This is a genomic window from Collinsella aerofaciens, from assembly GCF_028209885.1.
GTDB lineage: Bacteria > Actinomycetota > Coriobacteriia > Coriobacteriales > Coriobacteriaceae > Collinsella > Collinsella aerofaciens_BA.
In genome coordinates, this window is record NZ_JAQLEM010000017.1 from 1 (window position 1) to 53493 (window position 53493).

Here is a 53493-nt window from a genome sequence, read left to right on the forward strand (position 1 = left end):
TAAAGCCGTTTGTCTCCACCCGCGTAGCGGGTGGTTTAAAGCTGGCCGCTGCGCGGCCAGCAGACTAAAGTCTTGAAACAAAAGGCCCCGGCTCGCGATGGAGCCGGGGCCAAAGGCGCAGCGTATGTAGTTGATGTTGAGCGCGAACGGCCCGTCAACAATGGCCGTCCACGCTCTACCCTACCCGCGGCGACGGACGCGGCTGTAGGGCGTATCCACCATGGGCAGATCGGGACGCAGCATGCCGTCAAACGCGCGGTAGGCGTTCTGTACGGCGGGCGCCGTGGGGATCGTTGCGATCTCGCCGATGCCCTTGCCGCCGTATGCCACGGGCAGCAGCTCGTCCTTCTCCACGTAGATGGCATGGATATCCGGAATCTCGGGCGCACGGAACAGTCCGAGCGTGCCGTAGCTTGCCTGGGGCACGCAGTCCTTGAGCGGCCAGTCCTCGGTAAGCGCATAGCCCATACCCATGAGCACGCCGCCTTCGATCTGACCCTGGATGGAGATGGGGTTGACCACCTTGCCGGAATCGTGCGCGGCATAGACCTCGCTCACGCGACCGTCATCATCCAGAATAACCACATGCGTGGCAAAACCGTAGCAGATGTGGCTCTTGGGGTTGGGCACGTCGGCGCCCAGCTTGTCGGTCGGCTCCAGGTACACGTAGCCAAACTCGCATCCCTCGAGCGCCTTGATGGCGGTCGCGGGATCCTGAGGATGCATGCCCTGGCCGGCGACGAGTTCCTGTGTGCGCAGCTGATAGGCGCGACCGTCGTCGTACTCAATCTTGACGCCGTCGCCATGCGCGCTCACGGGAGCATCGGGTGCGGGCTTGCCGGCCTCGATGCCAACCATGGCATCGCGCAACAGGAAGGCGGCACCGCGCACGGCCTCGCCGGTCACGACCGTCTGACGCGAGCCGGACGTGGTGCCGGAGTCGGGAGCGTTCTCGGTGGAGCACTCGCCGTTGGCAATGCAGCGAAGCGGCAGGCCGCAGGCCTCGGCAACGTCCTGCAAAAAGACGGTGTTGCAGCCCTGACCGATGTCGGACGTGGCGGCATAGACCACGGCCACGCCGTTCTCGATGCGGATCTTGCAGCGGCCGGCATCGGGCAGGCCCACGCCCACGCCGGCGTTCTTCATGGCGCAGGCGATGCCGGCGTGTCCGGGATGCGCGTAGTAGGCATCCTTGACCTCGAGCAGCGTCTCCTTCAGCGCCGTGGAGCAGTCGGCAATCTGGCCGTTGGGCAGAACCTCGCCCGGCTCGATGGCGTTACGGTAGCGGATCTCCCACGGATCCAAGCCGACCTTCTCGGCCAGCAGGTCGATCAGGCTCTCGAGCGCAAACTCGGACTGGCAAACGCCAAAGCCGCGGTACGCACCGGCGGGCGGGTTGTTGGTGTAGTAGCCAAAACCGCGAATGTCGGTGTTCTGGTACTTGTAGGGGCCGACGGCGTGCGTACAGGCGCGCTCGAGCACCGGGCCGCACAGCGACGCGTAGGCGCCGGTATCAAAGTTAATCTCGCAATCCAGACCGGTAAAGTTGCCCTCGGCGTCGCAACCCAGCGTAAAGGTGCCGTCCATGGCATGACGCTTGGGATGAAAAGCAAGCGACTCGGCACGCGTGAGCTTGCACTTCACAGGACGCTGGAACTTATATGCGGCGAGCGCGGCCAGATGCTGAATGGACACGTCCTCCTTGCCGCCAAAGCCGCCACCTACGAGCATGGTCTCTACAACCACGCGCTCGGGTTCGCTATCCCAGCCAAACATGTGGGCGCACTCTTTGCGCGTATCGTAGGCACCCTGGTCGGTCGACTGCACCTTGACGCCGTTCTTGTACGGGAAGGCCACGGCGCACTCGGGCTCCAAGAAGGCATGCTCGGTAAAGGGCGTGGTAAAGCGCTGCGTCACGGTAAACGCGCTCTCTGCCAGCGCCTTGGCGGCGTCGCCACGCGTCACGTGACGGCTCTGGCACACGTTGTCCTTGAGCTCCACCGTGTTGCCAAAGGCAAAGAAGCTGTCGTGCAGGCGCGGGGCGTCGGCGGCCCTGGCCTCGGCGATGTTGCGCACGGGCTCCAGCGGCTCGTAATCAATCTTTACGAGCTTCTTGGCCTTCTCGAGCGTCGCCTCGTCCTCGGCGACCACCAGCACAATGGCATCACCCACGCAGCGGGTGATATCGCCCGCTGCGATCATGACGTCCCAGTCCTGGATAAGGTGGCCGACCTGGTTGACCGGCACGTCCTCGGCGCGCAGGATGCCCACCACACCGGGCAGGGCCTCGGCCTTGGAGGTGTCGATGGAGAGCACGCGGGCGCGCGGATACTTGGAGCGCACGGCGCTGGCATAGGTCAGACCCGGCTGATCGAGCTCGTCGATGTCGTCGGGATACTTGCCCTCGCCGAGCACCTTCTTGCACACGTCGATACGGAAGGCGCGCTTGCCCACGCCGTAGTCATCGCCGCGCTCCAGGTCCTCGTCGATCTGCTTTTCGCCGCGGAGCACCGCAGCTGCCAGCGAAATGCCCTCGATAATCTTTTTGTAGCCGGTGCAGCGGCAGACGTTACCACGAATGGCGTACTTGATCTGCTCCTCGGTGGGCTCGGGGTCCTCGGCGATGAGCGCCGCACCCGCCATGACCATGCCGGGGATGCAAAAGCCGCACTGCACGGCGCCCACGGCGCCAAAGGCGTACACAAAGGCCTCGCGCACGTCCTCGGGCAGGCCCTCGACGGTCACGATGTTGCGGCCGGCGGCAAGAGCGGTGGTCAGCACGCACGCCTTGACAGCCGCACCGTCCACATGGATGGTGCAGGTACCGCAGGCACCCTCGGAGCAGCCGTCCTTGGCGGAATGGATATGCAAGTCGTCGCGCAGGTAGCGCAGCAGCGGTTTGTTTTGGGTCGTCGTGCGCTCGACGCCGTTAACGGTAAAAGTGAATTCCTGTGCCATGGTGATTCCCTTCTACACGCCGGCGGCGATGCCGGTGCGGTCGTGGATGGCGCCATGAGGGCAGACGACGGCGCACATGCCGCACGACAGGCAGTCCACGCCGTCGATATGGGCGCAGTTGTCCTCGATGCGGATAGCGCCGGCAGGGCACTTTTTGGCGCACATACCGCAACCGATGCAGCTCGTGTCGCAGATCTTGCGCGCAATGGCGCCCTTATCGGTGTTGTTGCAGCGCACCAGAATGTTCTGGTAGCCGGGAACGAAGGCAATCACGCGCTGCGGGCACGCCATGCCGCACAGGCCACAGCCCGTGCACTTGGAGCGATCCACGCGGGCGATGCCATCGACCAGCGCAATGGCGCCGTGGGGGCAGGCCGCGACGCAAGCGCCACAGCCAATGCAGCCTTCGCTGCAGCGGGCGTCGCCGCCTGCGGAGGCGCAACCGCTTCCGCAGGCAACGTAGGCCACGTTATGTTGAATGGATTTGGCCATAAGAGACTCGCCTATTTCTTAAGAAGGTACGAATAGTTGTCGCGCACAGCCCTGATGGTCAGGCGGACGGCCTCGGGAAGACCGGTGTTGACGGCATCGACCGAGACGGTGCGGACCGTGCCGGCCACGCGGACCTTAAAGTGGTCCTCGTCCACCGCCAGGAAGCCCTCGTTCTCGGAGTTCTCCATGTCCTGCTCGCTCCAGAACAGGGTGAGCTTGTCCTTGTAGGGACGACCCTCCTGGTAGGGACAGAACACGGCGCAGTTGCCGCACTCGTTGCACATGCCGTCGACATGGACGACCTGATGCTTGGCCAGGCCCGGCACCTTAATGGCAACGTTGGCGCGGTTGGGGCACACGTCGCAGCAGACCTCGCACACCGAGCCGCAGCCCAGGCAGCGGGTCTTGGTGCAGTTGCGCTTGTCGCGGCACAGCGACCCCTTGCGCTCGTAGCAGGTGTCCTCGCGGCCGGCCTGCTCGTTACAGTCGGCGTACTTGTTAAAGTCCACGCCGGCGATGGCACGAGCGACCTCGGCGGCATCGGCGATGGCCTCGACCACGGTGGCAGGACCGCGGCGGCAGTCGCCCGCAGCCCAGACGCCCTCGACGCCGGTGGAGGTGGCGGCAAGGCGGCCGCGACGGTCGTGCTCGACGCCCGCGGCATCGTACAGGCTGGCATCGATGCCCTCGCCCACGGCGCAGATCACCGTGGTGGCGGGAAGCTCGATGGTCTCGCCCGTGGCGACGGGGCTGCGACGGCCGCTTGCATCCGGCTCGCCAAGCTCCATAACGTCGCAGGTCAGCACGGCGCCGTTGAGCGCCTTAGGTGCCAGCAGCTCGCAGAACTCAACGCCGTCGGCAAGAGCAAGATCGAGCTCTTCCTCGTCGGCGGGCATCTGCTTCTTGGTGCGGCGATACACCAGGCGCACGTTCTTCACGCCGGCCAGGCGCTTGGCCACGCGGGCCGCGTCCATGGCGGTGTTGCCGGCGCCAATGACCACGACGTCCTCGCCCAGCTCGAGCTTCTCGCCCTTCTTGGCGGCCTCGAGGAACTCCAGCACATCGAGCTCGGCGCCCTCGCCCAAGCCCGCAGAGCCGGGCATCCAGGCACCGGTGGCCACGACCACGTCGGTAAAGCCTTGAGCCTTGAGTTCGTCGATGGAATCCACGCGAGCGTTGAGCTGCACCTTGGCGCCAAAGGCTAGGCAGAGCTCGGCATCGTGGGAGATATCGTCGCTCGCGATGCGGAACTCGGGAATCACGTGACGGACCACGCCACCGAGCGAATCGCGGGCCTCAAAGATGGTGACGGGCACGCCGGCACGCGTCAGGAAGAACGCCGTCGCCAGGCCGGCCGGGCCGCCGCCGATAACGGCAACGTTGCGCTCGCCGTCGTTTGCGATGGCCTGGGCACGCAGCTTGGGCAGCACGGCGGTCATGGCCTCGCGGGCGGCCTTGAGCTTACTGGCGCGAATCTGGGCGCCCTCGGGCTCGTAGAACGCACGCTCGCAGGCACAGCCGCAGGGATGCGGGCAGATGGTGCCGGTAATGAACGGCAGAGCGTTGCGCTCGATGATGATGTTGAGCGCGTCCTCGTAGCGGCCCTCGTCAACAGCCGCCAGATAGGCGGGAATATCCTGCTGGATGGGGCAGCTCGTGCGGCACGGCGTGGTAAAGCAATCGGAAAGCGGGCTCTTGCCGGCGACCTTGCGGTCGGGCAGCGGGCGCAGCGGCTTCTTGTAGAGCGGATTGGCGAGCGAGTCGGTCTGGATCGCAGTCACGGCCTCGAGAGAGACGCCCGCGAACGGCTTGCCGTCCAGGTCGGTAAACTCGCCGGCCATCTGGCTAAAGCGCTCGTAGCCACCAGGCTTGAGCACGTCGGTCGCCAGGGTGACGGGCCAAATGCCGGCATCGTACAGGGCGCGGATGTTGTAGACCGTGGCACCGCCGGAGTAGCTGATGCGCAGTTTGCCATCAAACTGCTCGGTAATGCGGCGGGCAGCCTCGATGGTCAGCGAGAACAGCGAACGGCCGGACATGTACATCTCGGTGGAGGGTAGCTCGTTCCTCGTCACGTCGACGGGGAACGTGTTGGTCAGCTTGACGCCAAACTCCAGGCCGCGCTCGGCGCACAGGGCAATCAGGCGCTCGAACATAGGCACGGCATCGGCCCACTGCAGGTCCTCGCGGAAGTGCGTGTCATCGAAGACGATGTAGTCAAAGCCCAGCTCGTTGAGGCGCTGGCGAGCAAACTCATAGCCCAGCAGCGTGGGGTTGCACTTGATGTAGGTGTTGAGACCCTTCTCGGTAATCAGATAGGTCGCGATGCGCTCGATCTCCGCCGGCGGGCAGCCATGCAGGGTAGACTCGGTAATGGAGTTGGAGACGCGCGCCGGGATGGACTCGACAAACGCGGCATCGACATGCTCAAACTTGTCCAGGTTAGCGAGCGCCCACGTGCGGCACTCGTTCCAAACCTCGGAGCCGCTGGCGTCCTTCATGCCCTCAATGTACGCATCGACCTTGGGGCTCTTGATGCCCTCGAGGTCATAACCCACGGACATGTTGAAGACAAAGCCGTCCGGGCTGCCCAGGCCGTACTCGCGAGCGATCAGGTGGCAGGCAAACCATGCCTTCACGTACTCGGCAAAGGCCTGCGGAACCTCGAGCTCGGTCGACCACTCGCAGTTGTAGCACTCGTCCTGCGCCACGATGCAGGGCTTGTTCACACACTTGGAGAGCTCCTCGCCGTCCATAACCTGAACGGTCTTAAGCTCAAAGAAGCGGGAACCGGCCACATAAGAGGCCACGATGTTCTGGGCAAGCTGCGTGTTGGGACCGGCGGCCGGGCCAAACGGAGTCTCGATGCGCTCGTCAAAAATGGGAAGCGCGCCCTCCTGGTTGGTCGTGACCATCTTGCGCACGCCAAAGACGGCGCCCTGAGTCTTGTGCTCCTCGATGATCCAGTTCATCAGCTGCGAAAACGGGATCGGCCTCATGATGTCGCTCATAGTGAGCTCCTCTCTGTAACGCCCGGCGAGACCGCGCGGCGGGCGCAAATTCGGTGTAGCGCTAGCACAGCGCCGGCGACCCCGCGGAGGCCGCCTATGCGCGCGCCGGATGTGGCGAAACATCCGACGCGCGCGAATCTACTTGTGAATTAGTAGGTGCGATCGTTGAGCGTGCTCCAGAGCTTCTTGGACTCGGCCGTGGTCCACGCGTTGATCTTGTCCTCATCAATGCCAACGAACTCGCGATCCTTGTACAGGACGCGGCCGTTGATGATGGTGGTGCGGCAGTTTTTGCCCATCATGCCAAAGAGCATGTGGCCGTCGATATTCTCCTCGCTCAGCGGCGTAAAGGGCTTGTAGTCCATAACGATAACGTCGGCGGCAGCGCCGGCCTCTAGCACACCGAGCTTGCGATCGAAGTACTTGCTCGCCATCTTGGCGTTGTTCTCGAACAGCATCGTCATGGCCTCGCACCAGCCCACGTTGGGCATGGCGGCGTTGTGGCGCTGAATAATCAGGAAGACCTTAAGGCTCTCGAGCATATCGTGGGTGTAGGCGTCGGTGCCCATGCACACGGGGATGCCGCGGCGGAAGAACTCGAGCACGGGGGCGCAGCCCACGGCGTTGCCCATATTGGATTCGGGGTTGTTGACGAGCCAGGTGCCGGACTCCTTGACGATATCCATCTCGGCAGGCGTCACGTGGATGCAGTGGCCCAGCATGGTGTCGGGACCCAGCAGGTTGTGCTGCAGCAGGCGCTCGACCGGGCTGATGCCACCGCGGTTGAGGCGGGAATCCCACACGTCGTTCATGCCCTCGCACACATGGATGTGGAAGCCGGTCAAGCCGTTGTTGGCCTCGGCCATCTTGTCCATGGTCTCGTCCGACAGCGTAAAGGTGGCGTGACCGCCAAACATGGCGGCGATCATGTGGTTATCGTTATCGCGACGCTCCTTGGCGGCCCACTGGGCAAACTCGGCGTTCTCGGCAATGGCCTGGTCGCATTTTTCCTGGCCGCGGCGATCAGAGACCTCGTAGCACAGGCACGAACGCATGCCCAGCTCCTGAGTTGCGTCCTTAATGGTAAAGAGGCTTCCCGGGATTTCGCAGAAGCTCGCATGGTGATCGAAGATCGTGGTGACGCCGTCACGGATGGAGTCCAAAATCGTGGCATAGGTGCTGGCCTTGGTGCCGTCGAGCGTCAGGTTGTCGTCGATCTTCCACCACTGCTGCTCAAGATTCTCCAAGAAGTTGGTGGGGTTGCAGCCCTTAATGGCGAGGCCGCGGGCCAGACCCGAGTAGATGTGGGTGTGGCAGTTGATGAGTCCGGGCATGATGAGGTTGCCCTGGGCATCGACGTACTCGGCATCCGGGTACTTGGCCTTGAGCTCGCGCTCGGGGCCCACTTCGACGATCGTATCTCCGTCAATGGCGACCGCACCGTTTGGAATGAACGGGGTCTGAGCGTTGCGGGTAAAGACGGAACCGTTAGCGACCAGAAGCATAAATGCTCCCTTCAACATCAGAGGCGGGGTTTGACACCTCTGACATGGCGGAAGTGCGAAGCGCCGGCCTACACCGGAAACGGGCCCTCTCCCGTCAACGCTTCACCAAAGGGACAAGCCCTTTGAAGTGCGGCTTGGCGCCGCATGGCGTCGGCGGACGAGGCGATGCGTCCGCCGACGAATAGCACCGAATTGGTTACTTCTTGCTCTCGGGCAAGACCAGATCCACGGCAGCGTCCTTGGCAGCATCGATGTGCTGAGCCACGACCGGCGTCTGCGGAAGGATCAGGTTAAGGACAATGGCCATGATGGCGGTGGGGGTTACGGCATTGGAGCCGATGACGGTGGACACCCAGGCGGGCATACCCTCGCCGGCAAGGCAACCGCTGGCCATCCAGATACCCAGGCCAAAGACGACGGAGGTGCCGACGATGGTGGTAGTGCGCTGCGTGAGGCCCTCGCGGGTGAACATGCGCACGCCGTTCATGGTGATGGTGCCAAAGACGCCGACGGTCGCGCCGCCGATGACGGGCTGCGGGATAGCGGAAAGGACGGCAGAGAGCTGCGGGAACAGACCGGCGATGGCAAAGACGGCCGCAATGATCACAAAGACCCACTTGTTGACGACCTTGTTGGAGCAGATGATGCCCACGTTCTGGCCAAGGGCGCTGGTGGGAAGACCGCCCAGCAGGCCGCCGACCATAGAGGTGAGGCCCTGGGACACGATAGCGCCGGAGAGCTCGCGCTCGGTGGGCATACGGTCGATGGAGCCCAGGCAGGCGGCGGAGACGTCACCGATAACCTGGATGGCAACCATGGGGAACACGACGGCGAGGGTAATGCAGACCTCGGGATCAAACTCGAGCGCGTAGGGCATGAGCTTGGGAAGAGCGAAGACCTGAGCGGTGGCGACGCTGGAGAAGTCGATCATGCCAAAGGGGATGGAGACGATCATACCAACGATCATGCCAAAGAACACGGATCCCAACTTGAGCGTGCCCTTGCCAAAGTTGGCGAGCGCAAAGACCACGGCGAAGGTGATGAGAGCGACGCACCAGGCCTGCGGGGTGCCCCACAACGGCGTACCCATACCGCCGGCCATATACTTGACGGCCGTGGGATAGAGAGAGACGCCAATGGAGAAGATGACCGTACCGGTCACGACGGGCGGGAACAGCCACTTGATCTTGCTGTAGGCCAGACCAAAGAGGACCGCAACGGCGCCGCCGACGATCTCGCCGCCCAGCAGCGCACCAAAGCTAAAGCCCGAGGCACCCATGGCCTGCAGGGCCGGCAGGAACGCGAACGAAACGCCCATGACGATGGGCAGGCCGCCGCCGATGCGACGGAAGGGAGCGAAGGCCTGAAGGGCCGTGTCGATTGCCGAAAGAATGAGCGCAACCTGAATGATGTCGGTGCTCTGCTGGCTATTAAAGCCGTAGACGCCGGCCATGATGACCGCCGGGGTAATGATGCCGGCAAACGATGCCAGTACATGCTGAAGGGCACACGGGATCATTTCCTTAACGGGCGGCATGCCTTCGCGAGTGAACAGGGCTTCAGTGCCGTTCGTAACCGTCTCCTGGGTCATTTGACCACCAATCCTCGAAGTAGTTGTTTTCGCATCTAACGCTCTATTGTGACGCAGTGCGGGGTTGAGGTTGTGCCTTCGTTGCATATCGTATTAAAGATGATTCTCATTCTCAATAATAATTTTTTGTTATCAGACTATTCTTCAGCTGAGACAATGCATTTCCGCAGGTCAGGAATGTGTCTGTTCAAAATAACATCTAACTTTTCTTTTGGTCGACCGTTTACCGCCAAATTCCTACCGTTCGTCTCTATTACGTCATGTACCTGCGGATATACGAGATGGTGGGCAGCGTGTTACCATGATAAAAAATTGTTATGAACATTTCCGATTTCGCCCAAAGGAGTTGCCCGTGAACGAGACCGTACGTCGCTTTTTGCCGATGGTCGATTTTCTGGAGCAGATACTCGGCAAAAACAGCGAAATCGTGCTGCACGATTTCTCGGATCCCGACCACGCCATCGTCGATATTCGCAACGGCATCGTGAGCGGCCGCAAGGTCGGCGGTCCCGCCACCGATCTGGCACTCAAGATCATGCACGACGCCAAGTATCGCGACCTGCCGTTTATTACGGGCTACGAGGGGCGCGGTGCCGGCGGCAAGACGTTGGAGTCAGCGACGTACTTTATCCGCGAAAATGACGAGATCGTCGGTATGCTCTGCGTCAACACCGACCTCTCGACCGTGCGCTCCATCAACGCCATGGCGCAGCAGCTTATGGCCTGCTTTGACGCGGCGCCGACGCGCACGGAGCCCGCCTCTATCGAGGTCGAAAGCCTTTCGGAGTCCACACAGGAGCTCATCGACCGCAGCATTGCCGAGCTGCTGAGCGCTCGCGGGCTGGATGTGGCGTCGCTTGGTCAAAGCGACCGCGTGGACGTCATTCGCCACCTCAACGGCAACGGAGTGTTCATGCTCAAGGGCGCCGTAGCCTGCGCCGCCACCGCGCTGGGCATCTCGGAGCCCAGCGTCTACCGCTACCTGCAAAAAGTCCGCAAGGAAGGCTAACCCGCTGACTCCTTGGGGACGGAGGAAAACGGACCATTTTTGTCGCATCGCTTGACAAAAGACCCTGCAGCTCGCACGCGCTGCAGGGTCTTTTTGCATGTCATGTTTAGTTGTTGCCAACACCTTAGAGGGCGGCGACGACCTCGATCTCGACCAGACCGCCAGCCGGAAGGGCGGCAACCTGGAAGGCGCTGCGCGCGGGGAACGGGGCCTCGAACTCGGAGGCGTAGATCTCGTTCACGGCGGCGAAGTCGGCGATGTCGGCCAGGTAGACCGTGGTCTTGACGACATCGGCAAAGGTGGCGCCGGCAGCGGTCAGCAGGGCCTCGACATTGGCGAGGGACTGCTTGGCCTGGGCCTCGACGCCCTCGGGCATCTTGCCGGTCGCGGGGTCGATGCCCAGCTGGCCGGACAGGAACACCATGTTGCCGGCCTGGATACCGGGGGAATACGGGCCGATGGCGGCCGGTGCGTTATCGGAAGACACGACGGTCTTGCTCATGTTTTTCTCCTTACGATCAGATAGAGAGCGTGAGCGCGGCGTTCGCACCGGGAGGCACAATTCGGTCTGAACACCGCGCTTGATTGGGATAGTACTCAAGGTTTCCGTGCGATGCAAGAATATTATCAGCTTGCGAGAATATTTTATCGCCCAACGGTTTCTCCGAACCGCTGAACGGTTCTCATGTGGAGCAGCCAGTCCAAGCTGCTGAAGACTTTGTCCTGCTTAGGCTGCGGGCGTCGCCCACCGCAGCGACGCCACTATACTTTTGAATATCTGAGCATTTTGAAAGGCAGGATATGACCGCAACCGCCAGCCGAACCACTAACCGCAGGCCCGAGCTTTTAGCGCCCGCCGGAGGGCCCGAGCCCTTTGCCGCCGCACTCGCCGCGGGGGCAGACGCCATCTATTGCGGCATGGGCAGCTTCAACGCCCGCCGCAAGGCCACCAACTTTACCGACGAGGCCTTTGAGCAGGCCTGCCGCGCCGCACATCTAGCCGGGTCGCGCGTCTACGTCACGGTCAACATCGTCATCAAGCAGTCCGAGATGGGCGATGCGCTGCAACTCATCCATCGCTGTTCCACGCTGGGCGCCGACGCCTTCATCATCCAGGACTGGGGCCTGTTCTTTGAGGTCAAGCGCACCATGCCCGGCATCGAGACGCACATCTCGACCCAAGCAAACATCCACGACGACCGCGGAACGCTTTGGTGCCGCGAGCAGGGCGCCGACCGCGTGACTCTCTCGCGCGAGCTCTCCATCGACGAGATCGCCGCCATCCACGACGCCGCGCCCGATGTGGACCTTGAGGTCTTTAGCCACGGTGCCATCTGCTTTTGCTACTCGGGTCTGTGCCTGCTGTCGAGCTTTGCCATGGCTGGCCGCTCGGCCAACCGCGGCATGTGCGCCCAGCCCTGCCGCCTACCCTACGAGCTAATTGACGAGAACGGCCGCTCGCTCTCCCCTGCCGGTCGCGAGCGCGCGCTGTGCCCGCGCGACACCAACACTTCGCAGCTTGTTCGCCGTCTGTATGACGCCGGCGCCGCATCGCTCAAGCTCGAGGGCCGCATGAAGGCCCCCGATTACGTGTATTCCATCGTCGACGTGTATCGTCATCAGATTGATGACATGCTGGCCGATGTTTCGACCTCTAAGGATGAGGATGCGGCCCGCCAGCGACAGCTCAAGCGCTGCTTTAACCGCGACTTTACGCACGCCTATCAGGACGGCACCTCGGGCGATGAGATGATGAGCTATGAGCGTTCCAACAACCGCGGCCAGATCGTGGGCACGGTGCTGGGCAGCCGCCCGGCCAACCGCGATGTGCGCGGCCTTAAGCCCGACGACCGCCGTCGCCGCGCCGCCATCGCCCGCATTGAGCTGTTTGAGCCCGTGGGCAAGGGCGACCTGCTGGAGCTTCGCCACGACGATGAGTTCGACCAATTCCTGACCACCATCGCCGCCGATGATGCCGCCGCGGGCGACATCATCGAATGTCGCGTTCCCCGCAGCATGCCTGAGGGCTGCCGCGTCCGCGTGATTCGCAGTCAGCGTGCCATTGACGCCGCCGGCGCCGCGCTCAAGCGCGATGTGCTGCGCCGTCGCGCCGTGGATGTAACCGTCGTGGCACGTTTGGGTGAACCGTTTGCCGTCACGCTTACTTGCTGCGACGACCCATCGCTTACGGCCACGGGCACGGGCTTCACCGTCGAGGCCGCCAAGACCCGTGCCGTCGAGGCGGCAGACCTGGTTGAGCATGTGGGCCGCATGGGCTCCTCGCCCTTCGAGGCAGCGAGCTTTGATGTGGCGCTCGATAAGGGCTGCGGCATGGGCTTCTCCGCTGTGCACAAGGTGCGCGCCGCCGCCTGCAAGGCGCTGGAGGAGGCCATTCTGGCACCGTATGACGAGCGTGCCCGCACGCTCGAGCTGCCGGTGCTCGACAAATGTACGCGGCCCATGCCCGAGCACTACCGCGACGAGCCGCAGATCTGCGCCACCGTCACCTCGCTCGAGGCCGCCGAGGCAGCCCGCGCGGAGGGTGCAACGCGCATCTATATGACCACCGACGCGCTCGAGGCTGTCGGACTCTCCCCTGCCGATGCATTTGAGCAGGGTATCGTGCCCGTACTCGACGAGGTCTGCCGCGCCGTCGACCACGAGCGCGTCGATCCTTGGATCAATGCCGGAGCCACCGTCGCCGTCGGCAATATCTCCGAGCTCGCCGTAGCCGCTCATGCCGGCGCCACGGCCGAGATTCGCTCTTGCCTGCCGGTGCATAACACGCCCTGCATGGAGGCACTTGCCGAGCGCGGAGCCGGTGCGTTTTGGCTCTCGCCCGAGATCACGCTCGACGAGATCGTCTCGCTTGGCACCGCCGCGCCCGCAGCCCTGGGCATCACTGTGTTCGGCCGCCCGCGCGTTATGACGAGTGAGCACTGCATCCTGCAGGTGGCCAACGGCTGCATCCACGATTGCGCTAACTGCCGCCTGCGCGCCCGCAAGCTGTCACTCAAGAATATCGACGGCAAGGTCATGCCCGTACGCACCGACATCCATGGCCGCTCTCGCCTGTACGACGCCTACCCCATCGACCTCACGCCGCAGGTTCCTCAGCTGCTCGATGCCGGCGTGCGTCGTCTCATGGTAGACGGAACGCTGCTCGAGACAGATGAGGTGGGCCGTGCCGTCGCCCGCGTCCGTCGTGCCGTCGAAGCAGCACAGGCCGGCCGCAAGCCCGCCGCCCGCCTGCGCGGCGCCACCTCGGGCTGCATGTTTGTGGGAATTAGCTAACCGAAAGGCTTACACGTGAACGAAGAACCTCAAGTCCTTTACTGCGACGCCTGGCTCATGGCCATCGACAAGCCCGCCGGCATGATCGTCCACGGCGACGGCACCGGCGAGCGCACGCTCACCGACTACGCCAGCGACCTGCTGCTGGCGATGGGTGACGGCTTTGCCGCGACCGACATGCAGCCGCTCAACCGCCTGGACCGCAACACCACCGGCGTGGTGTTGTTTTCGCTCGACAAACAGACGCAGCCCGCCTTTGACCAAATGGTCATCGACCACGCCTTCGAAAAGCACTATCTGGCGCTGGCCGAGGGCAAGATCGACTGGAACGAGAAGCTCATCGACAAGCCCATCGCCCGCGACCGTCACGACAGCCGAAAGATGCGCGTCGGCGCCAGCGGCAAGCCGTCTCAAACGCGCGTCAAGGTGCTCAAACGTCTTAAGAGCCGTCGTGGCCTGCCCACGCGCTCGTATATCGATGTCGAGTTGCTCACCGGCCGCAAGCACCAAATCCGTGTGCATCTGGCGAGCGAGCGTCATCCCCTGGTTGGCGACGACCTGTACGGAACGCCGCGCCCCTGCGGCCTGATGCTCCACGCCCACAGCGTGTCCTTCACGCATCCCGTAACCGGCGAGCATATCTATATCGAAGCCCCCTGCCCCTGGGAGCCCTAAACCACCACAATGGGGACAGGCACCTTTGTGGTAGTTTTGCCGCAATGGCTCAGCCGCGGTCCCAAAACGTCTCGATCTGTAACAGTTAGAACCCATTTTCCGGTCTATTTGTTATAGATCGAGACATTCGAATCCCTCTCAAGGAAAAATCTCAATCTGTAACAATAACTCGGCAAAATCGGTCCCAGATGTTACAGATTGAGACAAAGGGACGGTGCGGCTCGGAAGTATCTCGATCTGTAACACCTAGCCCACTTTTAGCGGTCCAGTTGTTACAGACTTAGACAAAACCGGTAGACAACGAAAGCGGCAACGCCCGTGATGGACGTTGCCGCTTTTCTATTGAGAAAACTACTCGGTTTCCGTTGCTAACCACCACAATGGGGACAGGCGCCTTCGCGGTGGTTTTGGCCTTAGCCCGTCCCCTGCTGTTAGACCGTGATGACGTTGTCCATTGCCCGGTACTTGGCGGGGACCTCGCCTGCGGTAATAATCGTTGCGTCGCGGAAGTCCGCGAACTTGACGGGCGCCACCATGCCAAATTTACTGGCGTCCGAGATTACGAAGCGCTTGGCTGTATGACGCATCGAGATGCGCTTTACTTGCGCTTCCTCGATATCGGGCGCCGTGAAGCCCTGCTCGGCGGCAATGCCGTTAGAGCCCCAAAAGCCACAGTTGAAGTTGTAGCGGTCTAAGGTTGCCAAGGCATCGGGGCCAACGAGCGCCTCGGTCTCGGGTTTGAGCTCGCCGCCCAGCACCACGGTACGCATGCCGCGCAAAGCAAGGTGCTGAGCATGGAGCACGGAATCGGTCACATAGGTGACATCTTCAAGGTGCGGAAGATGCTCGATGAGCCTGAGCGTCGTCGAGCCCGAGTCGATGTATACAAAGCTCTCGGGCTCCACAAGCGCCGCCGCACGGGCGCAGATACGCTCCTTGTCGTCGTTATGGAGGTCGCTGCGCTCATTAATCGTTAGGTCGCGCGTCACGTGCGCGCGCTCAAGACTCGTCGCTCCACCGTGGACCTTGGCGATGCGATGAACTCGGTCGAGCGTCTGCAGGTCTCGCCGAATGGTAGACGCCGTCACGCCCAGGGCTTCGGCAAGTTCCGGCACGGTAACCGAGCCGGCCTGCTGCACCATCGACACGATCGCGTTGAGCCTATCTTCCGCAAGCATCGCTTACTCCTCCTCGGGGTACACAACTCCCCATTCGGCGCGGAGCTTGGTCATAAGCTCCATAACATCAGAAGCATAATCCAGCAGCTCGCGCTTGGAGTCATCGCCGGCAACGGCCTTCTCAAGATCGGCCATCTCGTAGCACAGGGCGTAAGCCTCGGTGCCGGCGAGGACCTCCTCGCGGTGGCCGTCCGCAGTCCACACGATGGTCGCGTGATCGGCACGCGGATATTCGTTGACCTCGATGTAGCACTTATCGAAGCTGATGATCGAGCGCTTGGGCTGCTTGGAGTGGAGCGTAAGGCTCACGACGCCCAGCTGCTGTTCGGTATTACGGCATACGATGCCGCCCGCAACGTCCACGCCGGTCTCACAGGTGTTGCCCAGCGAAACGACCTCGGCGGGCTGGCTTGCCATAAAGAGGCGCATGACGGACAGGGCATACACGCCAATATCGAGCATGGCACCGCCAGCAAGGTTGCGATTGTAGAAACGATTGGTCAAATCGCCGTACTCCTTGTAGCTGCCAAAGTTGAGCTGAGCGAGGTTCATGCGGCCGAACTCGCCAGCATCCATGCGACGACGCAGCTCCTGATACAAGGGCATGTGAAGCACCGTGGTGGCGTCCATAAGGACGACGTTGTGCTCGTCGGCGATGGCACGCGCCTCGTCGAGCTCAGCGGAATTGAGGGTAATGGCCTTCTCGCAGAGCACGTGCTTACCAGCTGCCAGAGCGGCTCGCAGGTAGGTGATATGCGTGTTGTGCGGCGTGGTGATATAGACGGCGTCGATGTCCGGATCGGCGTAGAGGTCCTCGACCGTCTCGTACACCTTCTCGACGCCATACTGCTCGGCAAAAGCCTGGGCTTTGGAAAGCGTACGGTTGGCGACACCCGCGAGCTTGCGGCCGGCCAGCGCGAGGGACTGGGCCATTTGGTTGGCGATAACACCGCACCCGATCACTGCCCAGCGAAGCTCGGGAGCCGTAAAGATGTCGTTTGGGAACGGCTGATTCTGGACCGAGGCATACGCCGCCTTTGCGGCTGCCTCGGCGTCGAGCGGAGCCTGTTTGGAATCTGCCATGATGTGCCTCCTGAGTCATCGGAAGTTCTTCATTTCTAACAACCCTATAGTCGCACAATTGCGCGCGTATCTGCTCGTGTTTGCGTATTTATTTGCTTATCGGTCATTATTTAGCCATAGTTGGCAGATGTTTGCGCGGCTATGCGCATTATCGCGCAAGGCTATGCGCGTAAATGCGCATACGACGATCCTTGTGAAACATAAAGGGACGGAACACCAAAGCCCTAAAAGACAGACCCAGCTGTATTACTTCACCCCTCTGGGGGCATCAGACATCAAAGGATCGTCCCAAACTGCCGGCACATAGAGACTGCCCCCCCCCAACGACTGGTCATTTAAGTCTGTCCCCAATGAATGGTCGTCCCCAGCTGCCGACAGAAAATGAACGCCCCCAGGTGCCGGCATTTCAACGGCCACTCATTTAAGTCTGTCCCCAATGAGTATCCCCAATGAGTGGGGATAGAAAAAGGCCCGGGTGCCGTGGGGCATCCGGGCCTTTGCTAGCAACTTGATGTTGCGGGCAGCTTAGAACTTGTGGCCGCACTTCTTGCAGACGCGCAGCTTGTTCTTACCGTCCTTCTCGTGACCGACGCGGGTAACCTTACCGCACTCGGGGCAAACGAGATTGACGTTGGAGGCATCGATGGGAGCCTCCTGCGAAACGATGCCGCCCTGCTGGTTGGCAGCGTTGGGCTTGACGGCCTTCTTGACGACCGAAACGCCCTCGACAACGACCTTGTTCTCGGCGGGGAGAGCACGCAGGATAACGCCCTGCTTGCCGCGATCCTTGCCAGAGAGAACCTGGACCTTATCGCCCTTCTTGATATACATATATCTCCCCTAACTACAGGGTCTCGGGAGCGAGCGAGACGATCTTCATGTACTTCTTGTCACGAAGCTCGCGAGCGACGGGCCCGAAGATACGGGTGCCGACGGGCGAACCATCGTTGTTGATGACAACGCAAGCGTTCTCATCAAAGCGAATGTAGGAGCCATCCTTGCGGCGGATCTCCTTAACGGTGCGAACGACGACGCAACGGACAACGTCCTTCTTCTTGACGTTGGCGCCAGGGGTAGCCTCCTGGACAGCACCGATGAACACATCGCCGATGCCTGCATAACGACGCTTGGAACCGCCAAGCACCTTGATGCAGCGAATCTTGCGAGCGCCGGAGTTGTCGGCGACGTTCAGCATGGTTTGCATCTGAATCATGGTAGATGTTCCTCCGAACTAAGAACCGAAGAGAGGTGCGCAGCCTTTATACGGCCTGTGGTATGCAAGCCAGGCATACGCACATCTTCGGAAACGTACAAGTCGTAAGAGCGACTGCTTATTTAGCGCGCTCGACGACCTCGATGAGGCGCCAACGCTTCATCTTGGACATAGGACGGGTCTCCATAACGCGGACGGTATCGCCCACGCCAGCCGTGCACTCCTCGTCGTGAGCGTGCAGCTTCTTGGAGCTGGTCATCATCTTGCCGTACTTGGGGTGACGCTTGCGCTCGGTGATGGTGACAACAATGGTCTTGGCACCGGAGACAGAGGTAACGACACCCGTACGGACCTTACGCGAGTTACGCGAATCAGTCATGTTCTCTCCTTAGGTCCTACTCGGCGACAGCGGACTTCTCCGCTGCGATCTCGCGGGCGCGCTGCTCCGTGAGGACGCGAGCGATGTCCTTCTTCACGGTGTTGACGCGAGCGGTGTTGTCCAGCTGGCTGGTGGCCATCTGGAAACGAAGGTTAAAGAGCTCGGCGCGCATTTCCTTCAGCTTCTCAACGAGCTGAGCGTCCGAGAGCTCACGAATCTCTGCGGGCTTCATTAGTTCTCCTCCTTGGCGGCGGCGGCGTCCTCAGCAGCCCACTTGGCCTCGAGAGCGGCCTCCTCAGCCATCTCCTTCTCGATGCGCTGCTCAGCGTTCTTGGCAGCAACAATCTTGGTCTTGATGGGGAGCTTGTGCTGCGCAAGACGCAGAGCCTCGCGAGCGACCTCCTCGGGAACACCCTTGACCTCGAACATGATGCGGCCGGGCTTGACGACGGCCACCCACTCCTCGGGGTTACCCTTACCAGAACCCATGCGAGTCTCGGCAGGCTTCTTGGTGATGGGCTTATCGGGGAAGATCGTGATGTAGACACGACCGCCACGCTTCATGTAGCGGGTCATGGCAATACGAGCGGCCTCGATCTGACGGTTGGTGATCCAATGGGCCTCGAGAGCCTGGATACCAAACTCGCCGAAATGCAGCTCGGTATTACCCTTGGCCTGGCCCTTCATGGAGCCACGCTGCACCTTGCGGTGAAGAATACGCTTAGGGGCAAGCACTACTGACCCCTCCTCTCGGAGTTACGACGACGAGGACGGGAAGAGCCCTCGAGTGCAGGGTTGGGAACAGGCTGGCCCGGGAGCTTCTCGCCCAGGTAGATCCAGACCTTCACGCCGCAAGCGCCCATGGTGGTGCTGGCGACAGCCGTGCCGTAGTCGATCTTGGCACGGAGGGTGTGCAGAGGCACGCGACCCTCGCGGTACCACTCACGACGGCCCATCTCGGCACCGCCGAGACGACCGGAGCACTGGATACGGATGCCCTTAGCGCCAGCCTTGCGGGCGGACTGGACAGCCTTGCGCATAGCGCGACGGAAGGCAACGCGGCCCTCGAGCTGCTCAGCAATGGACTGAGCAACGAGGTTGGCGTCGAGCTCGGGGCGCTTGATCTCGACAACGTCGACGGAGAGCTGGCCCTTGGAGACGCCAGCAACCTTCTCGAGCTCGGTGCGGAGGGTATCGATCTCGGCACCCTTCTTACCGATGACAACGCCAGGGCGAGCGGTGAGGATGATGACCTTCACCTTGTCGCCAGCGCGCTCGATCTCGACGCGGGAGACAGCTGCGCGGGAAAGACGCTTCTCGAGGTACTTGCGGATCTCGAGATCGTTACCGAGGGTCTTAGCGTAATCCTTCTCTGCGAACCAGCGGGAGCGCCAGTTCTCGGTGATGCCAAGACGGAAGCCGGTGGGGTAGACTTTCTGACCCATACAGCTTTACGCCTCCTTTCGAGGAGCAACGACGACGGTGATGTGGGAAGTACGCTTCAGAATGCGAGAAGCGGAACCCTTGGCGCGGGGACGGATGCGCTTAAGCGTCGGACCCTCGTCAACATAGGCAGCGGCGACAACCAGGTTGTCGGCACGCAGACCGTTGTTGTTCTCGGCGTTCGCAACGGCGGAACGGAGAACCTTCTCGACATCCACGGCGACGGCGCGGTCGCAGAAGTGGAGGATGTCGAAGGCCTGAGCGACAGGCTTGCGGCGGATCAGATCGACCACCAGGCGGGCCTTGCTGGGGGAAACACGCACGTACTTAGCGACGGCGCGAACCTCGGTGGCCTCAGTTTCAATAGACTTAGTTGCCATTTACGGTTAACCCCCTATTTGGCCTTGTGGCCACGGAACGTACGAGTCGGCGCGAACTCGCCGAGCTTGTGACCAACCATGGACTCGGTAACATACACGGGCACATGCTTGCGGCCGTCGTGGACGGCGATGGTGTGACCAACCATCTCGGGGAAGATGGTGGACGCGCGGGACCAGGTCTTCACGACGTCCTTCTTGCCAGCCTCGTTCATCGCGGTGATACGCGAGAGAAGGCGAGTCTCCACGAACGGGCCCTTTTTGAGACTTCTGCTCATAAGTGCTTTCTCCTAAAACTCGGTATCCGAAATTACTTCTTACGGCGACGAATGATGTGCTGGTTCGAGACCTTCTTCTTCTTGCGCGTACGAAGGCCCTTCGTCGGCTTACCCCAAGGGGTAACAGAGGGACGACCAGAGGTGTGGTTCTTGCCCTCGCCACCGCCGTGCGGGTGGTCGACAGGGTTCATGACGGTACCGCGGACGGTCGGGCGCACGTTCATGTGACGCTTACGGCCGGCCTTGCCGATGACGATGTTGGAGTGATCGGCGTTGCCGACCTCACCGACGGTGGCGCGGCAGGTAACGAGGATGCGGCGCATCTCGGAGGAAGGCATACGGACGATAGCGTACTTGCCCTCCTTACCCATCAGCTGGCAGGAGTTACCGGCGGAACGGGCGATAGCAGCGCCCTTGCCCGGCTGGAACTCGACGGCGTGGATGAGCGTACCGACGGGGATGTCGGCGAGGGGCAGAGCGTTGCCCGGCTTGATGTCGGCGTCAGAACCGGACATGATGGTCTGACCGACCTCGAGGCCCTTGGGGGCCAGGATGTAGCGCTTCTCACCGTCAGCGTAGTGCAGCAGAGCAATGCGAGCAGAACGGTTCGGATCGTACTCGATCGTGGCAACCTTGGCGGGCACGCCGTCCTTGTTGCGCTTGAAGTCGATCACACGGTAACGACGCTTCACGCCGCCGCCCTGGTGGCGGGTGGTGATGCGGCCGTTGTTGTTACGACCGGCCTTCTTAGGCAGGGGCTCGAGAAGAGACTTCTCGGGCTTGGTGCAGGTGATCTCGGAGAAATCGGAGATCGTCTGCCAACGCCTACCAGCGGAGGTCGGCTTAAGGTGCTTTACAGCCATTACAATCCCTTTCAATAGGAATCCGTTAGCCATCGCAGACAGGGATTCGAGGTTCTGCCTCGGGTGCGATGACACCGGACGTATACACGGTTCCGGGCGTGTCCATTTTATACGCCCAAAACCTTGAGCTCTCGCCTCCCCTATTTGGGAGGCATGAGCTCACTCAACAGCAGCGAGTCTTAGGCCTGGTTGCCAAAGACCTCGATGGTGTCGCCCTCGGCCAGCGTGACGATGGCCTTCTTCCAAGAACGGGTCTTGCCGGCGACATAGCGCACGCGCTTGGTCTTGGGCTTGACCGTCAGGGTGTTCACGCGAACGACCTTGACGCCGAAGATCTCCTCGACAGCGTCCTTGATCTGATACTTGTTAGCATCCTTGGCGACCTCGAACGTGTACTTGTTCTGCTCCATGCCGGAGAAGGAACGCTCGGACACGATCGGACGGATGATGATCTCGTGGGCGGTCATTTATGCAAGCACCTCCCCGAAGTGAGCGGCGATGTCGGCGGGCATCAGCACGGCGTTGTTGTTGACGAGATCGTAGGTGTTGGCCTCGTCGGCAGTGATGATGAACGTCTTGGGAATGTTGCGGAACGACAGGTAGGCGTTGACGTCCTCATCGCGAACGATGATGGTCAGGCGCTTGCCCTCAAGGCCGAGAGCCTTGAGCATGGCGACGGCAGCCTTGGTGGAAGGCTTCTCGAAGCCGTAGTCGTCGACGAGCACGAGCTCGCCATCGGCCAGCTTGGCGGACAGCGCGGAGCGCATAGCCAGCTTGACCTCCTTGTTGTTCATACGCTTAGCGTAGGAACGGGGCTTGGGGGCGAAGACAACGCCACCGTGACGCCACTGGGCAGCACGGATGGAACCCTGGCGGGCACGGCCGGTGCCCTTCTGACGCCAAGGCTTCTTGCCGCCACCGGAAACCTCAGAGCGGCCCTTAGCGGACTGGGTGCCCTGACGCCAAGAGGCCATCTGGCACTTGACGATGTGGTGCATAACGTGGATGTTCGGCTCGATGCCGTACACCTCAGCGGCGAGCTCGGCCTCGGCGACCTTCTTGCCCTCGCTGTTCTTTACTTCAAACTTTGCCATTTAAGTGTTCTCCTTGGTATGACGCTGGGCTAAATGGGCTGGGCCCTTAGGCCATACGGATGGCGACGAGACCATTCTTGGCACCCGGGACAGCGCCCTTGACCAAGATGAGGTTCTGCTCGGCATCGATGCGGACAACGGAAAGGTTCTTGACGGTAACGCGCTCGTTACCCATGTGACCGGCCATCTTGACGCCCTTGAGGACGCGCGCAGGATAGGCGCACTGACCGATAGAACCGGGGTGACGCTGGAAGTGAGAACCATGCGTCATAGGACCGCGGCGCTGACCCCAGCGCTTGATGCGACCCTGGAAGCCCTTACCCTTGGAGGTACCGATGACGTCGACCTTCTCGACATCAGCGAAATCAGCGACGGTGACGACCTCGCCGACCTTGTGCTCCTCGCCGTTCTCGACGCGGACCTCACGAAGGAAGCGGACAGGCTCGACGCCAGCCTTGGCGAAGTGACCAGCCATGGGCTTGTTCACGTTCTTGGCCTTGATGTCGCCGAAACCGATCTGGACGGCGTCATAGCCGTCGGTTGCCTGAGTTTTAACCTGCGAGACAGCGCAGGGGCCAGCCTGGATGACCGTGACGGGAACGACGTTGTCGTCCTCGTCCCAAACCTGGGTCATGCCAATCTTGCGGCCGAGAATCATGCTGATCAAGATATGATCCCAACTCTCGCGTGGTCTTGGGACAATGCGTACACCACCGAGCGTACGCCCCTAGAGGACCACTACTTACACGACGTGCTCCCCAGCCTTGTATTTCGCCCGGACTACCTGACAACCCTATTAAGCAGGCATTTTGTCCAGCCAGAATACTCCCCTGGTTTCACACAGCTGTTTAGTATACACGGCTGCGGGCGTATCCATCGAGATTCATATTTCACTCACATTGTTTACGCAGGTAAAGCGCGTGGCACGTTCCCAGTGTGCGGCGGAGGGTGAACTTGCATTGCATTGGCTCGCCTTCTGCTTGTGGCTTTGCCTCTTCGAAATCGAAGATCATGATGGCGCAGTTGGGGAGTTTTGCTGGGAGCTCGAAGCCCTCTGGGACTGCAGCCTTGATGAATTGGCGGCTGGCGCTGCCGTGGCTTACTGCTAGGAGGGTTTCTATGCCCTCGGCGCCCATGAGATTGGTGAGGGTGTCAACCATGCGCTCTTGCAGCGCGCGGCTTCCTTCTCCTCCGAAGGGGACCAGATCCTCGCCCGGATCCCAGACGTCGGTGGGAAGGGCGTCGTGCGGGCCTTCTTCGAAGGAGCCGTAGCAGCGCTCGATGATGCCTTCGCAGGACTCGACTGCTGCGTCCGGGCCAAGGAGTTCGGTTGCGACAAGACTTGCCGTGTCCATGGCTCGGCCTAAGGGTGATGAGACCACTTTGTCGGGGACGACGCTGTGGGCTTTGAGCCATGCGGCCGCTGCCCGTGCCTGCTGACGGCCCAGATCGGTGAGCGGTGAATCACAGCGACCCTGGACGAGCTTTTTGACGTTGAATTCCGTCTGGCCGTGGCGGAGTAGGTATAGGCGCTTCATGCTCTCCTCTTCTGTATAACTTGCTTTGCCGGCACAGCCCTACTCGTGGGTATGCCCTACGTAGTCTTCGTCGATCGTAATCTTGGCAATCGACTTGGGATATTCCGATTCGACCCGTTGTGCCAGCGCGTGCTTTACGTCTTCGGCACTCATCTGCAGATCCGAGGGACGCACGCAGTCAAAGATCACGTTGGTGTGCGTGGGGCCCGGCACACAGCGCAAATCATGAATCGAAAGACGGCTATCGATCTCTTGAGCCATAGCGTTGATGCGCAAGCGCATGCTCGCCACCTTTGGATCGTCGGTCACGATGGGGTCGTAGTGAAGTGTGACAATCATGCCGTCTTCGTTCCTAAACGACTGCTCGATGTTATCGAGCGTGTCGTGACTTTCCAGCGGGCTGGCCTCGGCTGCCATCTCGGCGTGAGCGCTTGCGAACTTCCTGCCCGGGCCGTAGTCGTGAACCATCAAATCGTGAACTCCCAAAACGCCGGGATAGCTCATGATCTTGTCTCGAATGTGCTTGACCAGCTTAGGATCGGGCGACTGACCCAAAAGCGGGCTCACCGTATCTTGAATAAGTTCAAAGCCGCTCCAGCCAATATAGGCGCCAACGGCAAGGCCAACCCATGCGTCAAGATTGATGTGCGTCACCTGCGAAACAATTGCACATGCCAGCACGGCGCCTGTGGCAAGAACATCGTTCTTGGAATCCTGGGCAGTCGCATGCAGTGTCTCGGACTCGATACGGTCGCCGAGCTTTTGGTTGAGCGCCGCCATCCACAGCTTAACAACCATCGAAAGCGCCAGGACTGCCACCAGGGCAAGCGAGAACTCGACAGGTTCGGGGTGGATGATACGCTCAAACGAGGACTTCACCAGTTCAAGGCCAATGAGAAGCACGAGCGCCGCCACGACAAGACCCGAGAGGTACTCGTAGCGACCATGGCCGTATGGATGCTCGGGGTCGGCGGGCTTGCTCGCCAGCTTAAAGCCCAGCACGCTCACGATATTCGAGCTGGCATCGGACAGGTTGTTCATGGCATCCGCCACAATCGAAACCGATCCCGAAACCACACCGATTGCGCCCTTCGCAGCACAAAGCGCCACATTGGCGACAATACACACCATGCCCGCTAACGTGCCCACACGCGCACGATCGCCCTGCGCGCGCTTAACTATCCACTCGACCATCTGCATCCGCCCCCACGGTACTACCTATATATCTATTGCTCAAACGGATTGTAGTGTAGCCACTTTGTCTCCCAGATACAAAGAGGCCGCAGCCCGCACGGGCCACGGCCTTGGAGCATGACAAAAGAATCGTCCTTTTGTCGCACAGGTTTACGCGCTTACTTCAGCAGCGCTCGCCACTGTTTCGGGTGAATCGGCCCCGTCTTCTGCCGCCTGTCCCTGCGCCGGCACCACGCCAAAGCAGTAGCTCAGCGCCGCAGACACCGCAAATGCCACACCGCCGGCAACGCAGCACCACAGCAGGTTCGAGATGCCGCCCGTGGCAAAGCCAATGACCATAAGGACATTCGTCATGCCGATGGTATAGGCCGTAACGTGGCCCACGGCCGCAACAAGGCCTCCGACGGCGCCGCCAATGGCCATGTACGTCAGGCACCTGCCATATTTAAAGCCGCAACCGTACAGCGCCGGCTCGCTTACGCCGCCAAGAATACCCGAGATTGAATAGCCCAGCATGAGTGCCTTCTCGTCCTTATCCGCAACGCGGAGCGACGCGCCAAAGGGCATGCCCCAAACGGCGAACGTCGCCATCGTCGCGGCGATCAGGATGCACGAATCCGTTCCCACACTCATAAACTGAGCATAGGCAAGCGATAGGACAACGTTGCTGACGCCTGCAATCTTAAGAAACTCCCAACCCGCGGCAAGCCCCATGAGCGTGAGCAGCGACACGATGCCACCGGAATTGCCAAGCATAAACATAAGCTGGCCCAACAGCATGCCCAGATAGCTGCCCGCCGGCGCCGTAATACACAGCGAAACCGGAACCATGACAAGCATGGTCGCAAACGGAACGAACGAAAACGCCACGGCCTTAGGGATAACGCGCTGAAAGAAACACTCCACTCGCCATAGCACGGGCACCGAGATGAGAACCGGAATAACAGTCGTCGTGTAATCGTTGACCGGCGCGGGAAGCAGACCATACACGGAAGTCATCGATGCCCCCGTCGTCGATGCGGCATCGACGAGCTTAAGCAGATCGGGCGCAATCAATACGCCGCCCAGCATCATGCCTAGCTGCTCCGAGCAACCGAGCTGGCGGGCGGCCGCCCAACCAAGATAAATGGGCAAAAAGTAGTAGCCGGCGTTATAGAGCCAACTGTAGAACAGGCGATAGATTTCGGAATCGGCAGACCACAGGCCCAGCATACCTTCGCCCATAATGACGGCAACGGTGCGGAACAACGCCGCGCAGACAATAAACGGCAGCGCCGACATCATGCTTTTGGACAGATAGTCCACCACGGCCATGGCGTTTGATGAAACCGTCGTTGTAAACGAGGTGTTAGAAACTTGTAGCATGGAACGCCTTTCCCAATATGACATGCGGGCTGCCCCTTTGTCACATCGTGCGGTACTGACCGATTGCGCGGTACTTTTCGTAGCGGAGGTTTGTGAGGGTCGCGTCGTCGAGCTGCCCAAGCGTATCGAAGACATCAAATGCCGAGGACATGACGGCACCGGCGATCTCCTCATGCGACAGGCCCCTATCGTCAACAATGCCGTCGATGATGCCGAGCGCCAACAGATCGGGGGCCGTGAGCTTAAGCGCCTCGGCGGCCTCATTCGCGCGCTCGGTATCCTTCCACAGGATCGACGCACAGGCCTCGGGGCTCACGACCGAATAGGCCGAGCTCGAGAGCATCAGGATGCGGTCGGCCACGGACAGCGCCAGCGCGCCACCAGAGCCGCCCTCGCCTGTCACCACCGAGACAATCGGCGTCTTGAGGCCGCTCATCTCCATGAGATTCTGGGCAATCGCCTCGCCCTGGCCGCGCTCCTCGGCACCGATGCCGCAAAACGCGCCCGAAGTATCGACCAGACACAGAACCGGTCGACCAAACTTTTCGGCCTGGCGTATAAGGCGACGCGCTTTGCGGTAGCCCTCGGGATGTGCCATACCAAAGTTGCGACGCATGCGCTCTTTGGTCGTGGTACCGCGCTCGACGGCGATAACCGTCACGGGTCGCCCGTCTTTCCAGCCAATGCCAGCCACCACGGCGGCGTCGTCGCCAAAGTAACGGTCGCCATGCAGCTCCACAAATCCATCCAGGCCCAGCGAGATCATCTCGCCCGCCGTGGCGCGATCTGCCGAGCGGGTCTGCTTGACAATCTCGAGCGCGGTTTTTGGTGCGGTCGAGCGCTTGAACAAGTGTCCCAGCTTTTTGCCGCGACGACCCGTATGCACGATCTCATGCGGTGCCCCCAGGCCGGGCGCGTGCCCTTCGTGCAGTGCCAGCAGCTCGCCTACCGTGAGCGCAATCTCGCCACGCGGAACAACGGCATCGCAAAAGCCGTGCTCCAGCAAAAACTCGGAGCGCTGGAATCCCTTGGGCAGGCGCTTGTGCATGTTCTGCTCGATCACGCGCGGGCCGGCAAATGCCGTCAGGGCATCGGGCTCGGCCAGGATAATATCGCCCTCCATGGCAAAGCTCGCGGTTACGCCTCCGGTCGTGGGGTCGGTGAGCACCGTGATATACAGACCGCCCGCCTCGCTGTGGCGCCTAACCGCCGCAGAAATCTTGGCCATCTGCATAAGCGACGTCACGCCCTCTTGCATGCGCGCGCCGCCCGAAACGGTAAAGCCGACAACTGGCAATCCAAGCTCGGTCGCTCGCTCAAATGTGCGACAGATCTTCTCGCCCACCACGGAACCCATCGAGCCCATCATAAAGTTGGCGTCCATAAAGAAGAGCGCGGTATCGCAACCGCAGATTTTGCCCCTGCCGCACACAACGGCGTCGCGCTCGCCCGAACGCTCGCACACGCTCTTAAGCTTGTCGGCATAGCCGGGAAACGAGAGGAAGTCCTCCGACGCCAGATTGGCATCCCATTCCTCAAACGTGCCCTCGTCGACCGTCATGCGCATGCGCGCGCGACCGCTCACGCGAAAGTGTTTGCCGCAACGAGGGCAGACCTCGAGGTTGTCGTGCAGGCGTGCTTCATCGATCACGCGGCGACACTCCGGGCACTTGATAAACACGTGGCGCGCGGGAAACTCGGCGCACGACTCGGTCATCGGCCCCTCGAGGACGTTGACCGTCTTTGCTTTTCTATTCATCAGCATAGAGATGCCCCATCAGATCGGTGTGGTACATGCCCGACAAGAACTCGTCGTTTGCCAGCACGTCGAGCTGAAGCTCGCTGTTTTCGCTCACGCCCTCAATCACGAGCTCGCCCAGGGCCGAGCGCATCTTACGAATGGCGCCGTCACGCGTGGGCGCACACACGATGAGCTTGCCGAGCATGGAGTCGTAGTACGGCGGAACTTTCGCACCGGTAAACATGGCGGAATCCCAGCGCACGCGCGGACCACCCGGCACACGCAACGCGGTGACCGTTCCGCATGACGGCAGAAAGTCCGGCGTTTCGGCATTGATGCGGCACTCCATGGCGTGGTTGCGGACCGGCATGTCCTCCTGCTCAAAGGGCAGAGGCTGGCCGGCTGCCACGCGCAGCTGCCACTTGACCAAGTCGGTATCGGTCACAAACTCTGTAACCGGATGCTCCACCTGCAAGCGCGTGTTCATTTCCATAAAGTAGAAATTGCCGTCGTCCGAATACAGAAACTCGATGGTACCGGCTCCTTCGTAGCCGACGGCACGAGCCAGGTCACGCGCTGCCTTGTGCATGCGAGCACGAATGTCGTTGTGTCCGTCGAGGCACGGCGCGGGACTCTCTTCGATCAGCTTTTGGTTGCGACGCTGCACCGAGCACTCGCGCTCGCCGAGCGAAAATACATGGCCCTGCTTATCGGCCATAATCTGCACCTCAACGTGGTGCGCCGGCGCGACGAACTTCTCCATGTAGCACTCGCCGTCGCCAAAAACGGCCTCGCCCTCGGCACGCGCCTCGATGAACGCCTTTGCCGCATCTTCCACGCGCTCGACCTTGCGAATGCCGCGACCGCCACCGCCCGCGCGCGCCTTAATGAGCACGGGACAGCCAATGCGCTCGGCCTCGGCCGTCGCCTCCTCGGGACTTTTGAGCAAATCGCAGCCCGGCACAATGGGCACGCCCGCCGCGGCAGCCGTTCGGCGTGCGGCGTCCTTGTCGCCCATGCTGTCGATCACCTCGGCCGAAGGACCGACAAAAGCCAGGCCATACTTGTCGCAGTCGCGTACAAAGCTCGCCTTCTCGGAAAAGAAGCCATAGCCGGGATGAATTGCCTTAGCTCCCGACTTTACGGCACAGGTGAGCACAGCATCGTCGTTGAGGTAGCTCTCGGCAAGACGCGGACCGCCGATGCAATACGCCTCGTCGGCAAGCTGCACGTGCAGCGCGTCCGCATCGGCCGTGGAATAAACGGCGACGGTCTTGATGCCCATATCGCGGCACGCGCGGATAACACGGACCGCGACTTCGCCGCGGTTGGCGATGAGCACTTTGTCGAACATGAAGCCTTCCTTAACTTTCGTGCATGAGTGCAAAAGACATGTCGGCGCGGCAACAGACCTCACCGTTGACGCTTGCAGTACCCGTCGCAAAGCGGAACGGCCCGCGCGCACGCGTGATGGAGCACACCAGATCCACCGTATCGCCCGGGCGCACCGGACGCTTAAAGCGCACCTTGTCCAGACTCGTGTAGAACGGCGTCGCGCCGCGCGCCTCCTCATCGCCCATCAGCAACACGCAGCAGTTTTGGGCGAGCATCTCGCACTGGATCACGCCGGGGACCACCGGGTTTCCCGGAAAATGCCCCTGCAAAAAGTATTCGTCGCCCGTAATCGTGATCTTGCCGTGGGCCTCGTCGCCCACCAGCTCGGCTTCGTCGAGCAAAAGCATCGGCTCGCGATGCGGTAACAGCTTCTTGAGCTCTTCTTTGTTCATGGATATCACCTATCCGATCCTCATGAGGCAGCTGCCAAACTCCACGAGGTCGCCGTCGGCCACGCAGATCTCGAGCACCTCGCCGTCTGCCTCGGCCGTCACCTCGTTGAGAACCTTCATGGCCTCGATAATGCAGAGGGTCTCGCCGGCCTTGACCTTAGAGCCCACGTGCACAAACGGCTCGTCGCCCGGCGCCGGGGCAGCATAGAAAACGCCGACCATGGGAGCGGTCACCTCGGTGCCCTTGGGCTCCGGTGCGGCGGCAGGTGTCTGCGCGGCGGGCTCCGGTGCGGCAGGCGCGACTGTGGGAGCTGCAACTGGAGCGGCCATAGCGCTCGGCATGGGCATGGGCACGGCAACCGGCCGTGCGGCGCTCGCGCGCTCGAGTTCGACCGCGGTGCCATCGGGCTCCTCAACGCGCACGCGCGTGAGGCCGCGGTCCTCCATAACATCGGCTATCTCGGCAAGTCTTTTGGAATCCATGCTCTAGCTCCTCGTATATCTACGCAGCGCGATGGCGGCGTTGTGCCCGCCAAAGCCTAGGTTGGTCGAAAGCGCCCAGGTAAGGTCGGCGCGAACTGCGCGATTGGGCGTGTAGTCAAGATCGCAGGCGGGATCGGGCGTGCGGTAGTTAATGGTCGGCGGCACCACGCCCTGCTCGAGCGCCATGGCGCAGGCCATGACCTCGATGGCGCCCGTGGCACCGATCATGTGGCCGGTCATCGACTTAGTCGACGAGACGTGCGCGGCGCGCGCCGCGTCCTCGCCGAGCGCACGCTTAATGCCCGCCGTCTCGGACGAATCGTTGAGCTTGGTCGATGTGCCGTGAGCATTGATGTAGAGGCCCTCGGAAGGCCTGACGTCGCCCTCAGTCACCGCCAGCGATATCGCGCGGGCAATGCCGGCAGCCTCGGGATCAGGGCTCGTGATGTGATAGGCATCATCGGTGTTGCCGTAGCCCACGACCTCGGCATAAATGTGCGCACCGCGCGCCTGCGCATGTTCCATGCTCTCGAGCACGAGCACGCAGGCGCCCTCGCCCATCGCAAAGCCATCGCGGTCTGCATCGAACGGGCGGCAAGCCGTCGCGGGATCAGGGTTGGTGGTCAATGCGCGGCAGGACGTAAAGCCCGCAACGGCATCGGGGATAATTGCGGCCTCGGCGCCGCCCGCGAGGATCGCGTCGGCATAGCCGTGCTTTATGGCGCGGAACGCCTCGCCCACCGCATGGGCCGAGGTTGCGCACGCGGTCACCACGGGCAGGGTCGGGCCCTTTGCCTTGTGGCGGATTGCGATATTGCCCGATGCCATGTTGGGGATCATCATCGCGATCATATAGGGCGATGCGCGGCGGGGCCCACGTTCGGCAATCGTATGGACGTTGTCGACGAGCGTCGTCATGCCGCCCACGCCCGAGCCCACGTAGACGCCCAGGCGCTCGCGATCAATGGCGCCTTCGACATCAAAGCCCGCATCGTGCATGGCTTCGTCCGAAGCCGCCATCGCAAACTGAACGCAGGGGTCGAGATGCTTGGCGTCACGCTTGCCAAAGTACTCGTTGCCGTCAAAGCCCTTGACCTCGGCTGCCACCTTGACGGCAAACGCATCGGTATCGAAGTGCGTGATCGGGCCGATGCCGCACGTGCCAGCACACATTGCCGCCCAGGTGGCAAGCGCGGTGTTGCCGAGCGGCGACACGGCGCCGATACCGGTGATTGCAACTCTCTGTTCCATCATGGTCTCCTCATCCAAGCCGTTCTTCGGCCCTGGTTTCTACATCGCCATTCCGCCGTCGACGCGCACGACCTCACCCGTAATGTAGGCAGCCGCATCACTCGCCAGAAAGCGCACTACGCCGGCCACCTCCTCGGGGCGCGCCATACGCTTAAGGGGAATCTGCTCCTCGGTTACCGTACGCACCTTCTCCGAGAGCTTTGCCGTCATATCCGTCTCGACAAACCCGGGGGCAACCGCGTTCACTCGTACGCCGCGGGGCGCAAGCTCGCGCGCCACCGCCTTGGTCAGGCCGATCACGCCCGCCTTGGAGGCAGCGTAGTTGGCTTGCCCGGCATTGCCCATCAGGCCCACGACCGAGCTCATGTTGACGACGCAGCCGCCGCGCTGGCGCATAAAGGTCTTGGTGAGCGCGCGCGTCGTGTTAAACGTTCCTTTAAGATTGACATCGAGCACGCGATCGAAGGCGTCATCGCCCATGCGCATGAGCAGGCCATCGCGGGTGATGCCAGCGTTGTTGACGAGCGCCCAAATGGAGCCAAAGTCGTTGAGGACCGCTTCCACGCACGCGTTGACGGCAGCGGGGTCGGCCACGTCGCATTGATATGAGCGCGCCGTGGCGCCAGCCGCCTCGCAGGCGTCGCACGTCTCGCGCGCCGCATCGACGCTGCCGGCATAGACGACGGCGATATCGCAGCCATCCTCCGCCAAGCCCACGGCACAAGCGCGACCGATGCCGCGCGAACCGCCCGTGACCAGCGCCACGCGGCGCGATCCGTCGCGCTCGAACGCGCCGTTGTTCAAGTTGCCCATGTCGTTCCTTTCGGTTTACAGCCCTGTGGGCTATGCGAGCTCGTCGGCAATAGCTGCGACCTGCTCGGCCGTTTCGCACGAATACACGCGAACATCGCTCAGCGTACGCTTAACCAGGCCGGACAGCGTTTTGCCGGGGCCGACCTCAATAAACGTGTCGACGCCTTGATCCTGCAGAGCATGCAGCGTGTCGACCCAGCGCACGGCATGACTCACCTGGTTGGCCAGCACCTCCGATGCCGCCTGCGGGTCGGCCGGATAAGGCGCCGCCGTCATATTTGCCATAACAGGAATGAGCAAAGGGGACGGCGCGTGACCGGCCTCAATATATGCAGCAAGGCCACAGGTCGCCTCGACCATATAGGGGCTATGGAATGCACCCGACACCGCGACCTTCATGGCCCGGCCACCAGCCTCTTTTACCAAGGCGTCGAGCTCCTGCAGCGCCTCGGGCGTTCCGGCCACAACCGTCTGCTGCGGGCTGTTGTAGTTGACCGGCCAGCAGTCCTCGCCGGCCTGTTTTGCCAGGCCCTCGACTTGCACCGCATCGAGTTTGATGACGGCGCGCATGCCGCCGGGGTGACGCTCGGCCGCCGTGGCCATCAAAGCCGCGCGCTCGCACACGAGCTCAAAGCCCGCTCGCGTATCGAATGCCCCCGCAAAGGTGAGCGCGGCGACCTCGCCCAGCGAGAATCCTGCACAGGCGGCAGGCACCACGCCGCGCTCGCGCAGGGCGGCAGCCGCTGCCAGGTCGTGAACGAACACACACGGCTGCGTATTCTCGGTCTGCGACAGCTCCTCCTTGGAGGCACTCCGGCATTGCTCGCTGGTCCCCGGGCGCACCTCGTCGGCAATGGCGAACACCTCGGCAGCCGCCGGCGATGCCTCGACCAGGTCGACGCCCATCGCGGGGTGTTGGGCACCCTGGCCGGCAAACAGAAACGCTACGCTACCCATGCGGACGCACCCTTCAGGACGCGCTCGGCGCCATCGACCAGGTCGTCGACGATTTCGCGTGCGCTCTGGCGCTCGCTAACCATGCCGGCAATCTGTCCACACAAAAACGAACCCTCTTCGTAATTGCCGTCCTTGGCGGCCTTGCGAAGTGCACCGGTTCCCAAAGCACCGAGCTCCTCGGCACTCGCACCGGAACCCTCGCTCTTGGCATAGGCGTTGGTGAAGGGGCTCTTGAGGGCGCGCACCGGATGTCCCGTCGAGCGACCGGTCGCACGCGTCGAAGTGTCGTTGGCCTTCAGGACCATCTCTTTGTACTGCTCCGAGACGGTGCACTCGTCTGCGACCAGAAAGCGCGTACCCACTTGCACGCCTTCGGCGCCCAGCATAAAGGCGGCCGCCACGCCGCGGCCGTCGGCAATACCGCCGGCGGCCACAACGGGAATGTCGACCGCATCGACGACCTGCGGCACCAGTGCCATCGTCGAGGTCTCGCCAATATGGCCGCCCGATTCGGTACCCTCGGCAACAACCGCCGTGGCTCCACGACGTGCCACGAGGCGGGCCAGCGCCACCGAGGCAACGACCGGGATGACCTTGATGCCGGCGTCGTTCCAAGCCTTCATGTACTTGGTGGGATTGCCGGCACCCGTCACGACGACCGGCACTTGCCCGTCGATTACAACCTGTGCGACCTCGTCGGCAAACGGGCTCATGAGCATGACGTTCACGCCAAAGGGCTTATCCGTCTTGGTGCGCAGCTCGTGAATCTGATCGCGCAGCCAGTTGGCGTCGGCATTCATGGCCGCGATGATTCCCAGCCCGCCGGCCTCGGACACAGCCGAGGCAAGCGAGGCATCGGCAATCCAGGCCATACCGCCCTGGAACACGGGCTTTTCGATGCCGAGCAGATCGCAGAGAGGAGTCTTGAGCATCTCTACTTCTCCAATGCCGCCTCGACCGTATCGGCGAACTCGCCGACCGTCTTGGGGTTCTCCTCGGTATCGAGCTGGATACCAAACTCGTCCTCGACGGCAACGAGGATCTCGACGGTGCCCAGGCTGTCGAGGCCAATCTCCTCGAGCGTGGACTCGGGCTTCATCTCGACATCGTCAAGACCGGCGGTCTCGCGGATAACGTCGCAAACGCGCTCGAAGGTCTTCTGATCTGCCATGGTAGTTCTCCTTTGGTTGTGCCCTAGGGCGTTTTTATTTCCTATGTGCGACTACTTCCAACGAAGCAGATAGCCACCTATATCCAGACCGGCGCCAAATCCAACGAGGGCGATGGTGTCGCCCGTGTGAAGTGCACCGGCGTTTGCCAGCCGGTCGAGGGCAAGCGGAATGCATGCGCTCGAAATGTTGCCGGTCTCGCGCAACGTGCGAACCACACGCTCGTCCGGCACGCCCAGACGCTTGACCGCCTGGCTCAGGATTCGTTCGTTAGCCTGATGGAATACAAAATGATCGATGTCTTCGACCGAAATGCCCGCATCGATCGCAAGCTTATGGACCGTGTCACAGATGGCGTTGACGCCGAACTTGAACACGCGGCGGCCATTCATGAACAGCACGCTCGCGCTATCTGCGGAAGCCTTAAACGGCGAGGTGCCGACCAGACCGGGAACGCGCAACGTCTCGACGTCGGGCTCCGTCGAAAGCTCAACGGCAAGGGGACTGTCTCCCCCAGTCTCAATCACTGCGGCGCCTGCCCCATCGCCAAAGAGCACACAGGTGGCACGGTCGGTCCAGTCGAGCGCGCGCGTCATCTGCTCGGCAGCAACGACAAGCACGCGCTCGGCGCGACCGCGGGCGATATAGCCCTCGGCGACATCGAGCGCAAATACGAAGCCGGCACAAGCCGCCGAAACATCGAAGGCAGGGCACGTCGCACCTAGTCGCTCAGCAACGGCACACGCCTCAGCGGGAACAAGGTGGTCACCCGTCGTCGTCGAGCAGACGATCAGATCCAGCTGGCTCGCGTCGATTCCGGACACCTGAAGTGCCCGCTCACTCGCCGCTACGGCAAGGTCGTCAAGTGACTCGGTGGTGCAGACGTGGCGGCTCTTGATACCTGTGCGGGTAAAAATCCACTCATCCGAGGTATCGAGGAACTCAGACAGCTCGTCATTGGAAACACTGCGCTCAGGAAGCGCCGAGCCTGTTCCAAGAATCGTGAAACCCATCACTAGCCTCCTTTGAGTTGTTGACGTGTTTACATCGACCAAGAGAGGATAGCGCATTTCAGTCTTTGTTGACGTGTTAACATTAAATTGTCCAAATGCGACAAAGGCTTCACATTGTGTCTATCTCTCGACACCATTGCGTCATTCACTTATTCAATAAGGAGGTAGCAGCCGCTATGGATGCCCAATTAACGATTGTCGACGTAACCGGATCGACCAACGATGACCTGCTCGAGGCAGGAAAACAGGGTGCGCCGCACGGCACAGGACTTGCCGCCCGCGCGCAAACGGCAGGACGCGGCCGGCGCGGCCACAAGTGGGATTCAACCGCCGGCAACCTATTGCTTTCGATTGTCCTGCGTCCATGCGTTAATCCCGCAAAGTACTCTGGTCTTGCCGCCGTCAGCGGCCTAGCGGTGCTCGAAGCACTCGAAAAGCAGGGTCTTGCAAACGAGATTCGCCTTAAATGGCCCAACGACCTGATCGCGCGAGGACGCAAGCTCGGCGGCATTCTGGTCGAGGCCGCACGCGATAACGAAGGCAAACCTTTCGCCGTCTGCGGCATTGGTGTCAACGTAAACTACACGCCCCAAGAGGTGCCCGATGGCGGCCTGGCGGCAATTGGCCTCTCGGACCTCAACGAGAGCGTTCCCGCCGTCGACATGCTCCTCGATGAGGTCTATCACGCAGTTATAGACGCTGTAGATACCTGGGCAGAGCGCCTCAACGCCAAGGAAGAAGACGCCGGTCCGCTCGCGCCCGTCCACGACGAATATATCGCTCACCTCAATTGGATCGGGAAGCACGTTATCGCCCGCTCCCCCGCTGGAGACGAGCTGGCACGAGGCATATTTAGAACGGTCGACGATTGCGGCCGCGCAAGCATTGAGACCGAGAGCGGCTTGTGCGTCTTCCACTTCGAAGAAGCATCCTTGCGCCCCCTGAGCGAATAGGGCGCCGCAGCCGTCGGCTCGGCAGACGAATTCGCTATCCCAAAATCTAAACTCAAAACAAAAGGGCCCCGCTACCGTAACGGCAGCGGGGCTCTGTAAGCTATGAGCGATATCGCTTAGAGCTTGATGTCGATGTCGACGCCAGCGGGGAGGTCGAGACGCATAAGCGAATCAACAGTGCCCGAGGTGGGGTCGAGGATGTCGATGAGGCGCTTGTGGGTGCGCATCTCGAACTGCTCACGGGAGTCCTTGTTCACGTGCGGCGAGCGGATAACCGTGTACAGGTTGCGCTCGGTGGGCAGGGGGACAGGACCGGAAACGCGAGCGCCGGTCTTCTGAGCGGTCTCGACGATGAGCTTCGCGGACTGATCGACGACCTCGTGATCATAGCCCTTGAGGCGAATGCGGATCTTCTGGGTAGCCAACTTAAACCTCCAAAGAGTGCGAGAGATGTTCTCGCGGATTACGTAACAGGGAGCTCGAACTTAGGCGTTCTTGCTCATGACCTCGTCCACGATGGACTTGGGCGCGGGCTCATAAGAGTCGAACTGCATCGTGTAGGATGCACGGCCCTGGGTCTGGGAGCGAAGGTCGGTAGCGTAACCGAACATCTCGCCCAGCGGCACCTTGGCACGGATGAGCTTGCTGTTCTTGCGATCCTCCATGCCCTCGATCTTGCCGCGGCGACCGGAGAGGTTGCCCATAACGTCGCCCATGTACTGCTCGGGGGTCTCAACCTCGACAGCCATGATCGGCTCGAGCAGCTGCGGATCGGACTTCTTGAGGGCGTCCTTGATAGCCATGGAACCGGCGATCTTGAAGGCGGCCTCGGAGGAGTCGACCTCGTGGTAAGAACCGTCGAACAGGGTGACCTTAACGTCGAGGACCGGGAAGCCGGCGATAACACCGGTGTTCAGGGCCTCCTGGATGCCCTTGTCGATGGACGGGATGTACTCCTTGGGCACGACGCCGCCGACGATAGCGTTGACGAACTCGTAGCCGAAGCCCTCCTCCATCTTCTCGAGCTTGATGACGGCGTGGCCGTACTGACCGCGACCGCCGGACTGACGGACGAACTTGCCCTCAGCCTTCTCGACGTCGTGACCAGCGGTCTCGCGGTAGGCAACCTGGGGCTTACCAACGTTAGCGTCAACCTTGAACTCGCGGAGCAGACGGTCGACGATGATCTCGAGGTGCAGCTCGCCCATGCCGGCGATGATGGTCTGGCCGGTCTCGTGGTTGGTGGACACCTGGAAGGTCGGGTCCTCCTCGGCGAGCTTGGTCAGAGCCAGGGACATCTTGTCCTGCTCGGCCTTGGTCTTGGGCTCGATGGCAACGTCGATAACGGGCTTAGCGAACTCAATCTTCTCGAGGACGATCTCCTTGCCCTCGGCGCACAGGGTGTCACCGGTGGTGGAGTTCTTGAAACCGACGCAAGCGACGATGTCGCCGGCGGCAGCGTCGTCACGGTCGATACGCTCGGCGGCGTTCATCTCGAGGATGCGGCCGAGGCGCTCGCGCTGACCGTTGGAAGCGTTGACAACGTAGGAGCCGGACTCGGCGCGGCCGGAGTAAACGCGGACGTAGGTGAGCTTACCGACGAACGGGTCGGTCATGATCTTGAAGACCAGGCCGGAGAAGGGCTCGTCGAAGGAAGGATGACGCTGGATCTCCTCGCCGGTGTCCGGATCGGTACCGGTGACGGCCTCAACGTCGAGCGGGCTGGGCAGGTAGTCGACGACAGCGTCGAGCAGCTCCTGGACGCCCTTGTTCTTGTAGGCGGAGCCCACGAAGACGAGGTTGAGCTCGTTGGCCAGAACTCCCTTGCGCAGAGCAGCCTTGAGCTCCTCGACGGTGAAGTCCTCCTCCATGAGGATCTTCTCCATGAGCTCGTCGTCAAAGCTGGCAGCAGCGTCGAGGAGCTCCTCGCGCTTGGTGGCAGCGATGTCGGCAAACTCAGCCGGGATCTCGTCCATCGGCTCGGGGTAGGTCATGCCCTTCTCGTCGGCCTTGAAGTCCCATGCAGTCATGGTGACCAGGTCGATGACGCCCCAGAAGTTGTCCTCGGCGCCCATCGGGACCTGAGCGGCCACGGCGTTAGCGTCGAGACGATCCTTCATGGTCTCGATAGCGTTGAAGAAGTCAGCGCCCACGCGGTCATACTTGTTGATGAAGGCGATACGGGGGACGTTGAAGGTAGAAGCCTGACGCCAAACGGTCTCAGACTGGGGCTGAACGCCGGCAACGGCGTCGAAGACGGCGACAGCGCCATCGAGGACGCGCAGGCAGCGCTCGACCTCGGCGGTGAAGTCAACGTGGCCCGGGGTGTCAATGATCTGGATGCGGTAGTCCTTACCGTCCTTGTTCCAGAAGCAGGTGGTAGCAGCGGAGGTAATGGTTACGCCGCGCTCCTGCTCCTGAACCATCCAGTCCATGGTGGCAGCGCCCTCATGGACCTCACCGATCTTGTGGGTCTTACCGGTGTAGTAAAGAATACGCTCGGTCGTGGTGGTCTTACCGGCATCGATGTGGGCCATGATGCCGATGTTACGGGTATCGGAAAGCTTGTACTTAGGCTTAGCCATGTTAGTTCCTTACCTTAACTTACCAACGATAGTGAGAGAACGCGCGGTTGGCCTCGGCCATCTTGAAGACGTCCTCACGCTTCTTGACGGAAGCGCCCAGGCCGTTGGAAGCGTCGAGGATCTCGTTGGCGAGACGCTCGGCCATGGTCTTCTCCTTGCGAGCGCGGGAGAAGTTGACGATCCAGCGGATACCCAGAGCGGTGGAACGACGGGAGTTGACCTCCATCGGGACCTGATAGGTAGCGCCACCGACACGCTTGGGCTTAACCTCGAGCGTGGGCTTGACGTTGTCCATAGCCTTCTTGAAGGTAGCGAGAGCGTCGCCACCCTCGGACTTCTCGGCAACGATCTCGAAAGCGGTATAAACGATGCGCTCAGCGGTGGCCTTCTTGCCGTCAAGAAGGACCTTGTTGATGAGCTGAGTCACCAGGCGGTTGTTGTAAACGGCGTCAGGCTGAACCTCACGACGATTAGCTGCTGCACGACGCGGCATGTGAAATCTCCTTAAGTGTCTACCGTGCGGCCCTTAGGCGGCACACGGCGAAAGTATCAAAACGTTATCTGGCTTATTTAGCCTTGGGGCGCTTAGCACCGTACTTGGAACGGGCCTGCATACGGTTCTGGACCGGAGCAGCGTCGTAGGCGCCACGGATGACGTGATAACGGACACCAGGGAGGTCACGGACACGACCGCCGCGGACGAGCACGATGGAGTGCTCCTGCAGGTTGTGGCCCTCACCCGGGATGTAAGCAGTAACTTCGATGCCGTTGACGAGGCGAACACGGGCAACCTTACGAAGAGCCGAGTTCGGCTTCTTGGGGCTCGTGGTGAAGACGCGGGTGCACACGCCGCGCTTCTGGGAGTTGTGCTGCAGAGCAGCGTTCTTGGACTTCTTGGGCACGGAACGACGGCCCTGGCGAACCAGCTGGTTAATAGTAGGCAAAGCGTACTCCTTCTCGAATGATTCCAGCTTTCTGTAAAGTGCAACGGCTTGAATCGAGGGGTCAGCATCCCCCTACGAAACACGCAGTTCGATAGGATACGTGGCGTTAGCTGTGCCGTCAACAGACCACGCCGCCAGGCGTATCCCAAAATAGCCATATTTCCGCAAAGCCTACACAAAAGGAATCCCCTCCTGTGCGCGGGGGCGGATTCCCGGCCCGGGCGGCCCGCTGTTTAAGTTTGCTGCTCTACAGTCCTGCGCAAGACGGAAAGCACATTAAGTGCTTTCCTTTGCGTGCGGAACTCGCGACAAACTTAAACAGCGGGCCGCCCGGACCGGGAATCCGACGTGCTTGTCGGGGCAACGTTCCCTTCCAATTAGGGACAGGTTTATTTTGGTCGGTTTTATCTGGGGAAACGTCGCGCTCCAGCGGTGATCTGCTCTCATCTGTCGCATGGAAATCGGCGGCGTTCCCATTTAACGCAAAAGAGGCCGCTTCCCCTAGTAGGAAGCGACCCCAAATCTTACGAATAGACGATGGTAAAGGGCTCTTTCGTTTCGGTCTCCCCTGTTGATGTATACCTCACAATTTCAAGGGTTACCGAGACAACTTGATCGACATCAATCAACTTCGTTGGCACCCAGATGCTCTCTCCGCTATTGCGCCCATAAGAAAAATATAAGTTGAACACCCCTGCGTCGTCATCTTCGATAATCTGCTCCGATCCATCCTTGTAGCTGACGGTCAGCTTATTATCAACTGCTTCATAGCCCAAATCATCGATGTGCGTCTGGATGGAAAACGGGCTAATCTCAAGAGGCGAGTCACCGGAGCGGAGTTCCTTTGTATCGACGTACGCTCCAATATTGAACTCGGGTGTCGACGCCTCAAACCGCCTCGCACTCTCACCTTCACCCTCGGTCCAATGGATATTCCAGGTGACAGCATGTTGCAAATCTCGCTCGCGATCCATAGCGGCAAAGTACATCGTGCCATTAATGACAGTATCGCTTGATGTGTCCTTATCAATTGTGCTGCGTGTGTCAGGCCATTCCTCGCCGAACTTCATATCGGGCGTGCCGATGCCCTGCTCTTCTTCACCATAGAGAACAAGTTCGCCAATCTCTGCTGCTGGCTTGTAGTAGTTAACTCCATTTGGATTGGACAACGTAAACGTCACGGCTCCGCAGCCGTTTTGGTCGATTGCCATCTCATGGATATCAAGCGTATAGCCGTTGCCCTCGACGGACAGATTAACCTCCTGGACTGCGCCTTCCAGGCTTTGGGGCGCGATGCCATCGCCAAACTCTCTGGTGTAGGTATATTTAGTTCCCGATGAGCCGCCGTTGGTCCAGGTAATGGAATCCCCGTTGCCGTGGTTTCCCCAGGCAGAGGCAAAATAGCTGGAATTGACGACGGCGTAGGCGACCCCTCCGGTCGCCAGCACTCCGGCAAGGCATCCGATCGCGGCAACATACAGAGGCTTCGCGTGACCCTTTCGGCGAAGCGGCTCACCAGCAGCGGCATAAAGAACACGGTCAGCAAGATCGCTATCGGCTTGGACGGACTCGAAGGCCTGCTTGATTTGATTGGATTTCACGGTCGCCCTCCTCTAGGATGAACTTGAGCTTCGATCTGCCGCGAGCCAAACGCGTTCGAACAGTCGCGGCTGGCACATGCAATAACTCGGCAATCTCTGAGGTCGAAAAGCCCAGATAGTAATAGAGCACGATGGGAACACGGAATCGTTCCGGAAGTCGCATAACGTCTGACAGGACCGCCTTGGTCTCCTCCTGCGCCGTCGAAAGCGAATCGGCCAGGTTCTCAATATCCTCCACACGCCTCCATGGCTTTCGAAAGAGAGATTTGCATTCATTGATCGTGACCCGGATAAGCCATCGACGAAGATGTTCCCAGCTTTCAAATTGGGCATCGCTTTTGAGTAACTTCAGAAAGACGTCTTGAGCGACATCGTCGGCATCGGCACGATCGCGCAGATACGTCAATGCGATTCGAAACACGACATCACGGTGATCCTCGACCGCCTGTCTAAATGCTTGTTCTTCCATAATCACCTCCCGGTGATGCTGATGTTTCTTGCTGAGGCCCTCACCATAGATACGCTTTGACCGAACGAAATGTTTCAAATTCAAGCAGGAATAACCTACCAAAAAAACCCTGCCCCTTATTGGCAAGGGATCGACGGAACGCAACAGGTTGAGCATACGCAAGCGAGCGGCCCCCAGAGCGTACAAGGTGGCATGAAAAAGGCAGGGCATTGACCTTTTGGTCATGCCCTGCCTTTTGAATGACAGATTGTAGCTCTGGGGGCCGCGCAGCGACGGAGATCGCCGCCGTTCGTTAGAACGGCGGAACTAGTTACTCCTCGTCGTTGTCCTTGGCCTCTTCGGCGTCGTCGGTGTCCACGAGCTGGTTGAGCAGCTCGTCGAGGGAAGCCATGTCCTCGTTGATGGCACCGTTGGCGGGAGCCTTCTTGTCGTCGATCGGAGCGCCCAGGAGCTCCTCGTCGGCGTCGGCGTGATGCGTCGGCGCGGCAGAGGTGCCCAGCAGGATGTCGTCCGGACCGTCGGGGCTAAAGACCATCTGCAGCAGCTGCGAGAGGTCTTCCTCGTCGGCAACGTCGTCGTTGTTCTCGAGGATGTAGAGCAGGTCGTGGGCCTCAAGGCCGTCACGGAGCTCCTCGATCGCCTTGGCACCGATGCCATCGATGCGCAGCAGATCCTCCTCGGACTTACCAACCAGGTCGCCGACCGTCTCGATGCCGACCTCGCTGAACTTGTTGGTCCAGCGCTGCGACACGCCCAGGTCGTCGAACAGGTACAGGCGAGCCTTCTCGGCAGAGATGGTGTGACCGTTGCGGGTGAACGAACCGTCAGCACCGCCAAACTCGTCGTAGCCGGCCCAGTCGAGCTGCTGCGGAAGCTGCTCGTCCAGGTCCTTGAGCTCCACAGGAGCCCACTCGGGCAGCGACTTGGCGTTGGGCGAAGCCGGGCCGTCGATGTCCACGTAGCCGTCGGCCGTGCGATACGTCAGCTTGGCGTTGGCGTAAGGCTTGAGGCCAGTACCAGCCGGGATCTTCTTACCGACGATGACGTTGGACTTAAGGTCGAGCAGGTGGTCGACCTTGCCCTCGATGGCAGCCTCGGTAAGGACGCCGGCGGTACGGATGAACGAAGCGCTCGACAGCCAGGAGTCGATGTTGGACGCGACCTTGAGCGTACCCAGGATGACGGGCTCGGCCACGGGAGCCTGACCGCCCAGACGGGCAACGCGCTCGACCTCGTCGGCGAACTCGTAGCGGTCGACGTACTGACCAAGCAGGTACTTGGAGTCGCCGGGGTTGGTGATCTGAACGCGACGCAGCATCTGACGTGCGAGCACCTCAATGTGCTTGTCGTTCAGGTCAACGCCCTGGCTGGTGTAGACGTCCTTGACGCTCTCGACGAAGGTGTGCATCGTCGACTCGATGTCGGTCAGCTTGCGCAGGTTGCGGAAGTTGACAAAGCCCTTGGTGATCTGGTCGCCGGCGCGAACCTCGCAGCCGTCCTCGATCTCGGGCATAAAGCGCACCGAAGCGGGGACGCGACGCTCGTCGAGGACACGGGTGTGGTCCTCGGAGTCGGTGAGCGTCAGCACGTACTCGGACTTCTCGGGCTTAATCGAGAGGTGACCGGAGTACGGAGCCAGCTCGGCCTCGCGACCCAGGATCTTCTCGTTGACGTTGCCGACGATATCGAACATACGGCTGACCGTAGGCAGACCCTGCGTAATATCGTCGACGCCAGCGACGCCGCCGGAGTGAATGGTACGCATCGTAAGCTGCGTACCGGGCTCGCCGATGGACTGGGCGGCAATAATGCCGACGGCAGTACCGATGGCGACCGGACGACGAGTGGAAAGATCCCAGCCGTAGCACTTCTGGCACACGCCGTACTTGGAGCGGCAGGTGAGCAGCGCGCGAAGCTTGACCTTCTTAAGGCCCGCATCGACCATCTTCTGGATGTCGGCGACCTTCTCGATGTAGCCGTCCTGCTCAAAGAGCACGGTGCCATCGGGAGCCACGACGTCCTCGATGAAGCAACGGCCGACGAGGTCGGTGTTGAGGTCGGTGGTGCCGGGGATGATGAGGTTGTAGGTAACGCCCTCGTGCGTACCGCAGTCCTCCTCGCGGACGATGACGTCCTGGGCCACGTCGACTAGACGACGGGTCAGGTAACCAGAGTCCGAGGTGTGGGATGCGGTATCGACCAGGCCCTTACGGGCGCCGTAGGTCGAAATGAAGTACTCGAGCGGCAGCAGGCCCTCGCGGAAGTTCGCCTTAATGGGAAGGTCGATCGTCTCGCCGGACATGTCCGCCATCAGGCCACGCATGCCGCCGAGCTGACGCAGCTGGGTCTTAGAACCACGGGCGCCGGAGTCGGCCATCATGTAGAGCGGGTTCTCCTCGTCGAACATGTCGAGCATGAGCGCTGCAACCTTATCGGTACAAGCGGTCCACTCGTTAACGACTTCGATGTGGCGCTCCGTCTCGTTGATGAAGCCCTCCTCGAAGTACTCGTTGATCTGGTCGACGTTGGCCTGGGCGCGGTCGAGCAGCTCCTGCTTCTCGGCAGGGATGAGAGCGTCCCACACCGAGATGGTGAGGCCGGCGCGGGTAGCGTAGTGGAAGCCGGAGTACTTGATGGCGTCGAGGATCGGGCCGACCTTGGCCTCGGGGTAACGATCGCAGCAGTCCGCAACCAGCTTGGCCACGTCGCCCTTGACCATCTTGTAGTTCATGAACTCATAGTCTTCGGGCAGGCACTGGCGGTTGAAGATGATGCGGCCGATAGAGGTCTCGAAGCGCGCGGTCTTGTTGCCGGTGACGTCGTAGTCGACAAACTCGTTCTTGCCGTTCTTGACGCGGAAGATACGGGTGCCGTCCTCGTTGATGACATTGGCGTCGGCAGCGGACACGCGGACCTGGATCTTGGCCTGCATGTCGACCTCGGAGCGGCAGTCATAGGCGTGCAGCGCGTCGTCGAAGCTCGAGAACACGTGGTTCTCGCCCGGCAGACCCTCGCGAACCTGGGTGAGGTAGTACACACCGATGATCATGTCCTGCGAAGGGATGTTGACCGGCTTGCCGGATGCCGGCGAGCGCAGGTTGTTCGCAGAGAGCATGAGCACGCGGGCCTCGGCCTGAGCCTGGCTGGACAGCGGCACGTGGACAGACATCTGGTCGCCGTCGAAGTCGGCGTTGAAGGGCGAGCAGACCAGCGGGTGCAGGTGGATAGCCTTGCCCTCGACCAGCACCGGCTCAAAGGCCTGGATGGACAGACGGTGCAGGGTCGGTGCACGGTTGAGCAGCACGACGCGGCCGTCGATGACCTCTTCGAGGATATCCCACACAAAGGTGGCACCGCGGTCGATAGCGCGCTTGGCGCCCTTGATGTTCTCGACCTTGCCAAGCTCGACCAGGCGCTTCATGACGAAGGGCTTGAAGAGCTCCAGCGCCATGGTCTTGGGCAGACCGCACTGGTGCAGCAGCAGCTTGGGGTCGGTAACGATAACCGAACGGCCGGAGTAGTCGACACGCTTGCCCAGCAGGTTCTGACGGAAGCGACCCTGCTTGCCCTTGAGGGCCTCGGCGAGCGACTTGAGCGGGCGACCGCCACGGCCAGAGACCGGGCGACCACGACGGCCGTTGTCGAACAGGGCGTCCACGGACTCCTGGAGCATGCGCTTCTCGTTGTTCACGATGATCGCAGGGGCGTCCAGGTCGAGCAGGCGCTTGAGTCGGTTGTTACGGTTGATCACGCGACGGTACAGGTCGTTGAGGTCGGATGCGGCGAAGCGGCCGCCGTCGAGCTGGACCATCGGGCGCAGATCAGGCGGAATGACCGGGATGACATCCAGGATCATGTTCGCGGGGCTGTTGCCGCCCTTCAGAAAGGCGTCAACGACCTCGAGGCGCTTGACGGCCTTCTCGCGCTTCTGCTTCTGGGAGTCCTCGTCGGCGATGATGGCCTTGAGCTTCTCGGCCTCGGAAGGAAGGTCGATGGCAGCGAGCAGGTCGCGGACGGCCTCAGCACCCATGCCACCCTTGAAGTACATGGAGTAGTAGCGGGTCATCTCGCGGAACAGCGGCTCATCGGAAATGAGGTCGCGCTCGCTGAGCTTCATGAAGGCGTTGAAGGCGTCCGTGCGGAGCTGCTTCTCGTCCTTGCACTCTTCCTCGATGTCGACGATGCCAGAGGCGATCTCCTCGGGGGTCAGCGGCTCCTCGTCGGAGAACTCGTCAAAGTTCTCGGGGTTGCCCTGCTCCTTGAGGGACTCGATCTGGCGGGCGCACTCGGCATCGATCTCTTCCAGATCGGCGGCGAGCTCCTCGCGCAGGTCGTCAGCGTCGGCCTCGCGAGCCTCGTAGTCGACCTCGGTGATGATGTAGCTGGCAAAGTACAGAACCTTCTCGAGGTCCTTGGACTTGATGTCGAGCATACGGCTCATCGGGAAGCTCGTGGGGCTCTTGAAGTACCAGATGTGGGACACGGGAGCGGCGAGCTCGATGTGGCCCATGCGGTCGCGACGCACCTTGGCCGAGGTGACCTCGACGCCGCAGCGCTCGCAGACGATGCCCTTAAAGCGGATGCCCTTGTACTTGCCGCAGGAGCACTCCCAGTCCTTGGCGGGACCGAAGATCTTCTCGCAGAACAGGCCGTCCTTCTCGGGCTTGAGGGTACGGTAATTGATGGTCTCCGGCTTCTTGACCTCACCGTGCGACCAGGAACGGATCTGGTCGGCGGAGGCAAGGGAGATCTTTACCGAGTCAAAATCAGTAGCTTCGAAATCTGCCACAGTCAACTACTCCTTATCAGTGGTCGTGGCGGCGACAGCCTCGGGCGCCTCGGCGGTCTCGGCATCCTCGGCCTCGACGTCGGCGTCAACGCCGGCGAGCGCAGTCAGGTCGTCGAGAGCGGAGGTCTCCTCGGCGGTCACAGGGGCGGAGGCGTCCTCGTCGGCATCGTGCATGGGCTCGATGTCCAGTGCGAGGGAGCGAATCTCCTTGACGAGAACCTTGAAGGACTCGGGGATACCCGGGACAGGAACGTTCTCGCCCTTGACGATGGACTCGTAGGTCTTGACGCGGCCCACGGTATCGTCGGACTTGACGGTCAGGATCTCCTGCAGGACGTTGGAAGCACCGTAAGCGTACAGTGCCCAAACTTCCATCTCGCCGAAGCGCTGGCCGCCGAACTGAGCCTTGCCGCCCAGAGGCTGCTGGGTAACCAGGCTGTAAGGGCCGGTCGAACGGGCGTGGATCTTGTCGTCGACCATGTGGCCGAGCTTGAGGATGTAGGACGTACCCACGGTAATGGGCTCGCGGAACTCCTCGCCGGTGCGGCCGTCGAACAGACGGGTCTTGCCGCGCTCGTCAAGCTGGGTGACGAACTCGGGGCGCATGTGATCGCCAAAGGCAGCGGTGGCCTTGTTGAGCATGTTCTTGTTGGCACGACGGATGACCTCGGCGATCTCGTCCTCCTTGGCGCCGTCGAAGACGGGCGTCGCGGTGAAGAACGGACCGGGGACGTACTTGTCGGAGTCGGCCTGCTCGGTATCCCAACCGCACGCAGCAGCCCAGCCAAGGTGGCACTCGAGCAGCTGGCCGACGTTCATACGCGAAGGAACGCCCAGCGGGTTGAGGATAACGTCGATCGGGGTACCGTCAGCCATGTAGGGCATGTCCTCGACCGGCAGAACGTTACAAATAACACCCTTGTTGCCGTGGCGGCCGGCGATCTTATCGCCCTGCTGGATCTTACGACGCTGGGCGACGTAGACGCGCACCTGCTCGTTGACGCCGGGAGCCAGGTCGTCGCCGTTCTCGCGGCTAAAGCGGACGACGTCGATGACGCGGCCATAAGCGCCGTGAGGCATCTTAAGGGAGGTGTCGCGGACGTCGTGGGCCTTGGCACCGAAGATGGCGCGCAGCAGGCGCTCCTCGGCAGTCAGAGCGCTCTCGCCCTTAGGCGTGACCTTGCCGACCAGGATGTCGCCAGGGCCGACCTCGGCGCCGATGCGGATGATGCCGTCCTCGTCGAGGTTGGCAAGCATGTCCTCGGAGAGGTTCGGGATCTCGCGGGTGATCTCCTCGGGACCGAGCTTGGTGTCGCGGGCGTCGATCTCGTGACGGGTGATGTTGATGGTCGTCAGCAGGTCCTCGGCCACCAGGCGCTCGGACACGACGATACCGTCCTCGTAGTTAAAGCCTTCCCACGGCATGTAGGCCACGGTGAGGTTCTGGCCCAGTGCGAGCTCGCCGTGATCGGTCGAAGGACCGTCGGCCAGAGGCTCGCCCTGCTCAACGGTGTCACCGACGCGCACGAGCGGACGGTGGTTGATGCAGGTGGACTGGTTGGAGCGCTGGTACTTGGCCAGGTGATACTCGTCCATGCCGCCGGCATGCTTGACGATAATCTTGGCGGCGTCGGCAAAGATGACCTCGCCGGCGTTCTTGGCCAGGGTGACCTCGCCGGAGTCCAGAGCGGCGCGACGCTCCATGCCGGTACCGACATAGGGAGCGGCGGGGTGAACCAGCGGCACGGCCTGACGCTGCATGTTAGCGCCCATCAGCGTACGCTTGGCGTCGTCGTGCTCCAGGAACGGAATCAGCGTGGCTGCGACGGAGAGCATCTGACGCGGCGAGACGTCCATGTAGTCGACGTCCTCGACGGGCACGTCGGCGGGGGCGCCGAAGGAGCCGTCGAAGTCGCGGGTACGGGCGATCACGGTGTGCGGACGGACGATCTTGCCCTCGGCATCGGTCGTGATGAACTCGTTGGTCTTGGGATCGAGCGGCGTGTTGGCCGGCGCGATGACGTGCTTCTCTTCCTCGTCAGCGGTCATCCAGTCGATCTGGTCGGTGGCAACGCCGTTCTCGACGCGGCGGAACGGGGCCTCGATGAAGCCATACTCGTTGACGCGGGCGTAGAGGGCGAGCGAGCCGATCAGGCCGATGTTGGGGCCTTCGGGGGTCTCGATCGGGCACATGCGGCTGTAGTGCGAATTGTGAACGTCGCGGACGGCCGTCGGCACGTTGGTGCGGCGGCTGGAGCCAGACTTGTGGCCGGCAAGACCGCCAGGGCCGAGTGCGGACAGACGGCGCTTGTGGGTCAGACCGGTCAGGGGGTTCGCCTGGTCCATGAACTGCGAGAGCTGCGAGGAACCGAAGAACTCCTTGATGGAGGCCACGATCGGGCGGATGTTGATGAGCGACTGCGGGGTGATCTCGTCGATGTCCTGGGAGCTCATGCGCTCACGGACGACGCGCTCCATACGGCTCATGCCGATACGGAACTGGTTGACGACGAGCTCGCCGACGGTACGGATGCGGCGGTTGCCAAAGTGGTCGATGTCGTCGACCTTGAAGCCCTGCTCGCCGGCAGCGAGGGACAGCAGGTAGCGCAGCGTCGCGACGATATCCTCGTCGGTGAGCACCGTGACCTCTTCCTCGGTGGTGAGGTTGAGCTTCTTGTTGACCTTGTAACGACCGACGCGGGCCAGATCGTAGCGCTGCGGGTTGAAGAGCAGGCCCTCGAGCAGGCTGCGGGAAGCGTCCACGGTGGGAGGCTCTCCCGGGCGCAGGCGACGGTAGATCTCGATAAGGGCATCCTCGCGGGTGAGGGCGGTATCGCGCTCGAGGGTGCGCTTGATCACATCGGAGTTGCCGAGCAGCTCGATGATGTCGTCGTTGGTGACAGCGATGCCAAGGGCGCGCAGGAACATCGTGGCGCTCTGCTTGCGCTTACGGTCAATGGAGACCATGAGCTGGTCGCGCTTGTCGACCTCAAACTCAAGCCAGGCACCGCGGGACGGGATGATCTGGGCCTTGTAGATCTGCTTGCCCGAATCCATCTCGGAGCTGTAGTACACGCCCGGGGAGCGGACGAGCTGCGAGACGACGATACGCTCGGTACCGTTGATGATGAAGGTGCCCTGATCGGTCATCATGGGGAAGTCGCCCATAAAGACGAGCTGCTCCTTGATCTCGCCGGTCTCCTTGTTGGTGAGACGGACGTCGGTCAGAAGCGGAGCCTGATAGGTCATATCCTTCTCGCGGCACTCCTCGACGGTGTGCGCGGGGTCGCCGAACTGATGCTCGCCGAAGGTAACCTCGAGAACATGGTTCTGGCTCTGGATGGGGCTGGATTCCTTGAACGCCTCACGAAGGCCCTCGTCCTTAAAACGCTCAAAGGATTCCCTTTGAACAGAGATAAGGTTGGGGAGCTCCATGGCCTCCGGGATTTTCCCGAAGCTGACGCGCTTGCGCTCAGTGGCAGTGTATGCGTAGGTCACCAGGTTTTTCCTCCTTCACGGAAATGCTCGGTGGGTTGGCGAGGCATAGCTTCGCCAGTTATCGCAACCTAATAGTTTATCAGGTACCGACCGTTGGGCAAGAAAAGCCTTGACGCGATTGAGTTTTTGGAGTAGCAAAGTTTTTCGACAGAAAACACGCAGGTAGATAGTGGTATACCGAACATCTGTTCATATATTTTCTGTGAACAGAGAGCCGGCAATCGCAGCTCTTATAAAAAACGGGCGCGAACCGAGGTCCGCGCCCGTAAATGTCGATGTCCGAAGGCTTACTTGCGCATCAAGCCGCCGCGCTCGTCGATGGCGTCCCAGAAGGCGCTTGCAAAGCGAGGATCGCTTGCAGCCATGAGAGCGTTGGTGGCCATCCAGCCAGAGGGAGTGCCGGTGTCGTAGCCCGACAGCGGGTCGATGACGACCGCGTACATGGCCTCGCGGTCGAGCGAGCGGGCCATGGCGTCGGTAAGCTGAATCTCGCCGCCCTTGCCGGCCTGCTGATCAGCGAGCAGGTCCATGACCAGCGGGCTCAGCAGATAACGGCCGACAATGTACAGGTTGGACGGAGCCGCCTCGGGAGCGGGCTTCTCGACCAGACCGCCGATGCGCCAGACAGCGCCCGGCTCTGCATCGGCAACGTCCTCGGCGCCCTCGAGCGAACCGACGCGCTCGCCGGCGATAACGCCGTAGCGGCTGACTTCCTCGGGCGAGCAAGCAGCGACGGCGATAACCGAAGCTCCACCGTGCTCCTTGGAAACGGCGAGCATCTTGTCGCAGATGTCGCGATTAGGCACAACGTAGTCGCCCAGAAGAACCAGGAAGTTCTCCCCTGCCACGACGTCGGCAGCAGAGCGGATAGCATGGCCGAGGCCCTTGGGCTCGTACTGATAACGGAAGTCGACCGGCATACCGCCAGCGTGGGCGACGGCATCGGCATAGGCGTTCTTGCCGCGCTCGCGCAGCAGGTTCTCGAGCGAGCGATCGGGCTGGAAGTAGTTCAGTAGCTCGGGCTTACCGGGAGATGTAACGATGATGGCGTCGTCGACTTCCTCGGGGTCGAGCGCCTCCTCGACGACGTACTGAATGACGGGCTTGTCGAGCACCGGCAGCATCTCTTTGGGCGTGCACTTGGTGCCAGGCAGAAAACGCGTGCCAAGACCGGCGGCGGGGATGATTGCCTTCATGTTATTCAAAGATCCTTTCGCAGGCGCAAAAGCGCCCCATGCGTGCGGCGCACGGCCGCAGACCAAATTGCGATACCCAAGCATCTTACCGCTGGAACTATATGTCGCTACAAGGCAGAGACAATTCTTCAGCAGGTCAACGCAAATTATTGCTCGAATGGTGCAATTTTATTGCCCAACGGCAAGGCACCCGATACGACGCAAATCACAGAACATGGCAGTTTGAGCTACCGATGCCGAGGGACCGAAAAACAAAAAAGACGGGGCTCGCAATGCGAACCCCGTCTGCAAAGAAATCTGGCGAGAAAGCCTGATTACTTGAGGGTGACAGCAGCGCCAGCAGCCTCGAGCTTCTCCTTGGCAGCCTCGGCGTCCTCCTTCTTGGCACCCTCGAGAACAGCCTTGGGAGCGCCCTCGACGACCTCCTTGGCCTCCTTCAGGCCAAGGTTGGTGAGCTCACGGACGGCCTTGATGACCTGGATCTTGTTGTCGCCGAAGCCCTCGAGCACGACGTCAAACTCGGTCTTCTCCTCGGCCTCAGCAGCGCCAGCAGCGGGAGCGGCGACAACAGCGGCAGGAGCAGCGGCGGAAACGCCGAAGGTGTCCTCGATAGCCTTAACGAGCTCGGAAGCCTCGAGAAGGGTCATTTCCTTAAGAGCATCGATGATCTCATCGGTGGTAAGCTTAGCCATTTCTAAGTCCTTTCGGTTTCCGTGTCTGTGCACGGAGATCAGTTAAAACACGGCGCGAATGCGCCAGGGGTGCGGCGTTGCCGCCGCGGGTGAAAACAGCGACTAGGCTGCCTTCTGCTCGGAGACCTGCTGGATCGAACGAGCGAGACCAGAGGAAACGCCGTTGACGCAGACAGCGATGTCGCGAGCGAAACCGGAGATGAGACCGGCGATCTGGCCGAGAAGCTGATCCTTGGTGGGCAGCTCGGCGATAGCCTTAACATCATCAGCGGAAACGGCCTTGCCGTCGGAGATACCGCCCTTGATCTCAAGGACGCCCTTGGACTTAGCGGAGAAGTCCTTAAGGGCCTTAGCGGCCTCGACCGGCTCGGACTCGTAGAACACATAAGCGACGGGGCCGGCGAGAATCTCGTCGAGCTCGGGCTGCTCCTGGTTCTTGAGGGCGATCTTGACCAGGTTGTTCTTGTAGACCTTCATCTCGGCGCCGCACTCGCGAAGCTGATGACGCAGCTCCTGAGCCTGCTTAACCGTCAGACCGTTGTAGTTGACGACGAACAGACCGGCGTTCTCGGCGATACGGGACTCGATCTCTGCAACCTTGTCGATTTTGTACTGCTGGGGCATGAATTACACCTCCTCGAATTCTTTCCGGGCACGGTCCGCCACAAGGACGTGACGGGGGCATGTCCAAAAAGAAAGCCCCCGCGCTGCATGAGCGACGGGGGCGAGAAGACATATCTACTCGACCACCTCGGCTGGCGGGATATCCCATTAAGCTCGCGGGCAATGCCCGTTTGCGCCGGCTGTCTCTGGCAGCGGATTCGTGCGTGAACCGAAAGTATTATGGCGGGGACCCCGGCGTCGGTCAACGGAAAACCGGGCTGTACACAATTCCACCATCCGGCCGCGCCGCCGAAGGCCAGGCGCAAGGTTTTCGCTCGGTCAAGTCCTGGCTCGCACGAAGAGCACATTAAGTGCTCTTCGGCTCGTGCGGAATCTACGAAAACCTTGC

At 61.3% G+C, this 53493-nt stretch carries 47 protein-coding genes and 1 pseudogene; 4 read left to right on the forward strand and 44 right to left on the reverse strand.

Annotation, left to right across the window (positions count from 1 at the left end; all coding sequences use genetic code 11):
• Positions 1–180: 180 nt before the first annotated feature.
• From xdh to PMX21_RS05715, 5 genes are all read right to left on the reverse strand, one after another.
• Entirely contained in the window at positions 181–2958 is a 2778-nt protein-coding gene (xdh, locus tag PMX21_RS05695; protein ID WP_271758613.1) for a selenium-dependent xanthine dehydrogenase, read from the reverse strand.
• A 12-nt stretch (positions 2959–2970) separates the two neighbouring features.
• Entirely contained in the window at positions 2971–3450 is a 480-nt protein-coding gene (locus PMX21_RS05700) for a 4Fe-4S binding protein (RefSeq protein WP_195364342.1), read from the reverse strand.
• Between the two features lie 11 nt (positions 3451–3461).
• Positions 3462–6461 (reverse strand): putative selenate reductase subunit YgfK, encoded by a 3000-nt coding sequence (ygfK, locus tag PMX21_RS05705; RefSeq protein WP_271758615.1) that lies wholly within the window; start codon positions 6459–6461, stop codon positions 3462–3464.
• A 149-nt stretch (positions 6462–6610) separates the two neighbouring features.
• Positions 6611–7966 carry a putative aminohydrolase SsnA gene (ssnA, locus tag PMX21_RS05710; RefSeq protein ID WP_271758617.1) on the reverse strand — a complete coding sequence of 452 codons (1356 nt, stop codon included), beginning with the start codon at positions 7964–7966 and terminating at the stop codon, positions 6611–6613.
• Positions 7967–8162: 196 nt separating this feature from the next.
• Positions 8163–9557, reverse strand: a complete 1395-nt coding sequence (locus PMX21_RS05715; RefSeq protein ID WP_055285183.1) for a uracil-xanthine permease family protein — start codon at positions 9555–9557, stop codon at positions 8163–8165.
• 352 nt (positions 9558–9909) lie between these two features.
• On the opposite strand from PMX21_RS05715, the gene PMX21_RS05720 reads away from it, so the two are divergent.
• The gene (locus PMX21_RS05720) at positions 9910–10566 is read left to right on the forward strand and encodes a helix-turn-helix transcriptional regulator (RefSeq protein ID WP_271758618.1); all 657 of its coding nucleotides are present in this window, start codon (positions 9910–9912) and stop codon (positions 10564–10566) included.
• Positions 10567–10690: 124 nt separating this feature from the next.
• Here PMX21_RS05720 and PMX21_RS05725 read toward each other — a convergent pair whose 3' ends face one another.
• Entirely contained in the window at positions 10691–11068 is a 378-nt protein-coding gene (locus PMX21_RS05725) for a RidA family protein (protein WP_271758620.1), read from the reverse strand.
• Between the two features lie 299 nt (positions 11069–11367).
• On the opposite strand from PMX21_RS05725, the gene PMX21_RS05730 reads away from it, so the two are divergent.
• Entirely contained in the window at positions 11368–13860 is a 2493-nt protein-coding gene (locus PMX21_RS05730) for a peptidase U32 family protein (protein WP_271758622.1), read from the forward strand.
• 15 nt (positions 13861–13875) lie between these two features.
• Positions 13876–14535 carry an RluA family pseudouridine synthase gene (locus PMX21_RS05735; RefSeq protein WP_271758624.1) on the forward strand — a complete coding sequence of 220 codons (660 nt, stop codon included), beginning with the start codon at positions 13876–13878 and terminating at the stop codon, positions 14533–14535.
• Between the two features lie 431 nt (positions 14536–14966).
• Here PMX21_RS05735 and PMX21_RS05740 read toward each other — a convergent pair whose 3' ends face one another.
• The 27 genes and pseudogenes from PMX21_RS05740 to PMX21_RS05870 all read right to left on the reverse strand — a co-directional run bounded on the left by PMX21_RS05740 (position 14967) and on the right by PMX21_RS05870 (position 35754).
• Positions 14967–15713 (reverse strand): DeoR/GlpR family DNA-binding transcription regulator, encoded by a 747-nt coding sequence (locus PMX21_RS05740; RefSeq protein WP_271758626.1) that lies wholly within the window; start codon positions 15711–15713, stop codon positions 14967–14969.
• A gap of 3 nt (positions 15714–15716) precedes the next feature.
• The gene (locus PMX21_RS05745; protein ID WP_271758628.1) at positions 15717–16796 is read right to left on the reverse strand and encodes a Gfo/Idh/MocA family protein; all 1080 of its coding nucleotides are present in this window, start codon (positions 16794–16796) and stop codon (positions 15717–15719) included.
• A gap of 525 nt (positions 16797–17321) precedes the next feature.
• Positions 17322–17627, reverse strand: coding sequence for a 50S ribosomal protein L24 (gene rplX, locus PMX21_RS05750; RefSeq protein ID WP_099432059.1), 306 nt, complete (start codon positions 17625–17627; stop codon positions 17322–17324).
• Between the two features lie 13 nt (positions 17628–17640).
• Positions 17641–18009, reverse strand: coding sequence for a 50S ribosomal protein L14 (rplN, locus tag PMX21_RS05755; protein WP_006235041.1), 369 nt, complete (start codon positions 18007–18009; stop codon positions 17641–17643).
• A gap of 118 nt (positions 18010–18127) precedes the next feature.
• On the reverse strand, positions 18128–18388 hold the full coding sequence (gene rpsQ / locus PMX21_RS05760) for a 30S ribosomal protein S17 (RefSeq protein ID WP_006235040.1): 261 nt from the start codon (positions 18386–18388) through the stop codon (positions 18128–18130).
• Between the two features lie 16 nt (positions 18389–18404).
• Entirely contained in the window at positions 18405–18620 is a 216-nt protein-coding gene (gene rpmC, locus PMX21_RS05765) for a 50S ribosomal protein L29 (protein WP_006235039.1), read from the reverse strand.
• Between the two features lie 86 nt (positions 18621–18706).
• Positions 18707–19123, reverse strand: a pseudogene (gene rplP / locus PMX21_RS05770) (50S ribosomal protein L16); the annotation flags it as partial.
• Positions 19123–19833, reverse strand: a complete 711-nt coding sequence (rpsC, locus tag PMX21_RS05775; protein ID WP_006235037.1) for a 30S ribosomal protein S3 — start codon at positions 19831–19833, stop codon at positions 19123–19125. The gene rpsC and the pseudogene rplP, both read right to left, overlap by 1 nt.
• Positions 19834–19839: 6 nt before the next feature.
• Positions 19840–20211, reverse strand: coding sequence for a 50S ribosomal protein L22 (rplV, locus tag PMX21_RS05780; protein WP_006235036.1), 372 nt, complete (start codon positions 20209–20211; stop codon positions 19840–19842).
• 14 nt (positions 20212–20225) lie between these two features.
• Positions 20226–20486: a 30S ribosomal protein S19 gene (gene rpsS, locus PMX21_RS05785; protein ID WP_006235035.1), complete on the reverse strand. Its 261-nt coding sequence runs from the start codon at positions 20484–20486 to the stop codon at positions 20226–20228.
• Positions 20487–20518: 32 nt separating this feature from the next.
• Positions 20519–21349, reverse strand: coding sequence for a 50S ribosomal protein L2 (gene rplB / locus PMX21_RS05790; RefSeq protein WP_022094198.1), 831 nt, complete (start codon positions 21347–21349; stop codon positions 20519–20521).
• 179 nt (positions 21350–21528) lie between these two features.
• Positions 21529–21816 carry a 50S ribosomal protein L23 gene (rplW, locus tag PMX21_RS05795; protein ID WP_006235033.1) on the reverse strand — a complete coding sequence of 96 codons (288 nt, stop codon included), beginning with the start codon at positions 21814–21816 and terminating at the stop codon, positions 21529–21531.
• The gene (gene rplD / locus PMX21_RS05800; RefSeq protein WP_006235032.1) at positions 21817–22443 is read right to left on the reverse strand and encodes a 50S ribosomal protein L4; all 627 of its coding nucleotides are present in this window, start codon (positions 22441–22443) and stop codon (positions 21817–21819) included.
• Positions 22444–22489: 46 nt separating this feature from the next.
• Positions 22490–23110, reverse strand: coding sequence for a 50S ribosomal protein L3 (rplC, locus tag PMX21_RS05805; RefSeq protein ID WP_035137484.1), 621 nt, complete (start codon positions 23108–23110; stop codon positions 22490–22492).
• A 223-nt stretch (positions 23111–23333) separates the two neighbouring features.
• Positions 23334–23981: a histidine phosphatase family protein gene (locus tag PMX21_RS05810; protein ID WP_271758630.1), complete on the reverse strand. Its 648-nt coding sequence runs from the start codon at positions 23979–23981 to the stop codon at positions 23334–23336.
• A 39-nt stretch (positions 23982–24020) separates the two neighbouring features.
• Positions 24021–25175, reverse strand: a complete 1155-nt coding sequence (locus PMX21_RS05815; protein WP_252204674.1) for a cation diffusion facilitator family transporter — start codon at positions 25173–25175, stop codon at positions 24021–24023.
• Positions 25176–25325: 150 nt separating this feature from the next.
• The gene (locus tag PMX21_RS05820) at positions 25326–26540 is read right to left on the reverse strand and encodes a PTS sugar transporter subunit IIC (protein ID WP_215674041.1); all 1215 of its coding nucleotides are present in this window, start codon (positions 26538–26540) and stop codon (positions 25326–25328) included.
• Positions 26541–26580: 40 nt separating this feature from the next.
• Positions 26581–28305, reverse strand: a complete 1725-nt coding sequence (gene accD, locus PMX21_RS05825; protein ID WP_196025291.1) for an acetyl-CoA carboxylase, carboxyltransferase subunit beta — start codon at positions 28303–28305, stop codon at positions 26581–26583.
• Complete coding sequence (locus tag PMX21_RS05830; protein WP_152067433.1) at positions 28292–29635, reverse strand: acetyl-CoA carboxylase biotin carboxylase subunit; 1344 nt, start codon at positions 29633–29635, stop codon at positions 28292–28294. The genes accD and PMX21_RS05830 overlap by 14 nt, the downstream gene beginning before the upstream one ends.
• 10 nt (positions 29636–29645) lie before the next feature.
• Complete coding sequence (fabZ, locus tag PMX21_RS05835) at positions 29646–30068, reverse strand: 3-hydroxyacyl-ACP dehydratase FabZ (RefSeq protein ID WP_099432064.1); 423 nt, start codon at positions 30066–30068, stop codon at positions 29646–29648.
• A gap of 9 nt (positions 30069–30077) precedes the next feature.
• Positions 30078–30551 carry an acetyl-CoA carboxylase biotin carboxyl carrier protein gene (gene accB / locus PMX21_RS05840; RefSeq protein WP_196025293.1) on the reverse strand — a complete coding sequence of 158 codons (474 nt, stop codon included), beginning with the start codon at positions 30549–30551 and terminating at the stop codon, positions 30078–30080.
• Between the two features lie 3 nt (positions 30552–30554).
• On the reverse strand, positions 30555–31802 hold the full coding sequence (gene fabF, locus PMX21_RS05845) for a beta-ketoacyl-ACP synthase II (RefSeq protein ID WP_271758633.1): 1248 nt from the start codon (positions 31800–31802) through the stop codon (positions 30555–30557).
• Between the two features lie 39 nt (positions 31803–31841).
• Positions 31842–32615 (reverse strand): 3-oxoacyl-[acyl-carrier-protein] reductase, encoded by a 774-nt coding sequence (gene fabG, locus PMX21_RS05850; protein ID WP_271758635.1) that lies wholly within the window; start codon positions 32613–32615, stop codon positions 31842–31844.
• A 30-nt stretch (positions 32616–32645) separates the two neighbouring features.
• Positions 32646–33572 (reverse strand): ACP S-malonyltransferase, encoded by a 927-nt coding sequence (locus tag PMX21_RS05855; protein WP_271758636.1) that lies wholly within the window; start codon positions 33570–33572, stop codon positions 32646–32648.
• On the reverse strand, positions 33560–34504 hold the full coding sequence (gene fabK / locus PMX21_RS05860) for an enoyl-[acyl-carrier-protein] reductase FabK (RefSeq protein WP_271758639.1): 945 nt from the start codon (positions 34502–34504) through the stop codon (positions 33560–33562). The genes PMX21_RS05855 and fabK overlap by 13 nt, the downstream gene beginning before the upstream one ends.
• 2 nt (positions 34505–34506) lie before the next feature.
• Positions 34507–34743 (reverse strand): acyl carrier protein, encoded by a 237-nt coding sequence (locus PMX21_RS05865; RefSeq protein WP_006235019.1) that lies wholly within the window; start codon positions 34741–34743, stop codon positions 34507–34509.
• Between the two features lie 51 nt (positions 34744–34794).
• Positions 34795–35754 carry a 3-oxoacyl-ACP synthase III family protein gene (locus PMX21_RS05870; RefSeq protein WP_271758641.1) on the reverse strand — a complete coding sequence of 320 codons (960 nt, stop codon included), beginning with the start codon at positions 35752–35754 and terminating at the stop codon, positions 34795–34797.
• 176 nt (positions 35755–35930) lie between these two features.
• On the opposite strand from PMX21_RS05870, the gene PMX21_RS05875 reads away from it, so the two are divergent.
• Positions 35931–36707 (forward strand): biotin--[acetyl-CoA-carboxylase] ligase, encoded by a 777-nt coding sequence (locus PMX21_RS05875; RefSeq protein ID WP_271758643.1) that lies wholly within the window; start codon positions 35931–35933, stop codon positions 36705–36707.
• 116 nt (positions 36708–36823) lie between these two features.
• Here PMX21_RS05875 and rpsJ read toward each other — a convergent pair whose 3' ends face one another.
• From rpsJ to rplJ, 11 genes are all read right to left on the reverse strand, one after another.
• Positions 36824–37132: a 30S ribosomal protein S10 gene (gene rpsJ, locus PMX21_RS05880; protein ID WP_022094184.1), complete on the reverse strand. Its 309-nt coding sequence runs from the start codon at positions 37130–37132 to the stop codon at positions 36824–36826.
• Between the two features lie 60 nt (positions 37133–37192).
• Positions 37193–39292, reverse strand: a complete 2100-nt coding sequence (fusA, locus tag PMX21_RS05885) for an elongation factor G (protein WP_022094183.1) — start codon at positions 39290–39292, stop codon at positions 37193–37195.
• A gap of 19 nt (positions 39293–39311) precedes the next feature.
• A complete protein-coding gene (rpsG, locus tag PMX21_RS05890) occupies positions 39312–39785 on the reverse strand; it encodes a 30S ribosomal protein S7 (RefSeq protein ID WP_006235013.1) in 474 nt (157 codons plus the stop codon).
• A gap of 73 nt (positions 39786–39858) precedes the next feature.
• The gene (gene rpsL, locus PMX21_RS05895; protein WP_006235012.1) at positions 39859–40236 is read right to left on the reverse strand and encodes a 30S ribosomal protein S12; all 378 of its coding nucleotides are present in this window, start codon (positions 40234–40236) and stop codon (positions 39859–39861) included.
• A gap of 524 nt (positions 40237–40760) precedes the next feature.
• Positions 40761–41837, reverse strand: coding sequence for a DUF4179 domain-containing protein (locus PMX21_RS05900; RefSeq protein WP_271758645.1), 1077 nt, complete (start codon positions 41835–41837; stop codon positions 40761–40763).
• Positions 41788–42306, reverse strand: coding sequence for an RNA polymerase sigma factor (locus tag PMX21_RS05905; RefSeq protein ID WP_252204670.1), 519 nt, complete (start codon positions 42304–42306; stop codon positions 41788–41790). Before PMX21_RS05905 ends, PMX21_RS05900 begins: the two co-directional genes overlap by 50 nt.
• A 310-nt stretch (positions 42307–42616) precedes the next feature.
• Positions 42617–47095 carry a DNA-directed RNA polymerase subunit beta' gene (locus PMX21_RS05910; RefSeq protein ID WP_175406066.1) on the reverse strand — a complete coding sequence of 1493 codons (4479 nt, stop codon included), beginning with the start codon at positions 47093–47095 and terminating at the stop codon, positions 42617–42619.
• Between the two features lie 6 nt (positions 47096–47101).
• Entirely contained in the window at positions 47102–50593 is a 3492-nt protein-coding gene (gene rpoB, locus PMX21_RS05915) for a DNA-directed RNA polymerase subunit beta (RefSeq protein ID WP_271758648.1), read from the reverse strand.
• A 287-nt stretch (positions 50594–50880) separates the two neighbouring features.
• Positions 50881–51789 (reverse strand): UTP--glucose-1-phosphate uridylyltransferase, encoded by a 909-nt coding sequence (locus PMX21_RS05920; RefSeq protein ID WP_271758650.1) that lies wholly within the window; start codon positions 51787–51789, stop codon positions 50881–50883.
• Positions 51790–52103: 314 nt separating this feature from the next.
• Positions 52104–52481: a 50S ribosomal protein L7/L12 gene (rplL, locus tag PMX21_RS05925; protein ID WP_006235005.1), complete on the reverse strand. Its 378-nt coding sequence runs from the start codon at positions 52479–52481 to the stop codon at positions 52104–52106.
• Between the two features lie 102 nt (positions 52482–52583).
• The gene (gene rplJ / locus PMX21_RS05930) at positions 52584–53105 is read right to left on the reverse strand and encodes a 50S ribosomal protein L10 (protein WP_006235004.1); all 522 of its coding nucleotides are present in this window, start codon (positions 53103–53105) and stop codon (positions 52584–52586) included.
• Positions 53106–53493: the final 388 nt, after the last annotated feature.

Excerpts from the sequence above, each read along its gene's own strand:
- PMX21_RS05740 (WP_271758626.1), bottom strand. The coding sequence starts at position 15,713 with ATGCTTGCGGAAGATAGGCTCAACGCGATCGTGTCGATGGTGCAGCAG.
- PMX21_RS05715 (WP_055285183.1), bottom strand. The coding sequence starts at position 9,557 with ATGACCCAGGAGACGGTTACGAACGGCACTGAAGCCCTGTTCACTCGC.
- PMX21_RS05855 (WP_271758636.1), bottom strand. The coding sequence starts at position 33,572 with ATGGGTAGCGTAGCGTTTCTGTTTGCCGGCCAGGGTGCCCAACACCCC.
- PMX21_RS05725 (WP_271758620.1), bottom strand. The coding sequence starts at position 11,068 with ATGAGCAAGACCGTCGTGTCTTCCGATAACGCACCGGCCGCCATCGGC.
- PMX21_RS05905 (WP_252204670.1), bottom strand. The coding sequence starts at position 42,306 with ATGGAAGAACAAGCATTTAGACAGGCGGTCGAGGATCACCGTGATGTC.
- rplB (WP_022094198.1), bottom strand. The coding sequence starts at position 21,349 with ATGGCTGTAAAGCACCTTAAGCCGACCTCCGCTGGTAGGCGTTGGCAG.
- PMX21_RS05875 (WP_271758643.1), top strand. The coding sequence starts at position 35,931 with ATGGATGCCCAATTAACGATTGTCGACGTAACCGGATCGACCAACGAT.
- rplD (WP_006235032.1), bottom strand. The coding sequence starts at position 22,443 with ATGGCAAAGTTTGAAGTAAAGAACAGCGAGGGCAAGAAGGTCGCCGAG.
- PMX21_RS05810 (WP_271758630.1), bottom strand. The coding sequence starts at position 23,981 with ATGAAGCGCCTATACCTACTCCGCCACGGCCAGACGGAATTCAACGTC.
- rplX (WP_099432059.1), bottom strand. The coding sequence starts at position 17,627 with ATGTATATCAAGAAGGGCGATAAGGTCCAGGTTCTCTCTGGCAAGGAT.
- PMX21_RS05830 (WP_152067433.1), bottom strand. The coding sequence starts at position 29,635 with ATGTTCGACAAAGTGCTCATCGCCAACCGCGGCGAAGTCGCGGTCCGT.
- PMX21_RS05865 (WP_006235019.1), bottom strand. The coding sequence starts at position 34,743 with ATGGCAGATCAGAAGACCTTCGAGCGCGTTTGCGACGTTATCCGCGAG.
- PMX21_RS05815 (WP_252204674.1), bottom strand. The coding sequence starts at position 25,175 with ATGGTCGAGTGGATAGTTAAGCGCGCGCAGGGCGATCGTGCGCGTGTG.
- rplW (WP_006235033.1), bottom strand. The coding sequence starts at position 21,816 with ATGACCGCCCACGAGATCATCATCCGTCCGATCGTGTCCGAGCGTTCC.
- fabK (WP_271758639.1), bottom strand. The coding sequence starts at position 34,504 with ATGCTCAAGACTCCTCTCTGCGATCTGCTCGGCATCGAAAAGCCCGTG.
- rpsS (WP_006235035.1), bottom strand. The coding sequence starts at position 20,486 with ATGAGCAGAAGTCTCAAAAAGGGCCCGTTCGTGGAGACTCGCCTTCTC.
- fabZ (WP_099432064.1), bottom strand. The coding sequence starts at position 30,068 with ATGAACAAAGAAGAGCTCAAGAAGCTGTTACCGCATCGCGAGCCGATG.
- rpmC (WP_006235039.1), bottom strand. The coding sequence starts at position 18,620 with ATGAAGCCCGCAGAGATTCGTGAGCTCTCGGACGCTCAGCTCGTTGAG.
- rplL (WP_006235005.1), bottom strand. The coding sequence starts at position 52,481 with ATGGCTAAGCTTACCACCGATGAGATCATCGATGCTCTTAAGGAAATG.
- ygfK (WP_271758615.1), bottom strand. The coding sequence starts at position 6,461 with ATGAGCGACATCATGAGGCCGATCCCGTTTTCGCAGCTGATGAACTGG.
- PMX21_RS05820 (WP_215674041.1), bottom strand. The coding sequence starts at position 26,540 with ATGCTACAAGTTTCTAACACCTCGTTTACAACGACGGTTTCATCAAAC.
- rplJ (WP_006235004.1), bottom strand. The coding sequence starts at position 53,105 with ATGCCCCAGCAGTACAAAATCGACAAGGTTGCAGAGATCGAGTCCCGT.
- PMX21_RS05700 (WP_195364342.1), bottom strand. The coding sequence starts at position 3,450 with ATGGCCAAATCCATTCAACATAACGTGGCCTACGTTGCCTGCGGAAGC.
- xdh (WP_271758613.1), bottom strand. The coding sequence starts at position 2,958 with ATGGCACAGGAATTCACTTTTACCGTTAACGGCGTCGAGCGCACGACG.
- rpsG (WP_006235013.1), bottom strand. The coding sequence starts at position 39,785 with ATGCCGCGTCGTGCAGCAGCTAATCGTCGTGAGGTTCAGCCTGACGCC.
- rpsQ (WP_006235040.1), bottom strand. The coding sequence starts at position 18,388 with ATGACTGATTCGCGTAACTCGCGTAAGGTCCGTACGGGTGTCGTTACC.
- PMX21_RS05730 (WP_271758622.1), top strand. The coding sequence starts at position 11,368 with ATGACCGCAACCGCCAGCCGAACCACTAACCGCAGGCCCGAGCTTTTA.
- fusA (WP_022094183.1), bottom strand. The coding sequence starts at position 39,292 with ATGGCTAAGCCTAAGTACAAGCTTTCCGATACCCGTAACATCGGCATC.
- fabG (WP_271758635.1), bottom strand. The coding sequence starts at position 32,615 with ATGGGCAACTTGAACAACGGCGCGTTCGAGCGCGACGGATCGCGCCGC.
- accD (WP_196025291.1), bottom strand. The coding sequence starts at position 28,305 with ATGCTGATGAATAGAAAAGCAAAGACGGTCAACGTCCTCGAGGGGCCG.
- PMX21_RS05920 (WP_271758650.1), bottom strand. The coding sequence starts at position 51,789 with ATGAAGGCAATCATCCCCGCCGCCGGTCTTGGCACGCGTTTTCTGCCT.
- accB (WP_196025293.1), bottom strand. The coding sequence starts at position 30,551 with ATGGATTCCAAAAGACTTGCCGAGATAGCCGATGTTATGGAGGACCGC.
- rplN (WP_006235041.1), bottom strand. The coding sequence starts at position 18,009 with ATGATTCAGATGCAAACCATGCTGAACGTCGCCGACAACTCCGGCGCT.
- fabF (WP_271758633.1), bottom strand. The coding sequence starts at position 31,802 with ATGGAACAGAGAGTTGCAATCACCGGTATCGGCGCCGTGTCGCCGCTC.
- ssnA (WP_271758617.1), bottom strand. The coding sequence starts at position 7,966 with ATGCTTCTGGTCGCTAACGGTTCCGTCTTTACCCGCAACGCTCAGACC.
- rpsC (WP_006235037.1), bottom strand. The coding sequence starts at position 19,833 with ATGGGTCAGAAAGTCTACCCCACCGGCTTCCGTCTTGGCATCACCGAG.
- PMX21_RS05745 (WP_271758628.1), bottom strand. The coding sequence starts at position 16,796 with ATGGCAGATTCCAAACAGGCTCCGCTCGACGCCGAGGCAGCCGCAAAG.
- PMX21_RS05870 (WP_271758641.1), bottom strand. The coding sequence starts at position 35,754 with ATGGGTTTCACGATTCTTGGAACAGGCTCGGCGCTTCCTGAGCGCAGT.
- rplV (WP_006235036.1), bottom strand. The coding sequence starts at position 20,211 with ATGGCAACTAAGTCTATTGAAACTGAGGCCACCGAGGTTCGCGCCGTC.